Origin of the sequence: Micromonospora sp. NPDC047670, from assembly GCF_043204915.1 — a bacterium.
Taxonomy (GTDB): domain Bacteria; phylum Actinomycetota; class Actinomycetes; order Mycobacteriales; family Micromonosporaceae; genus Micromonospora.
Genome location: NZ_JBIDDA010000001.1, coordinates 763454 through 819806, shown reverse-complemented (window position 1 = coordinate 819806; position 56353 = coordinate 763454). Strand labels below are relative to the sequence as shown.

Here is a 56353-nt window from a genome sequence, read left to right as displayed (position 1 = left end):
GCCAGCAGGTCCTGGCGGGTGAGGACGCCCTTCGGCTTGCCGTCGACCAGCACCAGCGCGGCGTCGGACTTCTCCAGCAGGCCCACCGCCTCGCTCACCGGCTGCCCGCCGCCGATCATCGGCAGCGGCTCGGCCATGTGCCGCTCGATGGTGTCGTGCAGGTGCGCCTGGCCGGTGAAGAGCGCGTCGAGCAGGTCCTTCTCGGCGATCGAGCCGGCCACCTCGCCGGTGACCACCGGGGGCTCGGCCTTGAGCACCGGCAGCTGCGAGACGCCGTACTCGCGCATGTAGTCGATCGCGTCGCGGACCGTCTCGGTCGGGTGCACGTGCACCAGCTCGGGCAGGCCGCCCGGCTTGCTGGCCAGCGCGTCGGCGACGGTCGGCTCGGTGCCCGAGTTGTCCAGGAAGCCGTACCGGGCCATCCAGGTGTCGTTGAAGATCTTCGACAGGTAGCCCTTGCCGCTGTCCGGCAGGAGCACCACGACCACGTCGTCCGGGCCGGCCTTGCGGGCCACTTCCAGGGCGGCCACCACGGCCATGCCGCAGGAGCCGCCGACCAGCAGCCCCTCCTCGCGGGCCAGCCGCCGGGTCATCTCGAACGACGCCTTGTCGGAGACCTCGACGATCTCGTCGGCGACGCCCCGGTCGTACGTCTCCGGCCAGAAGTCCTCGCCGACGCCCTCGACCAGGTAGGGCCGGCCGGTGCCGCCGGAGTAGACCGAGCCCTCCGGGTCGGCGCCGATCACCCTGACCCGCCCCTCCGAGGCCTCCTTGAGGTAGCGGCCGATGCCGGAGATGGTGCCGCCGGTGCCGACGCCCGCCACGAAGTGGGTGAGCCCGCCCCCAGTCTGCTCCCACAGCTCCGGGCCGGTGGTCTCGTAGTGCGAGCGCGGGTTGGCCGGGTTGCTGTACTGGTTGGGCTTCCAGGCGCCGGGGATCTCCCGGGCCAGCCGGTCGGAGACGTTGTAGTAGGAGCGCGGGTCCTCCGGCGCCACGGCGGTCGGGCAGACCACCACCTCCGCGCCGTACGCCCGCAGCACGTCCTGCTTGTCCTGGCTGACCTTGTCGGGGCAGACGAAGACGCACCGGTAGCCCTTGAGCTGGGCCACCAGGGCCAGGCCGACGCCCGTGTTGCCGCTGGTCGGCTCGACGATCGTGCCGCCGGGCTGGAGGATGCCGGCCTTCTCCGCGTCCTCCACCATCCGCAGCGCGATCCGGTCCTTCACCGAACCGCCGGGGTTGAGGTACTCCACCTTCGCCAGCACGGTGGCCCGGATGCCGGCCGTGACGTTGCGCAGCCGCACCAGCGGGGTGTTGCCGATCAGCTCGACGACGTTGTCGTAGTACCGCACCTCGTTGTGCCCTTCTCCTCCGGCGCCGCCGGCGGCGGCCGGGCAGACGTCTTCTCGACGCCCCAGCGTACGTGGGTTCAGGAGACCACGTGCCCGGGGATGGTGGAGCTGCGACGAGCCTCCCACTCCAGGAACCGCTCGGTCTCGGCGAGCACGCTGCCGGCCAGCCAGGTCACCATGACCGCGTCGTCGGCGAGCCCGAAGACCGCCAGCGGGATCTCCGGCAGCAGGTCGATCGGCGAGACGATGTACGCCGTCGCGGCCGTCATCAGGGCCAGCCGCAGGCCGCCGTCGTACTCCCCCCGGGCGGTCGCCCGGAGCATCCGGGGCAGCGCCGCCAACCGGGCCCCGAGCGACGGGCCGCCCCGCGACCCGGCCGCGAGCGCCCTCGCCAGCGCGCTGAACGCCGCGCTCCGCTTCAGTGTCTTCCCCATGTTCGGCCCCTCTCCGCGTGCCAGCGTGACGTGCCGGCGCAACTGCCGCCCGTGCATCCGAACAGGTACCCAGGACCGTCGCCTTCCAGCCACCCGCCGGCCGGTACGACGACGGCGGCGTGTCGTGCCGGCGCGATAATGTCGCTGTATGGGGGTCGCTGGTTCCGTCGTCCCGGTCGGTTCGCGCTGGCAGCGCGCTCGGCAGATCGCCCGCCTCGCGGCGATCGGCACGGGCGCGACCGCGGCGGCCGCCGCCGCGACCGGGGGCGTGCTCCTCGGCCAGGCCCGGCAGGCGCGGCGCACCATCCCGATGGCCGAGGCGCCGCCGCCCCGCTGCGACGGGGTCTACGGCGCGAAGCTGCCCGGCCCGCCGGTCACCATGGTCGTGCTCGGCGACTCGTCGGCCGCCGGCTACGGCGTGCACCGCCGCCGGGAGACGCCGGGCGCGCTGCTGGCCACCGGCCTGTCCCGCCGCCTGCAGCGGCCCGTCCGGCTGCACCGCTTCGCCGTGGTCGGCGCCATCTCCTCCGGGCTGAAGCACCAGGTGGAGGCGGCGCTGGAGTGCCGGCCCGACGTCGCGGTGATCCTGATCGGCGGCAACGACGTGACCAACCGCACGCCGCTCGGCCTGGCGGTGCGCTATCTCGTCGAGGCGGTCCGCACGCTGCGCGCCGCCGGCTGCGAGGTGGTCGTCGGCACCTGCCCCGACCTGGGCGCGATCCAGCCGATCCAGCCGCCGCTGCGCTGGCTGGCCCGGCGCTGGAGCCGGCAGCTCGCCGCCGCCCAGACGGTGGCCGTGGTCGAGGCCGGCGGCTGGACGGTCTCCCTCGGCGACCTGCTCGGCCCCCGGTTCGCCGCCGAGCCGACGCGGATGTTCGCCTGGGACCGCTTCCACCCCTCGGCGGAGGGCTACGCGGTGGCCGCCGCCGCGCTGCTGCCGACGGTGCTCTCCGCGCTCGGCACCGGGCAGGAACGGCGCCCGGCGCCGGCCCGGGGCGAGGGCGTACGCTCGCTGCCCGCAGCCGCGCAGGAGGCGGCCCGGCAGCCGGGCACCGAGGTCAGCGGCACGCGGGTACGGGGGCGCGAACGCGGTCCCGCCGGCCGGTGGGCGCAACTGCGCCGACGGGCGTTCTTCGGTGTCGGCGCGGTGCCGCAACCCGGTCCGGCCGCCGACTCAGCCACACTGGAGGGACTGGCATGAGCGAGCGCTTCATCCCCTCGGGGCTCGCCGGTCGACTGGGTCGGGCCGCGACGCTCTCCCTGATCGCCGGCACGGTCGGCGGCGCCGCCGTCCTCGCCGGCCAGGCCTTCGTCGCCCGGCACCGCCAGTACGCCCAGCCGGAGCTGGGGCTGGCGCTGCGCGCCACGGTGGGTCGCACCGGCGCCCCGCCGCTGCGCCTGGTGCTGCTCGGCGATTCGTCCGCCCTGGGCGTCGGGGTCGAGCGCCTCGACGACACCATCGGCGGCCAGCTGGCCAACCTGCTCGCCGAGGGTCCGAACGGCCGGCGGGTGCACCTGTCCAGCGTCGGCGTCTCCGGCTCCCGCTCGACGGACCTGGCCACGCAGGTGGCCCGGGCGCTGCTCGGCGAGCGTCCCGACGTGGCGGTGATCCTGATCGGGGCCAACGACGCCACCACCCTGCGTCGGCCGGCGGAGGCCGCCGCCTACCTCGGGGCGGCCGTGCACCGGCTCCGCGAGGCCCGGGTCGAGGTGGTCGTCGGCACCTGCCCCGACCTCGGCGCCGTACGCGCGATCGCGCCGCCGCTGCGGCACGTGGTCGGCTGGTCGGGGCGGCGGGTCGCCCGCGCCCAGGCGGCGGCGGTGCTCGAGGCCGGCGGCACGGTGGTCGACCTGGCCACCGAGGCGGGCCCGGTGTTCCGGGCCGACGCCGGCACGCTGTGCCACGACGGCTACCACCCCTCCGCTGACGGCTACCGGGTCTGGGCGCACGCCCTGCTGCCCGCCGTAGCGGCGGCCGCCGCGGTCGCCTCCCGCCACTAGCGCCGGCCGTCCCGTCCGGGTGCGCGGCCAGCTCCGCGGGCCGCCGCGCCCCCTGCCGGACGTGACATTTCCCGGCCGGCGGGCAGCTTCCGCGTGAAGTTACCGACGGGTTAACGTTGGTTCATGCCGACTGAGTCGTCCCGCGACGCCGTCATCGTCGCCACCGCCCGCTCCCCCATTGGCCGGGCGCACAAGGGGTCCCTGCGCGACGTCCGCCCGGACGACCTCGCCGCCACCATCGTGCGGGCCGCCCTGGACAAGATCCCCCAGCTCGACCCGACCGAGATCGACGACCTCTACCTGGGCTGCGGCCTGCCCGGCGGCGAGCAGGGCTTCAACATGGCCCGGGTGGTCGCCACCCTGATGGGCCTGGACACCCTGCCCGGCGCGACCCTGACCCGCTACTGCGCGTCCTCCCTGCAGACCACCCGGATGGCGATGCACGCGATCCGGGCCGGCGAGGGTGACGTCTTCGTCTCCGCCGGCGTGGAGACCGTCTCCCGGTACGCCCGCGGCAACTCCGACGGCCTCCCGCCCGAGGCGCAGGCGCTGGTCGGTGGCGGCTGGGAGAACCCTCGCTTCGCGGCGGCGGCCGAGCGCTCGAAGGCCCGCGCCCAGGGCGGCGCCCCGGTCTGGACCGACCCGCGCGAGGCCGGCGAGCTGCCGGACATCTACCTGACCATGGGGCAGACCGCCGAGAACCTGGCCCAGGTGTACGACGTGACCCGCGCCGACATGGACGAGTTCGGCGTACGCAGCCAGAACCTCGCCGAGAAGGCGATCGCCGACGGCTTCTGGGCCCGGGAGATCACCCCGGTCACCACACCGGACGGCACGGTGGTCAGCGCCGACGACGGCCCCCGCCCCGGGGTCACCCTGGAGGCGGTCTCCGGCCTGAAGCCGGTGTTCCGTCCGGACGGCCGGATCACCGCCGGCAACTGCTGCCCGCTCAACGACGGCGCGGCCGCCGTGGTGATCATGAGCGCCCAGCGGGCGAAGGACCTCGGGATCACCCCGCTGGCCCGGATCGTCTCCACCGGCGTGACCGCCCTCTCGCCGGAGATCATGGGCCTGGGCCCGGTCGAGGCCACCCGGCAGGCGCTCAGGCGGGCCGGCATGACCATCGACGACGTCGACCTGGTGGAGATCAACGAGGCGTTCGCCGCCCAGGTGATCCCCTCGTACCGCCAGCTCGACATCCCGCTGGAGAAGCTGAACGTGATGGGCGGGGCGATCGCCGTCGGGCACCCGTTCGGCATGACCGGCGCCCGGATCACGGGCACCCTGCTCAACGCGCTCGACTGGCACGACAAGACGATCGGCCTGGAGACCATGTGCGTCGGCGGCGGCCAGGGCATGGCCATGGTGATCGAACGCCTGAGCTGACACCGGAGCCCGTCCGCCGGCAGCGGCGGACGGGCACGGGGCGGGCCGCCCCCGCGCCTGCGGACGGGCCGCGCCGGACCGGCGGACTAGAGCGCGCCGCGGGTCGCCGTCACCTCGGCGGCGGCCCGCGCCAGCACCTCGGGCGGCGCGGCCGCGGCGACCAGGTCGGCGGCCACCACCCGGAGCTGGTCGGGCAGCGCGAGGTCGTTGTCGAGCCGGGGCACCACCCGCCGGGGCCCACCCTCGGCGTCGGCGGCGAGGTTGGCGACCTCCTGCACCAGCCGGTGCACGAGGTCGGCTCGCGACACGTTGCCACCGGCGGCCGTGGCCGCCCAGCGCGGCTGCTGCCAGTGCCCCACCTGACGGACCAGCAGCTCCACCGCCCGGTCCAGTTCCCCTGCGCTCATCGCCGTCGAGTCTACGAACCCGCCCCGCCCGCCGGCTCCCCCACCGCCGCCCGGGTGGGGCCGGTCAGCGGCGGAGGTAGGCGAGCAGCCGCAGGAGCTGCCAGTAGAGGAAGACCAGCCCGGTCAGCAGGCCGAACGCGCAGAGCCAGGCGTAGCGGCGGGGCAGCCCGTCGCGTACCGAGCGCTCGACCAAATCGAAGTCGAGGATGAAGCTGAGCGCGCCGGCGACGATCGCGACCGCCGAGAAGGCGTACGGCAGCCAGCCGACCTCCCCGGTCAGGCGGTAGACCTCCAGCCCCTGCCGGCCCGTGAGCAGGTAGGTCACCAGGTTGACCACGCTGAGCACGAGAATCCCGAGCAGCGTGCCGGCGACCAGCCGGGCCATCCGCGGCGTGGCCCGCACGAGGCGGGCGCGGTAGAGCAGCGCCATGCCGAGGAAGACCCCGAAGGTGCCCGTCACCGCCTGCCCGACGATGCCCGGATGCACCAGCTCGAACGCCCGGCTGGCCACCCCGAGCAGCAGCCCCTGGAGCAGGGCGTAGCCGACCATCGGCACGGGGTTGGTGATCCCGCGCCAGGAGATCACCACGACCAGCGCGATCCCGGCCAGCGCGGTGCCGGCCAGCGCGGCGGGCAACCACGCCGCCGGCGGTACGAGCACCCAGGCAGCCGCGCCGGTGGCGCCGGTGAGCAGCAGCAGCCCGACCGTGCGGACCACCACGTCGTCGACCGTCATCGCCTCCGCGCCGCCGACGCCCAGCACCCGGCTCTGCACCCGGCTGGTCTCGTCCAGCCGCGTGAGCACCGGGTTGCTGCTGCGCACGTCGCCTCCTCCGTCGGCGTACCCCCACGCAGTCACTCTGCCCCCGGCGACCGCGCGGCGGCGGGAAACGCCGGGACCGGCGCGGGCCGGAGGACGACGGCGCCCGCCCCCGCGGGTGCGGGGGCGGGCGCCGGTCGATCGTAAGCGACGGGTCAGTCGTCGCCCTGGAAGTAGCTCAGCAGGCGCAGGATCTCGATGTAGAGCCAGACCAGGCTGACCAGAATGCCGAACGCGGCGACCCAGGAGTAGCGCTGCGGCAGACCCATCCGCACGCCGTCCTCGACCTCCTTGAAGCTGAGCACGAAGCTCAGCGAGGCGACCACGATGCAGACCAGGCTGAAGCCGATCGCCAGCGGGCTGCCGTCGCGCAGGCCGGTGTTGATGTCGAAGAGCGCGAGCACGAAGTTGATCAGCATGACGGCGAAGAGGCCGGCCATGACCGCGATCATGCCCTTGACGAACTTCGGGGTCGCCCGGATGACCTTCGCCTTGTAGAGCGCGGCCATCACGAAGAAGACACCGAAGGTGGCGGTCACCGCCTGGAGCACGATGCCGTCGTAGAGCGAGTCGAAGAACTTGCTCACCATGCCGACGAAGACGCCCTCGACGACGGCGTACGCGACCACCAGCGCCGGGTTCGCCATCCGGGAGAACGAGATGATCAGGCCGAGCACCAGGCCGACCACCGCGGCGCCGATCCAGGCGGCACCGAGCAGGGCGTCCGGCACCAGCACCCAGGCGGCCGCGGCGGAGACGCCGAGGATGCCGAGGAGCGTGACGGTCTTGACCACCACGTCGTCGATCGACATGGTGTTGACGGTCGGCGGAGCCGCCGGGTAGCCGGCCTCCGTCGGGTACTGCTGGGGGTAGCCGGGCTGTCCGTACGGCCCGGTCGGGGCGTACCCGGCGGAGCGCTCCCGCTCGGCCGCCTGGCCGAGCCGGGCGAGCACCGGGTTCGAAGTCTTCACTGTCAGGCCTCCCTCAGGGGGTCGTCGCACGTGAACGTGCACTCTCAAGAGTAAACGCCCAGGGCAGTCCCGTGGAGATCGCCGAGCTGAGCGGATGCTGAGAGTGCCGGGTGCCCGGGGCGGGGGTCGAACCCGCACGCCTTTCGGCAGCCGCTTTTAAGGCGGCCGTGTCTGCCGTTCCACCACCCGGGCGGGTGGCACCGGGCGCGGACACGCCTGGTGCAGTGTCACGGTAGCGGTTCGGCGGCGACCCGGCGTACCCCGATGCCCGCGTCGCACTAGGGTCGACACCGTGAGCAGCGCAGCCCCCACGGCCCCCGACGCCGCCCCTGACCAGGCCGTCCTCGCCGCCGAACGGCTGCCGCGCCGGCTCTCGCCGGCCCGCCTGCTGGCCACGCTCTCCCGGCACCGGGCGGACGTGGCGGTCGGGCTCCTCTTCGTCGCGCTGGCCGGCTGGCTCACCCACGGGCTCTGGCCCGACCCGGCGGCCCGCGTCCTCGCGCTGAACCCCGAGGACCAGGCCCTCTACGAGTGGTTCCTCGCCGTCGACGCGCGGGCGCTGCTCGGCGACTTCGACCTGCTCACCCGCCGGCTCAACGCGCCGGACGGGGTGAACCTCATGACCAACACCACGGTCATCGCGCTCGGGATCGCCCTCGCCCCGGTCACCCTGCTGCTCGGGGCGCCGGTCACCTTCGCGCTGCTGGCGCTGGCGAACCTGGCCGGCACCGCGGTCGCCTGGTACCTGCTCTACACCCGGACGCTGGGCGCCCACCGGGTCGCCGCCGCGCTGGGCGCCGGCCTCTGCGGCTTCGGCCCCGGAATGGTCTCGCAGACCAACAGCCACCTGCACATGACCGCGCAGTGGCTGGTCCCGGTGATCGTCTGGCTGGTGGTCCGACTGCTGCGCGCCGCCGACCCGGCGGCCCGCGCGGTCGACGGCGACGGCGCCGGGCGCGGGCGGACCCGCGCCGAGCCGGACCGCCGGCGGATGGTCAGTTCCGCCGTCGGCCTGGCGGCGGCGGTCACCGCGCAGGTCTTCATCGGCGAGGAGGTGCTCTTCCTCTGCGCGCTGACGCTGCTGGTGTTGGCGGTCACGTACGCGGTGACGGACCGCGGCCTGGCCCGCCGCGCCCTGCCCGGCTTCGCCGGCGGGATGATGCTCGCCGCCGGGCTGGCCCTGCTCGTGCTGGCCTGGCCGCTGTGGTTCCAGTTCGCCGGCCCGCAGGGCGTCGCCGACGGCATGTTCAGCCCGCACTACTTCTCGGCGGACCTGCGCAGCTGGTGGACGGTGTCGCCGCTCTCGGTGGTCGGCAGCGACGAGGCCGCCCGGCTGACCACCGGTCCCGCCGAGTACAACACCTTCCTCGGCTGGCCCCTGCTGCTGGTCACCGCCGCCTGCGCGGTCTGGCTGGGCCGCCGCCCGCTGGCCGTCGCGTGCGTGGTCGGGACGCTGGTGATGGGGGCGCTCTCGCTCGGCCCCCGGGTGGTGCTCGACGGCGACCGCACCGCGGTGCCGGGGCCGTACACGCTGCTGTCGGGACTGCCCGTGGTGGACGGCGCGCTGCCGATGCGGTTCGCCCTCGCCGCCCTCCCGCTGATCGCCACGCTGCTGGTGCTCGCGGCCGACCGGGCCCTGCGCGGCACGGGCCGGGCCCGCCGGCTGGTCCCGGCGGCGGTCGGCGCGGCGCTGCTGCCGCTGCTGCCCGCCCCGTTGCCGACCGCCGAGCGCCCGCCGGTGCCGGAGTTCATCACCGGCGGACACTGGCGCCAGTGCGTCGAGCCGGGCGGGGTGCTGGTGCCGGTGCCGCTGGCCACGCCCCAGGAGCCGTGGCCCATGCGCTGGGCCACCGCCGCCGACGCCGCGTTCGGCATGCCGGAGGGCTTCTTCATCGGCCCGTACGGCCGGGACGGCACGGCGGCGATGGGCACCTGGAAGTTGCCCACGTCGGCGCTGCTGGCCGAGGTCGCCAAGCGCGGCGGGCAGCCGGCGGTCAGGGACGAGCAGCGCCGGCAGGCGGCGAAGGACGCCGAATTCTGGGGCGCCTCCTGCGTCGCGCTGGCCGTCGACACCCCGCACGCCGACAGCCTGCGCGGCACGCTGGAGCAGCTCTACGGGCCGTCGACCCGGATCGCCGACGCCTGGATCTGGCGCGTCTGAGCGGCGGGGGCCGGCCGTGACGGCGCGGGTGGCGAGCCGGTGCTGGCTGGCGCCACCGGCCGGCCGGGGCACGCACCCGGTCCCGCGCACGACGAAGGCCCCTCCGCTGCCACGGAGGGGCCTTTCGCGGTGGCTCGGTCAGGCCCGGCCGGCGCCGACGGGCTGGGACGCCTCGGCGAACTCCTCGCGCGGGTCGTGCAGCTGACCCAGGGCGACCACCTCACGCTTGAGGAAGAACGCCAGCGACCAGTCGACCACGACCCGGACCTTCCGGTTGAACGACGGGATCCGGCTCATGTGGTACGTCCGGTGCATGAACCAGGCCGGCCAGCCGGTCATCTTGATCCCGTACACCTGGGCGACGCCCTTGTGCAGGCCCAGGCTGGCGACGCTGCCGGCGTGCTTGTGCTTGTACTCGACCGGCTCCCGGCCGCGCACGACGTTGACGATGTTGTCGGCCATCCGGGCGGCCTGGCGGACCGCGTGCTGCGCGCTCGGCGAGCAGTAGTTGCCGGGCTCCTTGGTCAGGTCCGGCACCGCCGCGCAGTCACCGGCGCTCCAGGCGCCCTCGACGACCCGGTCGCCGTCGACGACCTGGAGGGTCGGCAGGCAGGTGATCCGACGCCGCTCGTCGCGGGGGAAGTCCGTCGCGTCCAGCATCGGCGACGGCTTCACGCCGGCCGTCCAGACGATGGTGTCGGAGCGGAAGGTGTCGCCGTCGGAGAGCTTCACCACCCCGTCGACGCAGGACTCCAGGCGGGTGTCGAGCCGGATGTCCATGTTCCGCTTGAGCAGCTGCTGCACGGTGTAGGCGCCCATGTCCCGGTCGACCTCGGGCAGCACCCGCTGGGTGGCCTCGACCAGCACCCAGCGCATGTCCTCCGGCTTCAGCTCGGGGTAGTACTTCAGGGCGTCCCGCGCCATGTCCTCCATCTCGGCGAGCGCCTCGATGCCGGCGTAGCCACCGCCGACGAAGGTGAAGGTCAGCGCGGAGCGGCGGACCTCCGGGTCCGGCGTGGCGGCCGCCACGTCGAGCCGGTCCAGCACGTGGTTGCGCAGGTAGATGGCCTCACCGATGGTCTTGAAGCCGATGCCGTGCTCGTGCAGGCCGGGAATCGGCAGCGTCCGGGAGACCGAGCCGGGAGCGACCACCACGTGGTCGTACGGGATCTCCCGGGGCGGGCCGCTGATCGGCTGCACCACGGCGGTCTTGCGGTCGTGGTCGATCCGCGTCACGGCGCCCGCCAGCACCTTGCACCGCCGCAACTCGCGTCGCAGCGGCACCACGGAGTGCCGGGGCGAGATGTTGCCGGCCGCCGCCTCGGGCAGGAAGGGCTGGTAGGTCATGTGGGGCTGGGGGTCCACCACGACGACCTCAGCCTCACGGGAGCTGAGCTTCTTCGACAGGCGCAGGGCCGCGTAGAGACCGACGTGCCCGGCACCCACCACAAGGATCCGCTTCGGATTCACGTCATCTATCTTTCCCCGCGCGGCTCGGCTAATCCCGATCGCGCCCCTCTTCTGTGACGGAGCACAACCCCTGTGACCTGCGCAACTGTCGTTACCGGCTGGTTAACGACGGCGCAGCAGCCACCCCAGCAACGCCGTCACCGCGACCGCGACGAGCAGCCCGGCCACCGTCGCCACCTGCGAACCGGCGTCCCCGCCGAGGCCCGCCAACTCCACCAGGAGCACGCCCAGCACGAAGGTCCCCAGCAGCACCGCGCCCGCCCGCGCCAGCCAGCGCACGATCACGTCCGGGTCGACCACCGCGTCGTACGGCAGGGCCGCGGCCAGGGCGCAGAGCGTGTGCGTGAGGTAGAGCACGGCCGCCACGGCGAGCAGCCGCCAGAGGGCGATCGGCCGGCCGTACCCGTCGGTGGCGACCAGCCAGCCACCGACGGTGACCAGCGCGGCGAAGGTCGGCCAGACCCGGCGCGGCCCGACCGCCGGCAGCAGCGCCACCACGACGAGCGCGAGCAGCGGCCGGCCGAGGAGCATCTCCGACGGGTACGCCAGCGCCAGCCCGACCAGCGTGGTGAGGAAGATGCCGGCGCGGACCAGCAGCGGCGTCAGGCTGACCCGGGCGGCGGCGTACCGCGCGGCCCGGACCCGCTCGATGACCGGGTTCATCGGCCGCGCCTCCCGTCCGTGTCCGCGGGGCCCCGCCCGGCCGCGTTCCGCGCGCTCACCGCGCACCCACCCTCGGGGCGGTGGCCAGGCGCGCCACGTCCCGCAGCACCTGGTCGAGGCTGCCCGCGCCGGCCCAGCCCACCACCGGCACGCCGTGCTCCCGCAACTGCCCGATCATGGTGTCCCGGTCCAGCCGCCACAGCCGGTACGCCACCTCGGCCCAGCCCCGGTCCTTCGGCGGGGTGAGGTCGGCCGGCAGGGTGTCCACCGCGACCACGAACCGCCCGGAGCGGGCCAGCCGCGCCAGCATCTGCGCCGACCGCTCGTCGAGCAGCGGGGTGAGGACCACCACCAACGCGTCGGCGGAGAGCAACTGCGGCCCGAAGACCTGGTCGTACGGCTCGTGCGGGGAGGACTCGGCGCGCACGTCGAGCAGCCACTCCAGGACCGTCAGGTACTGCCGGCGGCCGGTGGCCGGGCGCAGCCGGCGGGCGGCCGGACCGTATTCCAGCATCGACACGCGGTCGCCCCGGTGCAGGTAGTGCTCGGCGATCGCGGCGGCGGCCCGGACCGTGGTGTCCAGCACGGAGGCGGCGCCGGACACGCCGCCCGAGCGGCCCGCCTCGGCGAGCACGTCGAGCAGCACCACCACCTCGGCGTCCCGGTCGGAGAGGGTGGCCGCGACGTGCAGTTGCCGGGCGCGCAGCGAGACCCGCCAGTCGATCCGGCGCAGCCGGTCGCCCGGGGCGAAGACTCGCACGCCGGCCAGCTCGCCGCCCTCGCCGGGGCGGCGCGAGTGGTGCGCGCCGACGAGGCCGGCGGCCCGGGGCATCGCCTCGACCGCGTCGAACGGCTCGGTCTTCGGGTAGACCTTCACACGGGCCGGCTCGGTGATCACCGCGCGGGAGACCAGCAGGCCCTGCGCGGCGGCGACCCGGGCGCCGGCCGGGCCGACCGGATGCCGCCCCCAGCGCAGCGCGGTGCCGGAGAGCTCCAGGTCGACGGCCGCGGCGGTCGGGACGGCGGTCACGAAGGGCCGGTCGGCGACGGACGGGACGACGGCCGAGGGCGTGCCGGCCGCCGCCGCCCCGGCGATCGTGGCCCGCTCCACCCGCAGCCAGGGCGAGACCCGGCTGCGGACCACGGCCACGTCGTAGTCGACCACGTCGGGGTTGCCGACCGTGACCGCGCCGGTCAGCTCGCCGCCCTCGACCAGGTGCCCCTCGTCGGCGGCGATCCAGACCTGCGGGAGGGCGGCCGGCCGGCGGCGCAGCGCGTACGCGGTGCCGATCGCGAACGGGGCCGCCAGCACGATCAGGTCCACCCGCCCGAGCAGCACCCCCGCGATCAGCAGCAGGCCGGTGAGCAGCACCGCCCGGCCGAGCGCCCAGGTGGGCACCCAGCCGGTCGCGGTTCGGGACTCCTGCTCCGCGGGCTCGTACCGGGCCGACACGGCGGGCGCGACCATCAGTGCCCGGGCCGGCCGGCGGCGTAGCTGGGCAGCGCCCCGCTGGCCGGCGCCGGCGTCCCCTCCAGCACCTCGCCCACCACGAAGGACGGGTCGACGCGGCGCAGCCACATCTCCGGGCGCAGCGTGATCCGGTGCGCCAGCGCGGGCACCGCGACCTCCTTGACGTCCTCCGGCACCACGTAGTCGCGGCCGGCCATCACGGCCCGCACCCGGGCCAGCAGCAGCAGCGCCAGCGAGCCGCGCGGCGAGGCGCCCACCAGCACCGACGGGTGCTCCCGGGTCGCGGCGGTCAGCGCGACGATGTAGCGCCCGACGGAGTCCTCGACCACCACGTCCTCCAGCGCGGCCTGCATGGCGCGCAGGGTGGCCGCGTCCACCACGGGCTTGATGTCCGCCTCCTCGCGGCGGCGGGCCATCCGCCGGCGCAGCACCTCCCACTCCTCCTCCTGCTCCGGGTAGCCGAAGGAGACCCGGAGCAGGAACCGGTCGAGCTGCGCCTCGGGCAGCGGGTAGGTGCCCTCGTACTCGATCGGGTTGGCGGTGGCGAGCACGTGGAACGGCTCGTCCAGCCGGTAGGTGACGCCCTCGACGGAGACCTGCTTCTCCTGCATCGCCTCCAGCAGGGCCGACTGGGTCTTCGGCGGGGTCCGGTTGATCTCGTCGGCGAGAAGCAGGTTGGTGAAGACCGGACCGGCCCGGAACGCGAATTCGCCGCTGCGCTGGTCGTAGAGGAACGAGCCGGTGACGTCGGCCGGCAGCAGGTCCGGGGTGAACTGGAGCCGGCGGAAGTCCAGCCCGAGCGCCTGCGCGAAGGAGCGCGCGGTCAGCGTCTTGCCCAGGCCGGGCAGGTCCTCCAGCAGCACGTGCCCACCGGCGAGGATCCCGGCGAGGACCAGCTCCAGCGCGTCCCGCTTGCCGACCACGACCTGACCGACCGCCTCCAGCACCGACCGGGCGAGGTGGCCGACCTCCGCGGGGGGCATGCTGCGGTCCACGTCGTTCATATCTTCTCCAGTTCGGCGACGATCGCCGCGAGGTCGCGCGGCGACGGGGGGCGGCGGGAGGGCGTGCTGAGGAAGGTCCAGAGCCGGTCGCCCAGCAGGGCACGGGCCCGGGCCGGGTCCGACTCGCGGGTCAGGCCATGACGCTGGCGCAGCCGCTCGTCGGCCAGCTCGCCGAGCCGGGGCAGGATCCGCTCGCTGAACCGTTCCCGGTGGCTCCCGCACCAGTCCAGCGGCCGTTCCCAACCGTTGATCGCGACGCGCAGGGCGTCCCGGGCGCCCCAGTTCCACGTGCCGTCGTCGTCGCCGGCCGGGACCCGGGCGCCCGCCGGGGCCGGGGGCGGCGGCGCGAGGGCGGCGACGACCCGGCGCACCACGAACAGCGCGACCACCCCGGCGACCAGGACCAGCAGGGAGACCCGGAGCCCGACCACGCGCAGGCCGGCGACCAGCACGACCACGACCGCCGCGACGCCGGCCAGGGCGCGGAACACCTGGCCGGCCCGGCCGCCCCGGGACCGGCCGGCGCGCGGCGGCCGGTCCTCCTCGAAGGTCAGCAGGTCGTCGATGCTGGTGCTGCTCACCGCGTCACCTCACCACGCCGGGCGGGGACCGGCCGCGCCCCGGTCACGCCGGCACCCCGGCGTCGCCGGCGACCACGACGGACAGCTCGCCGCGCAGCCGGCGCAGCGCCGCGCGGGCCTGGTCGCGGGTGCGCTCGTCGACCGGGCGGGTGGCGTACCGGGCCTCGCGGTAGACGTGCGCGAACTCGGCCAGCACGTCGGCGCTGGCGATCGCCGGCACGCCCGCCGACGGGTCGCCGCGCAGCAGGCGGGTGACCAGGTCGGTGGGGGTGTCGCCGGCCAGCCGGGGCACGCCCGCGCCGGCCGCGGCCTCCTCCAGACGCACCCAGCAGGCGATGACCGCGGTGCGGGGGTCGGTGTCCCGGTCGTCCAGCTCCTCCAGGCCGGCGTCGAGGGCGGCGGCCACCTCGCGGGCGGTGCCCTCGGGCGTACGGCGGGCCCGCTGCTCCGGCAGGGCCCGGGTGGTGCGGCGCAGCGCGCCCCGGACCAGCGTCCAGGTGAGGTAACCGAACGCGGCGAGCAGGGCCAGCCCCAGCAGCACGATCGCGGCCGTGCCGATCCACTCCGGGATCCGCGCCTGGGTGGCCTCGCCGGCGTCGCGCGGCTCCACCGGGATCGACTGGGCGGGCGCGGCGGTCGGGTATTCCGGCACGTAGGGGATGTTGTCGGCGGCGGGCGGGACCCGGCTCGCGCCGATCGACGAGTGGGCGGCCGCCAGCGCGGCGACGGCGAGCAGGACGCCCACCGCGGCGACCGGCCACCACCTGCGCAGCACGCTCAGATCCATCCGGGGCTACCTCCGGGCCGCCGGGGGGTGCGTCGCGGCCGACGCGTTCCGTCCGTCATCGCCACCGCCCCCGCGCGCCTCAGTCCACCCCGGCCAACTGCTTCGCCCGGGCGAACACGTCGTCCAGCATCCCTGGTGTCAGCCGCCCCGTGAAGGTGTTCTGCTGGCTGACGTGGTAGCAGCCCAGCAGCTCCGGCGCGGCCGTGCCGGACCAGTGTGCCCCATGACCGAACGCCGGTCGCGGGCTGGGCGGACGCTGGCCGTACACCGCACGCAGCACCGGCCACCACGCGGACCAGGCGAAGGCGCCCAGCGCGACCACGACGCGCAGGGTGGGCCGGATCAGCGCGACCTCGCGGTGCAGCCACGGCGCGCACGTGTCCCGCTCGCCGGGGGTGGGCTTGTTGTCCGGCGGCGCGCAGCGCACGGCGGCGAAGATGCGCAGGTCCCGCACGGACAGTCCGTCGTCGGCGGCGACGCTGGTCGGCTGGTTGGCCAGGCCGGCGCGGTGCAGCGCGGCGAAGAGGACGTCGCCGGAACGGTCGCCCGTGAAGATGCGCCCGGTGCGGTTGCCGCCGTGCGCGGCGGGCGCCAGACCGAGGATGCCGATACGCGCGTCGGGGGCGCCGAAGCCGGGCACCGGCCGGCCCCAGTACTCCTGGTCACGGAAGGCCGCGCGGCGCGTCCGGGCCACCTCCTCGCGCCACTCGACCAGCCGGGGGCAGGCGAAGCAGTCGCTGACGGCCGCGTCGAGGTCGGCCAGGTCGGTCGCCCGCGCGGCGCGGGCGACCACCTCCTCGGGCGTACGCGGCTCAGCCAAGCTTGGCCCGGAAGAGTTCCAGGGTGCGCGCCCAGGCGGTGGCGGCGGCGCGCTGGTCGAAGTTCTCCGGCCGGTCCTCGTTGAAGAAGGCGTGCGCGGTGCCGGGGTAGTCGTAGGTCTGGCAGGTGCCGCCGGCGGCCTCGACGGCGCGGCGGACGGTCTGCACGCCGTCTGCGGCGGAGGTGCCGTCCGCCTCGGAGCAGTGGATGAGGGCGGCCTTGCCCGCGTAGTCGGCCCACTCGGAGCGCATCCCGTCCCACGGCAGCCGCGGGTAGAAGGCGGCGGTGGCGACGATCCGCTCGGTGCGGCTGGCCGCCCAGAGGGCCAGGCTCGCGCCGGCGCAGAAGCCCGCGCAGCCCACCTTGCCGGTCACCTCGGGACGGCCGGCGAGGTAGTCCGCCGCGGCGGCGATGTCCGCCGCCGCCTCGTCCATCTGCGGGCTGTTCAGCATCTGGCGGGGCTCGTCGGGCTTGCTGGCCGGGCCGCCGTGGCGGAAGTCCGGAGCGAGGGCGACGAACCCGGCCTCGGCGAACCGGTCGGCGACGGAGGTGATGTGGGGCACGAGCCCCCACCAGTCCTGGATGACGATGACCGCGGGGCTGGCCGCACCGCCGGACGGTATCGCGAGATACCCCTCGCGCGTACCCCCGTTGCTGGTGAAGCTCACCATTTCGCCCATCGGCCCGTCCTCCTAGCGGTCAGTCATCGTTGGCTGGTCGCCCAGTGGTCCTACGTGCCGGTAGCCTGCCACGCCGCGACCGTGCCGGGAAGACGCCGGAACAGTGGCATTCACCTCCTGTTCGCCGGCCGTACCCGGACACGCCGACGGCGGCGCGGACGTCGTCCGCGCCGCCGTCGAGGGTGCTGTGGGAGGTCAGGCCTTCTTGGTCAGGCAGAGCAGGTAGCCCTTCTTGCCCGGCTCGATGCTGTAGAAGACGTAACCGTCCTGGTCCTCCTTGATGTACTGCTCGCACGCCTCACCGGAGCGGGCCTGCGTCTCGGTCTGCCCGTCGACCCGGCCGACCACGTTGTACACGGCGTCGGTGGAGGTGCACTCGACGACCTTCGCGCCGTCGACCTTCTCCTCCTTGGTGCCGGTCACCTCGGGCAGCTCGGCGATGCAGTCGCCGACCTTGGCGTCGGCGGTCTCGTCCTTGTCGAGGAAGTTGCCGATCGCCGAGCCGACGCCGAACTTGAGCCCCGCGATCACCAGGAACGCGACGATCGCGCCCACGATGCCGAGCGCCTTCTTGGAACCGGACTTCTTCGCCTCCGGCTCCGCCGGCGGCGGCGCCTGGACGGCCGACGGGGGCTGCGCGGCGTCCGGCGCGGGGGGCGGTGCGACCTGCTCTGACACGGGTTGTCCTTCCGAGGGGTGAATGAGCAGACGACACCGTAGCGATCAAGTACGACGGTCGTTGTCCCGTCGGCCTCATCCGTTCAGCTATTTCCCAGCTTCCCGACCGGGGACCCGGTTCACGTCCGGCTCGGCACCGGGGTCGGAGCCGTGGTCGCGCTCGCGGTCGGGTCCACCGGCGCGGTCGGGTCGGCCGTCGGGGTGGGGTCGGGCGAGCCGCTCGACGCGGTGGGTGTCGGCAACGGGGGCAGGCCGGGCGCGGGCGCGGTGGCCGCCGGCGGGCGCGGCGCGAACGGCGCCTGCTCGGGGCAGTACGGGTACGGGCGCAGCAGCGGGTTGCCGAGCCCGTTCGGGTCCCGCCCGTCGGGGCAGTCCGGGTAGCCGAGGCGGATCGGGTCGCCGTTCTGGTCGAAGAGCCGGGCGTTCTGCACCAGCCGGCCCTCGCTGTCGTAGACGTAGACGTCCCGGACGTGCGAGTAACGGTCGTCGACGGAGATCTGCTCGTAGCCGAAGTCCCCCGAGCCGACGCGGCCGTTCACGTCCGCCAGGCCGACCAGCCCGAAGACCACCAGCACGGCCGTGCCGGCGTGCAGCAGCCGCCGCTTGGGCCGGGTCAGCCCGGGCGTGTGGTGGCCGAGCCAGATCGAGGCGAGCACGCTGCCGGTGAGCAGCACGAGGCCGGCCAGCTCGCTGCCGTTGAGCCTGGGCACCAGGCCGAACGCGCCGCCGGACGTCAGCACCGTGACGAGCATGGCGGCCAGGTAGCCGCGCAGCACCCACCAGGCCGGCCGGAGCAGCCGGAGGAACTCGCTGGCCGAGGCGTACCCCAGGGGTGGTCCGAGTTGGACGTCCCAGCGCCGCGCCCGCGCCCGCAGCCGGTCCACGGCGGCGCCCAGGCGGCGGTCGAGGCGTCGCCCGCGGACGGCGGTGCCGACCCCGGCGGCGGCGCGCAGCTCGGCCGCGTACGCCTCGGGCTCGCCGAGCCGCTCGACCAGGGTGCCGCCGGTGTCGGCGGCGACCTCGGCGAGGTGCTCCGGCAGGTCCTCGGTCAACTCGTCGCGGTGCGCCGGCGGCAGGTCGGCCAGAGCGGCCCGCACCCGTGCGACGTAGTCCGCGATCTCCTGCCCCGTGACGGTCATGCCGCCATCCCCCGATCGTCGAGCAGTGCGTCCATGGTGGTGGCGAACGAGCGCCAGAGCTTGCCGTAGCGGGTGAGCTGGTCCCGGCCGGCGGCGTTGAGGGAGTAGTACTTGCGGTGCGGGCCGGATTCGCTCGGCACGACGTAGGTGGTCAGCAGGCCGGCGGCGTAGAGGCGGCGCAGCGTGCCGTAGACGGAGGCGTCGCCGACCTCCTCCAGCCCGGCCTCGCGCAGCCGCCGCAGGATGTCGTAGCCGTAGCCGTCCTCCTCGCGCAGGACGGCGAGCACCGCGAGGTCGAGCACGCCCTTCAACAGCTGTGTGGTGTCCACGCTTCGCACACTAGTGTGTATTGCGTAATAGCGCCAACGGAACGCGCCGCGAGACTCGGGGCGGCGCCGGCCGCCGCGCGGATCAGGCCACCCCGGGCGCCGCGCCGTCCGCGAGCCGCAGCAGCTCACGGAGTACGTGCACCAGCGCCCGAGCCTGCGCCAGGTCGACCGGCCAGCGCTCCGGGTCGTCGCCGGCGGACAACTCCAGCAGTACGCCGGCCGGCGCCAACCGCCCGACGTCCATCTGCCAGAGCGCGGCCCGCACCTGGATCACCTCGTCGCCGCGCGGCGCGACCGACCGCAGGCGGGACAGGTGCAACGCGCTCGTCGCGCACCCGCTCTCGGGCGCGCACCACGCCGGGTGGACGCGTCGGATCGTCACGTCATCGCCCCTCGTCGAGTTGTGAGGGCACTGTGGGCCCCCAGCCGTTCCCATCATCGTGACCGCCCGGCTACGTTCGGAAGTCATGCGACGGGCACCGGGCGACGGTGGCCCGGTCGGCCCGCCGTGTGGGGCCCGGTGAGCGAGGTGTGATGACCAGACCACAACTGTCGACGCTGGATCTCCTGGCCGGTGAGCTGCGGAGGCTGCGCACCGAGCGCGGGCTGAGCCAGGAGGAGCTGGCCCGGCGGATCAACTACTCCGGCTCGCTCGTGGGCATGGTGGAGATCGGCCGGCGCACGCCCTCGCTCGACTTCGTCCGGCGCGCCGACGAGGCACTGGACAGCGGCGGCCTGCTCGGGCGGATCCTGCCGCTGGTCAGCCTGGAGACCGCACCGGCCTGGTTCCGGCCCTGGGTGGCCGTCGAGCAGGAGGCGGCCACGCTGTGGTGGTTCGAGATCTCGGTGCTGCCCGGCCTCCTCCAGACCGAGGCGTACGCCCGCGCGGTCCTCGGCGGCGGTGGACTTCACCCTCCCGAGCAGATCGAGCAGCGGGTGTCCGCCCGGCTCCAGCGGCAACAGATCCTCGATCGCGCACAGCCGCCGCAACTGGTCGCGGTCATCGACGAGGGCATCCTGCGTCGGCCGGTGGTCGACCGGTTCGGGGTGATGCGTGAACAGCTTGAGCACCTGATCGAACTGGCGGCCCGCCCACACGTCCACCTGCACGTCGTTCCGACGGAGGTCGGTGTCTACCCGGGCCTTGCCGGGCCGTTCATCCTGGCCGGGTACGCCGACGGGGGCTGGGTGGCGCACCTCGACAGCCCGCTGCGGGCCCAGGTGCTGGACCGCGCCGAGGAGATTGCCAGCCTGCACCGCAGGTGGGAAAGTGTCCGCTCAGAGGCGCTGTCCCGACGGCAGTCGCTGGTGCTGATGCAGGAAGTGGCGAAGGCATGGAGTTGACCGGTGCCCGGTGGCGCAAGTCCACCCGCAGCGACAACGGCGGCGCCTCGTGCGTGGAGGTCGCCGACAACCTGCCCGGCGTGGTGCTGGTTCGCGACAGCAAGGACCGCTCGGGCCCGACGCTCTCCTTCGACCCGGTTGCCTGGTCCCGCTTCGTCACCGGCGTCGCGGAGCGTCACCCGCGCTAGTCGGTGAGCAGGTTGACCACGATGCCCGCCGGGATGGACACGGCGACACCGGCGAAGAAGAACCACAGTTGGGCGCGCTGTCCGCGTTCGTTGGTCGTCCGCACCAGGGTCTCCAGGTTCGCCAGGCCCCGGTGCACGTCGACCGGCTCGGCGGGCGGGCTGGAAGGCGCCTCCGCCTGGGCCCGGAACTGACGCCGCACCCTGCTGGTGGACGAGACGGCATCGGCGACGGTGGAGCTGGGCCAACGGCGCCGCCGCCTGGACAGCGGCAGCACCGGAGAGCCGGACGAGGCCGGTGGGGTGGCCTGCGGCGGCGCGCCGTGTACGCCCGGCTCCGCGGATTGGGGGTATCCGCCGCCCCGGCCGTCGCCGCCCGGGCCGTCGACGGTCCACCGTGGGAACTCGGGCAGCTCGGCCACGACTTCCCGGCGGGCCGACAACGGTTCCGGGCCACGGCCGGCGCGGAGCCACAACACGCCGGCCAGCCCGACCAGGAGCAGGTCCGCTGCCGCCGCCACGAACGACCACGGCTGCGGAAGCCCGTACGCCACGACGCCCGTCACGCCCGCCGCCGTGACCAACACCTTGGGCGCTCTGCTCATACCCGCCATCTAAGTCCCTCTCCGCCGAGCTGTCCTGCCCGCTGGGCGTGCCGACCGGGACATGCCCTGGCCGGACGGGGGCCGCCGCACGCCGTCAGGCGAGTGCGGGACAGGGCGAGACGTGGTCGGTCCGCCGGTAGCGGGCGATCGAGATGCGGGCGATCGCGCCCTGGCGGATGTCGAACCGGATGACCGCCAGCGGGTGGCCTCCCGGCGCGATGAGGGCTCCGGGGCCGCCGTCGACGACCATCGGGACGCTCGCGTGGACCCGGTCGGCGAAGTGCCGGGTCTCCTCCGCCACGGCCCGGTTCCCGTGGGCCGCGGCCGCGGCGCCCTCGGGCAGCACGTCCAGGTCGACGGTCCGCACGACGTCGGGCGCCATCAGCGCGACGAGGCGGTCGATGTCGCCGCCACGAGCGGCGGCGAGGAAGGCGTCCACGACCCGCGCGTGGTCGACGAGCGACGGCTCCGGACCGGGGTTCCTCTCCCGCAGGCGGATCCGCGCCCGGCTGGCCAGCTTCTTCGCGGCGGCCGGCGAAACGCCCAGCACAGCGGCGATCTGGTCGAACGGCACGGCGAACAGGTCGTGCAGCACGTAGGCCACCCGTTGGGTGGGCGTGAGCTGGCCCAGCAGCACCAGCAGGGCACGCGAGACGTCCTCGCGGCGGAGGAAGTCCTCGTCGGCGGCGATCTGCTCAGCCGGGACGGCCTCGGCGAGCAGTGGGAGTTCGCCACGACGGTCCCGCGCGCGCAGCTGGTCGAGACACAGCCGTGCGGTCACGGTGGTGAACCAGCCCTGCGGGTTGTCCAGCCTGCCCGGCTGGGCGGTCTGGGTGCGGAGCCAGGCGGTCTGGACGGCGTCTTCGGCGTCGTGGACGGAGCCCACGATGCGATGAGCGAGCGAGAGCAGTCGGGGCCGGGCCGCTTCGAACTCGTCGAGCAGGTCCACGTCGTCGGTCACCTTTCGTGCGGGCGGAGCGTCAGGACGGCCGAGCAACCGGAAACCGACGAACCCGTGCCCACAGGAGGCGCCCATGAGCGTACAGACCGCCCTGTCCCGCACCGACCCGCAACTGACCGCCCTGACCATCGTCACCGCGTTGTGCATCGCCGCCAACGCGTTCATCGTCGTCGCCGACCTGGCGAAGGCACGGTTCGTCCTGGCGAACTCGGCCGAGGTGGGGCTGCGGCCGGCCGCGATTCCCTACCTCGCCGCGCTCAAGGGCGCCGGCGCGGTCGGCCTCGCGATCGGGCTCGCCGGGATCCCCGCGCTGGGGTTGGCCGCCGGCGTCGGCCTGGTCGCCTTCTTCGTCGGCGCGGTGGTGGCGCACCTCCGGGCGCGGGTCTTCCACAACATCGGGTTCCCGCTGTGCTTCCTCGCCCTGGCCGTCGGCGCACTCACCCACTTCGCGTCGGCGACCTTCTGACCGCCGGCGCCACCCCGGCACGGCCGACGCGGGCCGCCGTCGAGCACGGCGGCCCGCCGACGTCACCGCCCGGCGGGCTGCGCGAGGCTCCAGGCGATGCCGTCGAGGATGTCGTGCTCGGAGGCGACGACCGAGTCCATGCCGGACCGTTCCATGATCACCCGGAGCACCAGCGCACCGGCGCCGATCACGTCGGCCCGGCCGGGGTGCATCACCGGGATCGCGAGCCGCTGCTCCCGGCTCTTGCCGAGCAGGTCGGCCGTCACGTCGGCCACCGCCCCGTACGACACCCGGGCGTGGTGGATGCGGTCCGGGTCGTACTCCTGGAGCCCCTGGGCGATGGCGACCACGGTGGTGACCGACCCGGCGAGCCCGACCAGCGTGGCGGCCTGCCGGCCCGGCACCGCCTCCAACGCCCGGTCGACCGCGACGGCGATGTCGGCCTGCGCGGCGGCGACCTCGTCCAGGCCCGGCGGGTCGCCGTGCAGGTGCCGCTCGGTCATCCGGACACAGCCGATGTCCATCGAGATGGCCGCCTCGACGCCGCCGGCGCGGGTGCCCACGACGAACTCGGTCGAGCCGCCGCCGATGTCGATGACCAGGTAGGGCTCGCGCGCGTCGGCGGGCAGCCCGCGTACCGCCCCGGTGAAGGAGAGCCGGGCCTCCTCGTCGCCGGTCACCACCTCGGGCCCCACGCCGAGGGTCCGCTCGACCATCTCCCGGAAGTCGGCGGCGTTGGAGGCGTCCCGCGACGCCGACGTGGCGCACATCCGGATCCGCTCCGCGCCGAGCTTCTCGATCTCGGCGGCGTAGGAGGCCAGCGCGACGCGGGTGCGCTCGATCGCCTCCGGGGCCAGCCGGCCCGTCCTGTCGACGCCCTGGCCGAGGCGGACGATCTCCATCCGCCGGCTCAGGTCGACCAGCGGCGCCTCCGGCCCCGCCGAGGGATCGGGCAGGTCGGCGACCAGCAGTCGGATCGAGTTGGTTCCGCAGTCGATGGCGGCCACACGCGTCGTCACGGCAGCAACCCTACGTCAGCGCCTCGCGTCCCCGGCGGGTTGTCGTCGCCGCGGCCGCCGGTTCCGCGCCGGCGACGTCGCCCGCCCACGCCGGCGACCGCGGCGACGCTCGACGAGGCCCGCACGCGCTCCGCCCGGTGCGGACCGGCCGACGGGTCGACCGGTCCGCACCGTCGGACGCCGGTGGGGACGGCGACGGCCGGCCGCCCCCGAACGCGGCCGGCCGTCGGTGTGCGACAGGTGTCGCTACTGCTGCGGCAGGGTCGGCACCCGCGGCGCGGCGTCGGACCACTCCGCGGTCAGCACCAGGGTGCTGCGCTCCTTGCCGCCGTACGCCGGCGCGCCCTTCGGGGTGGACACGATCCTGCTCGCGAGCAGCCGGTGGGTCGCCGTGTCGACGATCAGCCACTCGGTCTCGGAGCCGCTGCGGAACTCCACGCCCTGGCCGGACCGGCCGCGCTCGTCCTGGACGGTGCCGAGGCTGCGCACGCCGGGGATGTCGGCGAGGACCCGGAACGCCGCGGCGCGCACCTTCGGCGGGGCCGGCGTGTCGAGCAGCAGCCGGTTCAGGAAGCCGAAGAGCAGGCGGTCGTTCAGGGCGCTGCCGCGGGCGGGGTTCCCCATGTCCTCGCTCGCCCGGATCCGGTCGGTCACCCACCCGCGCAGGGCGCCCGGCTCGGTCGGCAGGTGCCGGACCTGCTCCAGGGTGAGCTCCCCGAGGTCCTCCAGGTAGCGGGGCGGCTCGGGGTCCCGGGAAAGGTCACCCTTGCCCGGCCGGGTCGACAGGACCAGCTTCGACGGGCCGTCGACGTCGAGACGCCAGGTGGCCGGGGAGCCGGCCGCGCGCCAGGCCCGCTCGTCCTCGGCGGCGCGCGGTCGTGCCCCGAGCTCCCGGAAGCCGCTCCAGCTCGCGTCGCGCGGGTCACTGGCGTCCCAGCTCTCGCTGACCCTGCTGCGCAGCAGCGAGTACGCGCCGGCGCCGGTGCCGATCCGCGTCGGGCCGTACACGTCCACCGTCTTGACGTGCCAGTACCTGCCGGTCTCGGCGGGCGCCCGCTCCGCCCGGTTGGCCGCGGCGAGCAGGATGTCGCGCGCCGTCAGCGTCGTGCCCGGGCCGGCGCTGTGCGTCGCTCCCGGCTGCCCGCCGGCCACCGGCGGCACGTCCGTCCGCGCGTCCTGCGGCGCCGCGACGATCGACACCGCCAGCACCCCGGCCGCGGCGGCCCCGGCCAGCCCGGTGGCGAGGAAGGACCAGCGCAGCGCCGGCCGGGACGCCCTGGCCCGGCCGGCTCCGGCGGGGTCGCCGGCCGAGGCGGCCGTGACGACCCTGTCCAGTGCTCGCCGTCCCGCCTCGCTGCGCGCCCACCCGGTCGAGTCCGGCCGCCCCCGACGCACCAAGTCGTCGATGTTCATCATTGTCTCCTTCACGCTGCCACTGGCTTGTGGATGGCCGACGAGGCCTCGTACTCGTTCTTGACGACCCGCTCGTAGGCGGCACGGAACCGGCTGCGGGCCCGGTGCAGCCGGACCGCGTAGGTGGGCCGGGAGATGCCCAGCACCCGCGCCGCCTCCCCCGCCGTCAGGTCGAACCAGGCGGCGGTGACCAGCACCTCGCGGTCCCGCGTGCCGAGCGCGTCCAGTGCCTGCCGCACCTGGTCGCGGAGCGCGACGTCGTCGGCGAGCCGATCCGGCCCGGCCTCCGCGACACCCGAGGCGGCCATCCGCTCGTCCAGCGCGGTCGCGGCGGCGTCCTGCCGGCGCCGGGCCAGCACCAGCCGGCGCGCCACCCCGAACAACCAGGCCCGCTCCTCGCCCGCCCGGACCTTGTCCAGTGACCGCCAGGCCACCAGGAACACCTCGCCCACCACGTCCGCCGCATCCTGCCTGCCGACCCGCCAGGTCGCGTACGCATGGATGTCGTCGGCATGTCGGCGGAACAGCTCGGTCACCCGCTCTTCACGGCCTTGCATGGCACCTCCGCAGATCGCCCTGTCGCGGGTACTTGTCGGCGTCCGCGCCACGGATTACAGCGGCGGTGCGGAAATCCCGGAGACCACCCGCGACACGCGCCTTCCGGCTGCCGCACTCGACGGGCCGGCGCTACCCGGCAGCGGCCCGGCCGCACGCCGGAGGCGGCGGGGGCGTCGACGTCCCGGCCGGGCGGGCCGGCACCGGATGCGAGCCTCGCGGCGACCGCGCGGCAGCGGGTCAGGCGCGGCCGGCCGTCGGAACGTCGTCCGGGCCGAGCAGTCCGGCGCCGAGCGGCGTCAACCGGTGCGACACCGCCCCACCCTCGCGGACGCTGCTGACCAGGCCCGCCGCCCGCAACGCCGCCGCGTGCTCGGACGCCGAGGAGAGGCTGATCCCGAGGGCCCTACCGAGACTGGTGGTGGTGTGCCGGCCGGGCCCGGCGAGCCGGCGCAGCACCGCCGCCCGGGTCGTCCCGAGCAAACGACCGAGCGGGTCGGCGGCGCTCGCGGCCACCCGGCGCGGCATCGGCGCGGGATACACGACCAGCACCGGCCGGCCCGGTTCCACCAGCACCCGGGGGTGCGGTCCGGCCAGCGGCGAGGGCAGCAGGATCAGGCCGTGCCCGGTGCCGGAGACAGTCGCGCTCCACCACGTCCGCACCGTCAGCGTCGGCGCCTCCCAGCGGATCGCCGGGTGCAGCGCGTTCAGCAGGCCGTCCAGCCCGTGCGTCGCGAGGTGCCCGGCCGCCTCCGCCACCCGGTGCCGGTGCGCGTCCGCCAGGTCGGCCCAGTGCGGCCCGAGCACGCCGTCGTGCCAGGTCCCCAGCGCCCGGCCGAACAACCCCATCGCCTCGTCGTCGGCCTCGGCGAACCGCCGACGCAACGGCGACACCGCCAGGTCGGCGTACGCGGCGGCGACCTCGGCCCGCACGCGCCGGGCCGGGGTGGCCCGGATCGCCTCGAGACCGGCGGCCACCGACTCCAGCCCGTCGAACGGGGTGAGGAAGTCCGGGAGGCGCCCGCGGGCGGGCAGCAGGTGCCGCAGCACGGAGGCGGCGGCCCGGACCCGACCCACCGCCGCCGCCGCGCCCGCCGCGGGGCCGGGCGCCATCCGGGCGGTGTCCGGGTCGTGCAGCGCCTGACAGGCCAGCAGAGCCGTGCCGACGGGATGCAGGCGGTCGGCGAAGCGGACCCGACACAGGTCCGCCGGTCCCAGGCGGAGGCGGAGCATGCCAGCAGCCTGCCCTCCTTCGGCCAGGACCGAAAGGGTTGACCCGCCCCGGCTGGAAATCCAGTGTGGACGCCGGGTCACGGGAGGGGCGGGGCGTGCGACGGACGGTAGCGGTGCTGACAGGGCTGGTGGTCGTCGCCGTCGCGGCGGCGTGCGGCGGCGGGGACCGGGAGCGGCCCCACGCGGCGCCGGCCCCGTCGCCTTCGGGGGCCCCGTCGCCTTCGGGGGCCCCGTCGCCTTCGGGGGCCGTCGAACGCCCCGCCGCCGGGAACCACCGGCTGAGCCTGCCGCACGACGGCGCCGAGCGTGGCTACCTGCTGCACGCCCCGCCCGGCTACGACCCGGCCCGGCCCACCGCGCTGGTGGTCGCGCTGCACTTCTATCCCGGCACCGGCGCCGGCATCCGCGAGACGACCGGGCTGGACGCGGTCGCCGACCGGGAGAACTTCCTGGTCGCGTACCCGGACGGGCAGAACGGCGGCTTCAACGCGCTGATCTGCTGCGGGTCGGCCGACGACGTCGGGTTCCTCGAGGCACTCACCGGGCACCTCGTGCGGACGTGGCGGGCCGACCCGGACCGGATCTACCTCACCGGGATCTCCAACGGCGGCGACATGAGCTTCCGGGCCGCCGTCGAACTCGACGAGACCTTCGCGGCGATCGGCGTGGTCAGCGGCGGGTACAGCGGCCCCCGGACGGCCCCCGACGACTACGTGCCCGACCACCCGGTGTCGGTGATCACGTTCATCGGCGGGCAGGACCGCTACGCCGAGGTCTTCACCTCGGGCATCCGGACCTGGCAGCGGCGGCTCGGCTGCCGACCGGCGACCGGCGCCCCGCCGGCGGGCGCGGCGGGCGTCACCCGCACCGACGCGCGGTGCGCCGACGGCAGCGACGTCACCGTCTACACCCTGCCGAACATGGGGCACTCGTGGCCCGGGGCGCCGGCCGGCCAACTCGCCGCCCCCGACGCGGGTCTCGTCGCGACCGAGCTGATCTGGGACTTCTTCGCCGCCCACCCCCGCCGGACCTGACCCGGCACCGGGCCGGCAGGCGTACCGGCCGGTCAGAGGCGCAGCAGCATCCGGGTGTTGCCGAGGGTGTTCGGCTTGACCCGCTCCAGGTCCAGGAACTCGGCGACACCCTCGTCGTAGGAGCGCAGCAGTTGCTCGTAGACCGGCTGCGGCACCGGCGCGCCGTCGATCTCGGTGAACCCGAACGAGCCGAAGAACCGCGTCTCGAAGGTCAGCACGAAGATCCGGGACACCCCCAGCTCGCGGGCTGCGTCGATCAACTCCGCGACGATCCGGTGGCCGATCTTGCGGCCCCGGCAGGACGGGTCGACCGCCACCGTCCGGATCTCGGCCAGGTCCTCCCACATCACGTGCAGCGCCCCGCAGCCGACCACCGCGCCGTCGTCCGACCGGACCGCGACCCGGAACTCCTGCACGTCCTCGTAGAGGGTGACGGTGGCCTTGCTCAGCAGCCGCCGGTCGTCGGTGTAGGTGTCGACCAGGCGGCGGATGCCGCGCACGTCCGAGGTGCGGGCCCGCCGCACCACGATGTCGTCGGCCCCCGCCACGCCCCCGTCCGCGCCCGCCATCGTCACTCGGCCGCCGGCACGTCCACGCACGGCCCGGCCGCCCACCACTTCTCCACCAGCGCCAGCGTCTCGTCGCCGAACGGGTTGACCCCCGGCCCCGCGCCGAGCGCGTGCCCGAGGTGCACGTGCAGGCACTTCACCCGGCCGGGCATGCCGCCGGCGGAGATGCCGGCGATCTCCGGGACCTCGCCGATCGCCTCCCGGCGGGCCAGGTAGTCCTCGTGCGCCGCGCGGTAGCGGGCGGCCAGCTCCGGGTCGGTCGCCAGCCGGTCGGCCATCTCCTTCATCAGCCCGGCCGACTCCAGCCGGCTGCACGCCGCCGTCGCGCGCGGGCAGGTCAGGTAGAACAACGTCGGGAAGGGCGTGCCGTCGGCCAGGCGCGGCGTCGTCTCCACCACGTCGGGCAGGCCGCAGGGGCAGCGGTGGGCGACCGCCCGGGTGCCCCGGGGCGGGCGGCCGAGCTGCGCGGCCACCGCGGCCAGGTCGGCCTCCGTGGCCGGTTCGCGCTTCGGCGGGGGTACGGAGTCCGCCGCCGGCTCCTGCGGTGGTACGACAGTCACGGTGCCCATCTCTCGTTCGCTGCTCGGGTGGTGCTCACTGGTCGGGCTGCTCGCCGTTGGCGGCCCGCACGCTGGACCAGAGGGTGTCGTACCAGGGGTCGGGCGTGGCGGGCTTGCCCGGGTTCGCGGGCCGGCCGGCGTCCCGCGCGGCGCCCTCCGGGTCGGAGAGCACGACCAGCAGCGTCTCGTCGGGGCGGACCATGAAGAAGCGCTCCCGGGCCTTCGTCTCGATGTACGCCGGGTCCTGCCACTTGGCGGCCTCGGCGGAGAGTTCCTCGATCGTCGCCCGCTGGGCCGCCTGGGCCGCCTCCATCCGCTCGATGTCGGCCTGCTGGTCGAGGTAGACCCGCACCGGGTAGGTGTAGGCCAGGGCGAGCGCGATCAGCACCGCGAAGAGCACGGTGGCCCGCCCGGTGAGACCTCGGGAGTGGGGTGCGGTGAGCCGCTTGACCGTGCCGCCGGCCGCCGTACGACGGGCGGCGGCGGGCCGGTTCGCGGAGCGTACGCCGTCGGCTCCCCGGGCCGCGCCCGGCGCGCGCCCGGCGGTGGCGCGCGGCTCGGCGCGGACACCGCCGTCGCGGACCGACGCCCGGGCGCCCCGGGCCCCGCCCGGCCGGCCGGAGTGACCCGGCCGGCGGGCGGGACGTTGACCGCCCGGTGTGCGGCGCTGCTGCATCGTCACACCCCTCCCCCGAGGCTTCGCGCGTCTCAGGCGGAACGGTAGCGCGGGAACGCGCCCGCCCCGGCGTACCGCGCCGCGTCGGCCAGCTCCTCCTCGATCCGCAGGAGCTGGTTGTACTTCGCGACCCGGTCCGAACGGGCCGGGGCGCCGGTCTTGATCTGGCCGCAGCCGGTGGCCACCGCCAGGTCGGCGATGGTCGTGTCCTCGGTCTCGCCGGAGCGGTGGCTCATCATGCACTTGAAGCCGGCCCGGTGGGCCAGGTCCACCGCGTCGAGGGTCTCGGTCAGCGAACCGATCTGGTTGACCTTGACAAGCACCGCGTTGGCGGCGCTCTCGGCGATGCCGCGGGCGATCCGCTGCGGGTTGGTGACGAACAGGTCGTCACCGACGATCTGGATGCGGTCGCCGACGGAGGCGGTCAGCGTCTGCCAGCCGGACCAGTCGTCCTCGGACAGCGGGTCCTCGATCGACACGATCGGGTAGTCGCCGATGAGCTTGGTGTAGTAGTTGCTCATCTCCTCGGCGGTCTTCGCGGCGCCCTCGAAGGTGTAGGTGCCGTTGTCGAAGAACTCGGTGGCGGCCACGTCCAGCGCGAAGACGATGTCGGTGCCGAGCCGGTAGCCGGCCTTCTCGACCGCCTCGGCGATCAGGTCCAGGGCGGCCGAGTTGGTGGGCAGGTTCGGCGCGAAGCCGCCCTCGTCGCCGAGGCCGGTGGAGAGGTCCTTCTTCTTCAGCACCGACTTGAGCGCGTGGTAGACCTCCGCGCCGGAGCGCAGCGCCTCGCGGAAGCTGGGCGCGCCGATCGGCGCGATCATGAACTCCTGGATGTCGACGTTGGAGTCCGCGTGCGCGCCACCGTTGAGGATGTTCATCATCGGCACCGGCAGCAGGTGCGCGTTCGGGCCGCCCAGGTACCGGAAGAGGCTCAGCTCGGCGCTGCCGGCCGCCGCCTTGGCCACCGCCAGCGAGACGCCGAGGATGGCGTTGGCGCCCAGCTCGGACTTGCTGTCGGTGCCGTCGATGTCGAGCATCTTCTGGTCGATCAGCCGCTGCTCGCTGGCCTCGTAGCCGATGAGCTCGTCGACGATCTTGTCCTCGATGTTCGAGACCGCCTTCTCGACACCCTTGCCCTGGTAGCGGTCGGCGTCACCGTCGCGCAGCTCGATCGCCTCGAAGGCGCCCGTGGAGGCGCCCGAGGGCACCGCCGCTCGGGCGATCGTGCCGTCGTCGAGCCCGACCTCGACCTCGACGGTCGGGTTGCCCCGCGAGTCCAGAATCTCCCGCGCGACGATTCCCTCGATGGTTGCCACTGAGTCGCTCCTCGTTTGTGTGTTCCGGTCCGGTGTGGGCCGCGACGGTGCGGCTGAGGCAGGTGTTGAACGCAGCGTATCGGGCGGCCGTCGGACGCGGGCGGTCCGGTCGCATGCGGGCCCGATCCGAAACCCGCCCTCCGGCGGCGCTTTACCCGGACATTCCCGGATTTCCGGTCCTCAACCGGCAACTGGTTTGCGCGCGGTTGACCCGATCGGCCACGCTGTTCCCCATGCCCGCCGCCTCGACCACCCTCCGCGTGCTCGCCGTGTCGGTCATCGCGTCGCTCACGGTCACCGGCTGTCAGACCCTGGACGACGCCGGCCGGGCGCTCGGGCGGGCCGACGTGGTCAACGACATGGCATCCCGGCTGGACCGGGCGCTGGAGCTGACGTACTCCGCCGACTACCTGCTCCCCGGTGGGCAGACCGCCACCATGGCCCAGGCGCAGGATCCGGCCCGCTCCGCCTACACCTGGCCCGGCGGCAGGCTCACCGTCACCCCGGAGGCCACGACCCGCTGCGAGACCGCCGCCGGCCGGGCCACCTGCACCCTGGAGGCACCGCCCGCCCCCAACGCGAAGCCCTCGGTGGCCCTGTTCGCCGAGGCGAAACGGCGAGGGCTCGTCACGCCGCCGATCGTGGTGGGGCTGCTGACCACCGCCGCGCTGGACCCGGACGCGGTCATCGCGCAGAGCAGCACCACCCTCGCCGGCCAACACGCCACCTGCGTCGACGTGCAGCAGTCCGCCGGCGACTTCACCGCCTGCGTCACCACCCAGGGGGTGCTGGGCAGCTTCACCGGCCAGGTCGACGGCAAGCCGGTCGAGCTGGCCCTGACCCGCTACCGCGACGCGGTCGACGGCACCGCGTTCGACCTGCCGACCGGCGCCGGCGTGGTGGACCGCCGGCCCGCCACCTCGTGACCGGCCGGCCCGGCGGATTCGTCCCCGGCGCCGACCGCGGCACCGCGCCGGCACCCACCGACCTGGCCCTGCCGGTGGCCGGGCACAAGCTGCTGACCGGCGCCGACGGCTCCGTCCTGCGGGTCGCCGACCTGCCGGCCGACACGGAGTGGGCCCCGCTGGGCACCCTGGACGGCGTCCCCGCGTGGGCCGCCGAGCCGGCCGGGGCGGACGAACTGCCGGGCCGCTGGCGCGGTTGGGCCTCGCTCGCCGCCGAGGCGCCCCAGCCGCTCGCCACCCTCGCCGGCCGGGCGCTGACGGTGGTCACCTGGCGGCGTACCCACAGGTGGTGCGGGGCCTGCCGGGCCGAGCTGGCCGACGTGCCCGGAGAGCCGGCCCGGCGCTGCCCCGACTGCGGGCTGTACGTGCCGATGCGGCTCTCCGCCGCCGTGCTGGTGGCGATCACCCGCCCCGGCCCGGCCGGCCGCCCCGACGAGCTGCTGCTGGTGCGGCACTCGTACGGGCCGACCGGGCTGTGGGCGCTGGTCGCCGGGTTCGTCGAGGCCGGGGAGACGCTGGAGGCGGCCGCCCACCGCGAGGTCGGCGAGGAGGTCGGGCTGGCGCTGGCCGGGCTGGCCTACTTCGGCAGCCAGCCGTGGGCGCTGTCCGGCCCGAACGTGCTGCTCACCGGCTTCACCGCCACCGCCGCCGACCCCGCCGCCGAGCCGGTCGTGGACGGGCGGGAGCTGGTCGAGGCGCGCTGGTTCCCGCTCGACGGGCTGCCGGCGGAACTACCGCCCGCGTACTCCATCTCGCGGTGGCTGATCGACGCGACGGCGGCCGGCGCGGGGCGCTGACCCCGCGCCGCGGCCGGCCGGGCCCTCAGACGCCGAGCAGGGTGCGCAGGTGGCGTGGGGGCGGGCAGTCGTGGGCGAGCATCGCGTCGTGCCAGTCGCGCACCGACACGTCGGCCGGGCGGGCGGCGGCGATCCCGGCCACCTCGCTGTAGCCGACGAAGTACGTCGAGAGCTGGGTGGAGGTGAGCAGGGCGCGCCGCCACTTGCCGGCCGCCTCGCCCTCCTCCTGGAAGCCGCGCCCGGTCATCAACGCCATCGCCTCGGCCTCGGGCAGCTCCTCGCAGTGCACGAGCTGGTCCAGCAGCGCGTTGATGGTCATCCGGAGCTGCATCTTGAGCTGCTGCAACCGCACCGGCAGGCCGCCGAAACCGAGGCCGGCCATCAGCTCCTCCGCGTAGACCGCCCAGCCCTCGATGAACGGCCCGGACTCGGTCAGCGCCCGGACCCGGGTGGGGCCGACGTGCCGGCGGGCGTGGGCGAGCTGGAGGAAGTGCCCCGGCATCGCCTCGTGCACGGTCAGGTTGCGGATCATGTGGTCGTTGTACTCCCGGTAGAACGACTCGACCCGGTGCGCGGGCCAGTCCGCCGGGGTGGGCGCGATGCAGTAGAAGGTCGGCACGTTCGCCGTCTCCAGCGGGCCGGGCGAGTCGCAGTAGGCGACCGCCACGCCCCGGGCGAACTCGGGCATCTCCTGGATGACGCACGGGTCGTCCACCAGGGTGACCAGGTCGTGCGCGCGGACGAAGTCGGCGGCCTCGTCCAGGGTGACCGAGGCCAGCTCCACGATGGTGGCGTCGTCGGGGTGCTCGGCGGCCAGCATGTCCAGCGCGCGGCGCACGGTCCCGTCGTCGGCCGGGCCGCCGACCAGCTCGACGGCCGCCGCGCGGATCTCCTCGGTGACCCGGTCCAGGTTGGCCCAGGCCCGGCGCTGGATCTCGGCGGCGCCCAGCTCGGTGTCGAGGGTGTGCCAGAGCCGCGCCTCCCAGCGGCGGCGGCCCAGGCGCGGGTCGCGCCCCGGGCCGGCGTCGGCGGCGAGGCCCGCGCGCAGCCACGCGACGAACTCCTCCAGCGCCGCGATCGCCGCGGTGGCGGCCGGCTCGACCCGGTCGTAGTGGGTGGGGGCCTGCGCGAGCAGCGCCGGCACCTCGTCGCGGATCAGCGCCGCCGTGCCGGTGAACTGCCCGACCGCCGTCTCGGCGTGGATGCGCGGCATGTCGCGCAGCGTCGCCCGGGCGGTCGCCAGCGCGTCCGGCACCGCCGCGAGCCGCCCGGTCAGGCTGGCCAGCCGCTCCTCGGCCGGGGCGAACGGGCGGGCGACCAGCGCGTGCAGCAGCGGCCCCGGGTTGTGCAGCAGCGGGTCCCACTCGTGCGCGCGGATCTCGGTCCACTCGAACAGCGCCCGGTCCACGAAGGAGGTGAGCAGGGCGTGGTCGACCCGCTCCTCGACGTCCAGCGCGTCCGGGTCGAGCTCGGAGAGCGCGTCCGCCGCCTCCTTCAGCATCGCCTGGTCGGCCGCGGCCGCGGCCCCGGACAGGTCCGGCAGCCGGTCGTCGTACCGGTGGTCACCGGTGGAGGTCGCGAGCCCGGGCCGGCTCTCCAGCAACGCGTCGACGATCCGCTCTGCGAGCGGCACAAACGATTCCACCCGCCGACCCTACCGGCCCGTGCCGACGTTGCCCGCCCCTCTCGCCGTCACGAGGCGCGGCGGGGCCGGCGTCGACCCTGACAGTGGCGGGCGGGATCCCGGCGGATCACCCCCACCGGCGTCGTGGTCAGCCCGCGTCGGCCGCGCGCTCGGCGGCGCGGACCGCGTCCGCGTACGCGAGGGCGGCGCGGCGCAGGGCCGCCTCCGCGTCCAGGCCGGCCTCGCGGGCCGCCGCCACCGTGGCGAGCAGGCTCGCGCCCAGCCGCGCCTCCGGGTCCACCTGGGACTCCGCGAGGGGCGGCGGCACGGCGAGGCCGACCCGGCCGGCGCGCTCCAGGATCTTGGCGGCCAGGGCGAGCGCGGGCTGGCTCAGCGCGATGCCGTCCAGCACCGAGTCACGCGCCTTCTCGGCCCGCTTGATCCGCTCCCAACTCGCCTCGATCTCCTCCAGCGTGCCCGCGTGACCGTCGGCGAAGACGTGCGGGTTGCGCCGGACCATCTTGTCGACCAGCCCACCGGCCACGTCGTCGACGGTCCACCGCTCGCCCTCGGGCAGCTCCTCGGCGAGCCGGGCGTGCAGCACCACCTGGAGCAGCACGTCACCCAGCTCCTCGCGCAGCGCGTCGGTGTCCCCGGCGCTGATCGCGTCGTACGCCTCGTAGCACTCCTCCAGCAGGAAGCCCGCGAGGCTGCGGTGGGTCTGCGCCCGCTTCCACGGGTCGCCGCCCGGAGAGGCCAGGCGGTCCATCACCGCCACCGCGTCGAGCAGCCGGGCGCCCGGCGGGTCCCAGGAGCCGTACATCAGCTCCAGCTCGGCCAGCCCCGGCTCGCGGGCCAGCCGCAGGCCCAGCTCCCGGGCCAGCGACTCGTCGCCGGCCGGGCCGGCCAGCCACACCACGGCGCCGTGCGCGGCCACCGTGTCGAGCAACGCCTGCGTCGCCGGGCCGTCGACCACGGTGACCTCGGCGCCCGCCGTGCGGACGGCCGTGGTCAGCTCGCTCTCCGCGCCCGCCAGCACCGGATGCCGGCGTACGACGTCCCAGGCGGCGGCGGTCAGCAGCCCGGCCGGCAGCCGGGGCGAGGTGACGAGCAGGACGATCCGCGCCGGCATGCTCAGCTGTCGGCCGGGCCGGCCGCCTCCGGCCCCGCGGGCGGCAGCGGGTCCGGGGTGGAGACGTCGGTGACCGCGCCCGTGCCGGCCTCACCCAGCGGCACGCTCACCGCCGGGGCGTTGCCGGCGAAGCTCAGCACCGGGAACTCCAGCGGGCGGTAGCGGGGGTTGACCGTCACGTCGTACCCGGCGACCACCTCGGCCAGCGCCTTGCGGGTGGCCAGCGCGGTGCGGAACTGCTCGCCGTCGAGCTGGCCGGCGGCCGCCTCGTCGGTCACGTCGGCCGGGATGGCGCCCGCCTGGCGGCCCGCCGCCACCACGTCCGCCAGCTCCTGCTCGGTCGGCGCGGCCGGGGCGCCGGTGGGCACCCCCGACAGGCAGGTGTAGAGGCCGGCCACCCGCTGGACGTAGTCGGTGTCGGGCGACAGGCCGAACTGCTGGGCGAGCTGCGCCGCAGCCACCTGCCCCCGCGGCTGGTGGTTCTTCTCGGCCGAGACCCGCTCGCAGACCTCGGCCAGCACCAGCACGCTGACGACCTCGCTGCGCCCCGGCAGCTGCGGCGCGGGCGCCGGGGGCCGGGCGTCGGGGGCGGCGGACTCCCCGCCCGGGGTCGGGTTCTTCGCCCGCAGGTCGGCCATGACCGCGGTGACGGCATCCTCGGTGATGCGCTGGTCGCCGACGTAGGCGGCGACACCGGGCTCGGCACGGCAACCGGAGAGGGCGACGAGGCCGATCGCCACGCTGGCGACGGCGACAAGACGGCGAGCACGCATGACGGTCACTCTCTCATGCCGCCCGCGGCCCGTGTGACGCCGCCCACCCGTCGACCCGTTCACCGGGCGGCGGCCCCGACCGCGGCCGGCTCGCCCAGCACGTCGGAGAGGAGCTGGGCGCACCACTCCAGGAGCGCCTGGTCGCGCAGCGGCTCGCCGCCGATCCGCCGGGTGGTCGGCCGGGGCACGCTGACCTGGTCGAGCGCGGACTTGTAGACCGAGTCCGGGTGGTAGCGCTTGAGCCGCAGCTGCTTCGAGTCCGGCAGCGGCAGCGGGCCGAACCGGATGTGCTTGCCCTGCATCGAGACGTCGGTGAGCCCGTAGCGGCGGGCCAGCAGCCGGAACCGCGCCACCGCGACCAGGTTCTGCACCGGGGCGGGCGGCTCGCCGTAGCGGTCGGTCATCTCGGCGACCACCTCGCGCAGCCGCTCCTCGTCGCGCGCCTCGGCGAGCTTGCGGTACATCTCCAGGCGCAGCCGCTCCACGCCGACGTAGTCGTGCGGCAGGTGCGCGTCGACCGGCAGGTCGACCTTGACCTCGGTCTCCTCCTCCGGGCGCTCGCCCTTGAACGCCTGCACCGCCTCGCCGACCATCCGCACGTACAGGTCGAAGCCGACGCCCTCGATGTGCCCGGACTGCTCGCCGCCCAGCAGGTTGCCGGCGCCGCGGATCTCCAGGTCCTTCATCGCCACGTACATGCCCGCGCCCAGCTCGGTGTGCTGGGCGATGGTGGCGAGCCGCTCGTGGGCGTGCTCGGTGAGCGGCTTGTCCGGCGGGTACAGGAAGTACGCGTACGCCCGCTCCCGGCCCCGGCCGACCCGACCGCGGATCTGGTGCAGCTGGGCCAGGCCGAGCAGGTCGGCGCGCTCCACGATCAGGGTGTTGGCGTTCGGGATGTCGATGCCGGACTCCACGATCGTGGTGCAGACCAGGACGTCGAACTCCTTCTCCCAGAAGCCGACCATCACCTTCTCCAGGGCCTCCTCGCCCATCTGGCCGTGCGCCACCGCCACCCGCGCCTCGGGCACCAGCTCGCGGATCTTCCGGGCCGCCCGGTCGATCGACTCGACCCGGTTGTGCAGGTAGAAGACCTGCCCGTCGCGGAGCAGCTCGCGGTGGATGGAGGCGGCCACCTGCCGCTCGTCGTACGCCCCGACGAAGGTGAGCACCGGGTGCCGCTCCTCGGGCGGGGTGGCGATGGTGGACATCTCCCGGATGCCGGTGATCGCCATCTCCAGGGTGCGCGGGATCGGGGTGGCCGACATGCTCAGCACGTCGACCGAGGCGCGCATCGTCTTCAGGTGCTCCTTGTGCTCGACGCCGAAGCGCTGCTCCTCGTCGACGATGACCAGGCCGAGCGACTTGAACCGGGTGGCCGCCTGGAGCAGCCGGTGGGTGCCGATGACGATGTCGGCGGTGCCCTCCGCGGCCATCGCCAGGGTCTGCTCGGCCTCCTTCGGCGTCTGGAACCGGGAGAGCTGCTTGATGGTCACCGGGAACTGGCTCATCCGCTCGGCGAAGGTGTTGTAGTGCTGCTGCACGAGCAGGGTGGTGGGCACCAGCACCGCCACCTGCTTGCCGTCCTGCACCGCCTTGAACGCCGCCCGGACGGCGATCTCCGTCTTGCCGTAGCCGACGTCGCCACAGATCAGCCGGTCCATCGGGACGGTCTGCTCCATGTCCCGCTTGACCTCTTCGATCGCGGCGAGCTGGTCGGGCGTCTCCTGCCACGGGAAGGCGTCCTCCAGCTCCCGCTGCCACGGCGTGTCGGGGCCGAAGTTGTGCCCCTTGGACGCCTTGCGGGCGGCGTAGAGCTGGATGAGCTGCGCGGCGATCTCCCTGACCGCCTTGCGGGCCCGGGCCTTCGACTTCTGCCAGTCCGAGCCGCCCATCTTGTGCAGGGTGGGCTGCTCGCCGCCGACGTACCGGCTGAGCTGGTCGAGCTGGTCGGTGGGGACGAAGAGCCGGTCGCCCGGCTGGCCGCGCTTGCTGGGGGCGTACTCGATGACCAGGTATTCCCGGGAGGCGCCGTTGACGGTGCGCTGCACCAGCTCGACGTAGCGGCCGATGCCGTGCTGCTCGTGCACGACGTGGTCGCCGGCCTTCAGCTCCAACGGGTCGATGGTGTTGCGCCGCCGGCTGGGCATCTTGCGCATGTCCCGCGTGGAGGTGCCCCGCCCGCCGGTGACGTCGTTGCCGGTGAGCAGCACGAACCGGGACGCCTCGTCGACGAACCCGCTGGTCAGGTTGCCGCAGGTGACCAGCAGCTCGCCGGGGGCGGGGGCGACCGGGATCTCCTCGGTCAGCCGCGCGCCGAGGCCGGCGTCGCGGAGCACCTCGACCGCCCGCTGGGCGGGGCCGTGCCCCTCGAAGACCAGCGCGATCGACCAGCCCTCGCCGGCCCAGCGCTTCAGGTCGTCGACCACCCGGGCGGTCTCGCCGTGGTAGAGCGGGGCCGGCTGCGCGGCGAGGGTCACCGCGATCGCGTCGTCGGGGGTGACGTCCACCTCGGCCGGCTCGTCCTCCCAGGGCTCCCGTGCCGGCGCGGCCTCCACCTCGGCCAGGCCGAACGGCGACAGCGTCCACCAGGGCCGGCGCAGCCTCGCCGCGGCGGCGCGTACCTCCGCCAGGGTCTTGAAGGCGGCGGCGCCGAGGTCGACCGGGGCCTGGCCGCCGACGGCGGCCGCGGCCCAGCTCGCCTGGAGGAACTCCTCGGAGGTACGCACCAGGTCGTGCGCCCGGGTGCGGATCCGCTCCGGGTCGCAGAGCAGCACGTGGGTGCCGGCCGGCATGCAGTCCAGCAACAGCTCCATCGAGTCGGCGCCGATCAGCGCCGGGGCGAGGGACTCCATCCCCTCCACGGGGATGCCCTCGGCCAGCTTGTCGAGGATCTCGGCCAGCTCCGGGTGCTCCTGCGCCAGCGCGGCGGCCCGCCTGCGCACCGAGGGGGTGAGCAGCAGCTCCCGGCAGGGCGGCGCCCACAGCTGCGGCACCTGCTCGATGGTCCGCTGGTCGGCGACGGCGAAGGTGCGGATCTCCTCCACCTCGTCGCCCCAGAACTCGACCCGCGACGGGTGCTCGTCGGTGGGCGGGAAGATGTCGAGGATGCCGCCGCGCACGGCGAACTCGCCCCGCTTGGTGACCAGGTCGACCCGCGCGTACGCCATGTCGGTCAGCCGACGGGCGACCTCCTCCAGGTCGGCCTCCTGCCCGGCGGCGAGCTGCACCGGCTCCAGGTCGCCGAGCCCCTTGAGCTGCGGCTGGAGCAGCGACCGGACGGGCGCCACGACCACCCGCAGCGGGCCGGTGCGGCCGTGCGCGTCGGCCGCCCCCGGATGCGCCAGCCGGCGCAGCACGGCCAGCCGTCGGCCGACCGTGTCGGAGCGGGGCGACAGGCGCTCGTGCGGCAGCGTCTCCCAGGACGGGAAGACCGCCACCTGATCGGGCGGAAGCAGGCTGGCCAGCGCCGAGGCCAGGTCGTCGGCCTCCCGCGTGGTCGCGGTCACCGCGAGCACGGGCCGGCCCGCGCCGCCCCCCGCCCCGCCGGCCCGCCCACCGGCGCCGGCGTGCGCGTCGCCACCGGCCCGCTGGTGGCCGGCCCGGCCACCGGCGCCACCGGCCCGCTCGTCGCCGGCCTGGCCACCGTCGCCGGCCGGGTCGGCCGCGACCGCGGCGACCGCGAACGGGCGCAGCGCGGGCGGCGCGGTGATGTCGAGGCCGTCGACCTGCGCGGCACCGGAGCGCGCCAGGTCACGTGCCCGGGCCAGCCCGGGGTCGGCCAGGGCGGCGGAGAACAGACCGGTGAGCATGTCATCACTTCCAGGGGCACGCGTGGACGGGCACACGACAGATCCCCCTCGCCCGACAGGACGGGGGGTGCACGACTGCCAGCCTATCTCCGCCGCCCGACACCCACCCCCTTCCCGCCCACCCCGCCCCCGCCCCTTCCCGCACCCGCACCACACCGCGCACCCGCACCCGCACCCGCACCTGGCAGCCCAGTGCCCGGCGCCCCAGGCCGCGCACCCGGCACCCCACGTCCCGCGCCCCGGCACCCGGCGCCCCACGCCCTGCGCCCCAGGTCCCGCGCCCGGCGCCCCGCTCCCGGCACCGAGATCACGCAATTTGCGGGAAGTAGTGGCCTCCGGTGGGGCAGAGGCGACTACTTCCGGGAAGTAGCGCGGATCTTGCGGATCTTGACGCTGGTGGTGCATGTGGCCGAGCCCGCAGAGCGGGGATCTTGACCGGACGGGACGACCATGATCGGGTTGTGGCATGACGCAGCAGTGGCGGGCGCAGTTCGACGCGGAGGTGAGCTTCGCCAACGGCGGCGGGCTGCAGACGGACGGTTTCCGGCTGGACATTCCCGGCCGCACGATCACCGACGACGAGCTGGCGGCGCTGTTCGTCCGGCATCTCGGGCTGCTGATGGTCGCCGACGTCCGGATCAGCAACAAGACGATCATCGAGGAGCCGCACAAGGGCGGCCGTGGCCTGGACACCTCGGCCGGCACCGCCGCCGCGACCAGCCCGGCCGCCGAGGCCGGCGCGGTGGGCACGGATGGTGCCACCGGCCCGCACGGTGCGGGTGGACGGCGGCTGGTGGAGCTGAGCCACGTGATCGCCGACGGGATGACCACCCTGCCGGGCTGGCCGGCTCCGCGGATCACGGAGTGGCTGACCCGCGAGGCGTCCCGGGCCAACTACGCCCCGGGCACCGAGTTCCAGGTGGCGCGGATCGACATGATCGCCAACACGGGCACGTACCTGGACACTCCGGCGCACCGCTACGCCGAGGGCGCCGACCTCGCGGGCACGCCGCTGGACCGCCTCGCCGACCTCCCCGCGATCGTGGTACGGGTGCCGGCCGGCACCCGCGCGGTCGACCGGCTGCTGCTCGCGCCGTACGACGTCGCCGGGCGGGCGGTGCTGCTGCACACCGGCTGGTCGGCGCACTTCGGCACGGACCGGTACGGCGCCCCGGAGGCGCCACACCTCACCGAGGACGGCGCCCGCGCCCTCGTCGAGTCGGGCGCCGCCCTGGTCGGCATCGACTCGATCAACATCGACGACATGAGCGCGGCGGCGGCCGGCGAGCGCCCGGCGCACAGCACGCTGCTGGCCGCCGGCGTCCCGATCGTGGAGCACCTGACCGGTCTCGACGCACTGCCTCCGGAGGGTTTCCGGTTCACGGCGGCCCCGCCGCTGGTGGCCGGCATGGGCACCTTCCCGGTCCGCGCGTTCGCCACCATCCCGGCCTGACCGCCCGCCCCGGCCTGACCGCCCGTCCCAGCCTGACCGTTCAGTACCGCACGGAGATCCGGCGCGCGACGGCGTCGACGCGGACCTCCCCGCCGTACGGGACGATCAGCTGCGGGTCGGTGTGGCCGAGGTCGACGTCGAACACCGCCACGGCGTCCGGGTGGTAGGCGGCGAGCGCCCGGGTGATCGCCGCCCGCTGGGCGTCGGCCCACTCCCGCCGCTCCTCGACGGTGTGCGGCCGCTCGAAGTCCCACGCCTTCGCCCGGCCCACGAGCACGGCCGGGAACGCGGCGAGCAGCCCCCGCTCCCCCATGTCGCGCATGATCCGGAACACCTCGGTGGCCGAGGGCAGTTCCTCCGAGGTCTCGACGATCAGCACCGACCCGGCCAGGTCCCGGGCCGGCGGGACCCGGTCGGCGGCCATCAGCCCGTGCAGGATCTCCAGGTTGCCGCCCCAGGTGCGCCCCTCGACCACGGTCGACGGTCCCTGCCAGCGCCAGCCCTCCCCCGGCAGCATCTCCGGCTCGTGGGCCAGCGTCGCCGGGTCGCGCCAGTCGTTGGGCCGGTCGCCCCACTCCGGCGCGGGCGTGAGGTCGTACCAGCCGGAGGTGAAGAGGGCGGCGCGCAGCGAGTCGAAGGTCAGCGGGTGCGGCCGGCCGGGCCGGCCCAGGTGCACCAGCACCGACCCGCCGTGGTAGCCCACGATGCCCAGCCGGTGCAGGTGGTTGAGCAGATTGGTGTTGTCGGAGTAGCCGAAGAACGGCTTCGGGTTCGCCCGCAGCACGGCGTCGTCCAGGTGCGGGGTGACCGTGATCTGGTCGTCGCCGCCGACCGTGGCGAGCACGGCGGTGATCGTCGGATCGGCGAACGCGGCGGTCAGGTCCCGCGCCCGGTCGCGCGGGTCGGCGCCCATCACCCGGGTGGTCGGATACTCCACCGGCTCCAGGCCGAACTCCTCGCGCAGCCGACGCAACCCCAGCTCGTACACGTGGGGAAAGATCGCGGGTAGGCCGGCGGAGGGTGAGACGACCGCGACCCGGTCGCCCGGGCGGGGCTTGGGAGGGTAGTTCGGCGACGTCATGATCGGACGCTATCGGGCCGGCCGAACAACTTCCCCCTGAATAACTGCGGCGAAAACCGCGCAAACCGCCCTAGGCTGACGGCGTGGACCAGGAAGCACGCAGCCGGCTGCGCACCGCGGCACTGCTGCTCGGCACCCTGGCGCTCGCCACCGCGTTCATCGCCGCCTACGCGGGCGCGCTGCACCAGCCGACCCCCCGTGACGTGCCGGTCGGGGTGGCGCTCGGCGACCAGAAGGCCCAGGCCCTCCTCGCCGCCGTGCGCAACCAGACCGACAGGATCAAACCGATCCAGTACGACGATCCGGGCGCCGCCGACGACGGCCTGACCACCCGCGAGGTGTACGGCGTGCTCGCCACCACGCCGGAGGGCGGGCTGGTCCTCACCACCGCCAGCGCCTCCGCACCCGCCGCGACCGACGTCGTCGCGCAGGTGCTCGGCACCGCCGCCCGGCAGGCGGAACTCCCGCTGCGGGTCACCGACGAGGTGCCGGTGGCCGAGGCCGACCCGCGCGGGCTCGTCCCGTTCTACCTGGCCGTCGGGTACGTCCTCGGCGGGTATCTCGCCTCCACCGTCCTCGGGCTCGCGGGCGGCACCGCGCCACGGGGGCCGCGCCGCGCCGCGCTGCGGCTCGCCGCGCTCGCGGCGTACAGCCTGGTGCTCGGGGCCCTCGGCGCGGTGGTGGTCGGACCGCTCCTCGGCGTCTGGGACCACGATCTGGTGGGCGTCGCCGCCGCCGGAGCGCTGGCGGTGTTCGCGGCGGCGGCGGTCGCCGCCGCGGTCCAGGGCTGGCTCGGGCTGCTCGGCACCGGCCTGGTGATCCTGCTGCTGGTGGTGCTCGGCAACCCCGGCTCCGGCGGCATCTACGCCCCCGAGTTCCTGCCCACCTGGCTGCGCGGCATGCACCTGTGGAACGTGCCGGGGCTGGCCACCGACCTGCTGAAGTCCGTCATCTACTTCGACCGGCGGTCGACCGGCTGGCCGCTCACCGGGCTCGCGCTGTGGTGCGCCCTCGGCGCGGTCGGGCTGCTCACCGCCAGCGCGGTCCGGGGCCGTCGGGCGATGCCGGACCGCCCGCCCGACCGGCCCGTGCCCGCATCGGACTGAGCAGCCCGGACCCGTCGCGCGTCCGGCGCGGCCCCGGCTCCTGGGCGTGGGGAGGCGACCGGACCGACGTGCTGCTGTCCGCGCCGACGGGCCCGACAGCCGACGAAGGGAGCGCCGAGCGACCCGGTCACCCGGGCGACACCTCCTCCGGCGGCTCGACGGGCCGCCCGGCACGGTAGATCCGGATGTCGCCCTCGTACCCCTGCCTGCCGGTGAACACGACGGCCGCGAGCATGCTGCCATCGGGCGACCAGGCCAGGGCGCCGACATCGGTGCCCTGCGCCCGGCAGCGCATCAGCAGCGCACCGTCGGAGACCCGCCACAGGTCGATCAGCTCGGTCTCGTAGCTTTTCCGAATCGGGTTCCGGCGCCCGACCGCCAGGTAGGCGCCGTCGGGCCGGACGATCGCGGCCTGGCCCCCGGCGCCGGTGATCGTCTTCAGGACCTCCCCGTTCGCGAGATCCAGAACGTGCACGTCCTGCCCCTGCGGAACGAACATCCGGTTCTCGTCGGCGGTGAAGGAGACCCTTCCGGCCCACGCCTTGCCCCTCGGAAGGTGCAGCAGTCGCGCTTCGCCGGACGAGGACAGCACGTCGACCCAGGCGCCGTAACCGGTGAAGCCGCCGTAACCGCCGTCGGCACGGTGGCGACCGAAGCCGGTGTCGGCGCGGTGGCGGCCCGTACGCGAGCGGGCCTCCCGCGGTTGCGGGGGGACGTCCACCTCCGCGCCGGTGTCGACGTCGTGGGCGCGGGTCGGGGCGTCCGCATCGGCTGCCCCGCCGCCCTCGATGATCCGCCCGGTGATCCGGTGGGTGCCGGGCACCCACTGGATGTCCTGGCCCCACAGGGGGCTCTCCTTGACGCGAAGGTGTTCGCTCCAGTCGTCGGTGCGGAACACCACCAGCTCGCAGCCCTGGTTGGTCACCGCGAGGTATTTGCCGTCGTCGGAGAAGGCCAGGTCGCTGGGCGTGCCGTCGTCGGTGCGGCCGCCGCGGAAGGGGTCCAGCGTCACCGCGGGCTCGCGCAGGTCGAGCACCGTGGGCGCGTCGGCCTCCAACACCTGGTCGCTGAGGATCGGATACCCGGCGGTGGCCCAACCGCGGCCCGGAGTCAACGTCTCCAGCCAGCGCGGGTCGGTGACCTCGACGTCGTAGTCGGCCTGCACGAGCAGGTCCTCGTCGGGCCAACCGCCGTCACGCTCGTAGTAGAAGTCGTGCAGACGTGCCCAGTCGCCGTCGGCTACCGGGAGGTTCCGGGTCGTCACCCGGTCGACCCGCCGGACGTACCGGTGGGCGTTCGTGGCCAGCCAGTCCTCGTCCAGGATCTGGTCCACGTTGATCATCCGCAGTGGATGGAGCGCGGTGATCGGCTCGAAGCGCATCGCGCCCCACAACTCGTGCAGGAAGAAGCCCGGATCGTCCGGGAGTGGCGGGTGGGTCCGGCCTTCGGCGTCGTAGTACACGACGAAGACGCGGAACCTGGCGCGCGACGCGTCGGCGGCGACGTCGAGGACGCGGACGCCGTACAGATCGGTGGACATGCGGCCCTTCCGGACGAGCAGGTATCGACAGGATCGGCATGATCTCGTCCGGGTACGACATGTCGTCCGACCACCGCCAGGGCCCTTGGGCCGAATATCGGCGCTAGCCGACTTGTCGGGCAGTAAGGATATTTCCGCCATAAGCTGGCCGCGTGGGCGAGCAGGAAGGGCGGGGGCCGTCTCACGCGCCCGGCCCGGGCGCGGATACCATCAGCCTGAACGGACAGCGCTGTCCTTCGTACTCACGTAAGGAGCGCACCGTGACCGACCAGCACGACCACGACGGCCCCGACGCCGCGCTGCGGGCCGACATCCGCCGCCTCGGCACGCTGCTCGGGCAGACCCTCGCCCGCCAGGAGGGCCGCCCGCTGCTCGACCTGGTCGAGGAGATCCGCGCGCTGGTGCGCTCCGACGCGCCCTCCGCGGCCCAGCGCCTCGCCGGCCTCGACGTCACCACCGGCACCAAGCTGGCCCGCGCCTTCTCCACCTACTTCCACCTGGCCAACATCACCGAGCAGGTGCACCGGGGTCGGGACCTGCGCCGCCGCCGGGCGATCCAGGGCGGCTGGCTGGACCAGGCGGCCAAGATGATCGCGGAGCGCGGGGTGCCGGCCGAGGAGATCGCCGCGGCGGCCCGCCGGCTGGCGGTACGGCCCGTCTTCACCGCGCACCCGACCGAGGCGGCCCGCCGGTCGATCCTGTCGAAGTTGCGCGCGATCGCCGACGAACTGGACGCCGAGACCGCCAACGCGATCCTCTACGGCGCCAGCGACGAGGGCCCGGCCAACCGCCGCCTCGCCGAGCTGCTCGACCTGATGTGGCAGACCGACGAGCTGCGGCTCGACCGGCCGGACCCGACCGACGAGGCCCGCAACGCCATCTACTACCTGCGCGACCTGTACGCCGAGGCCGCCCCGCAGGTGCTCGACGACCTCGCCGACACGCTGCGCACCCTCGGCGTGGAGACCTCCCCCACCGCCCGGCCGCTGAGCTTCGGCACCTGGATCGGCGGCGACCGCGACGGCAACCCGTTCGTCACCCCGACCGTGACCCGCGAGGTGCTGACCATCCAGCACGAGCACGGCATCGCGGCCACCGAGAAGGCGATGGACCACCTGATCAACGAGGTGTCCGTCTCCCGGCGGCTGCGCGGGGTGTCGCTCGACCTCTCCGCCAGCCTCGCCGCCGACCTGGACGCGCTGCCCGAGGTGGCGCCCCGGTTCCGCCGGGTCAACGCCGAGGAGCCCTACCGGCTCAAGGCCCGCTGCGTGAAGGCGAAGCTGGCCAACACCCGGCAGCGGCTGCGACAGGGCACCGCACACGTGCCCGGCCGGGACTACCGCGGCTCGGCCGAGCTGATCGCCGACCTGGAGCTGCTGCGCGCCTCGCTGGCCCGCAACGCCGGCCAGCTCACCGCCGTGGGCCGGCTCGCCTCGACCATCCGTACGGTCTCCGCGTTCGGGCTGCACCTGGCGACCATGGACGTGCGGGAGCACGCCGAGGCGCACCACGCGGTGCTGGCCCAGCTCTACGCGGCCGTCGGCGAGGTCTCCGACTACCCGTCGCTGACCCGGCTCGAGCGCACGAAGCTGCTGGCCGACGAGCTGACCGGGCGTCGGCCGCTCTCCACGCTCGACACCCCGCTGACCGAGGCGGCACGCAAGACGTTCGACGTGTTCGGCACCATCCGCGAGGCGCAGGACCGGTTCGGCAACGAGGTCATCGAGTCGTACATCATCTCGATGACCCTCGGGGTCGACGACGTGCTCGCGGCGGTGGTGCTGGCCCGCGAGGCCGGCCTGGTCGACGTGCACAGCGGCCGCGCCCGGATCGGCTTCGTGCCGCTGCTGGAGACCCCGGCCGAGCTGAACGCCGGCGGCGAACTCCTCGACGAGCTGCTGTCGCTGCCGGCGTACCGGGCGCTGGTGGCGGCCCGCGGTGACGTGCAGGAGGTGATGCTGGGCTACTCCGACTCCAACAAGGAGGCCGGCATCACCACCAGCCAGTGGTCGATCCACCGGGCCCAGCGCGCGCTGCGCGACGTGGCCGCCCGGCACGGCGTGCACCTGCGGCTCTTCCACGGTCGGGGCGGCACGGTGGGGCGCGGCGGCGGGCCGACGCACGAGGCGATCCTGGCCCAGCCGTACGGCACCCTGGACGGCGCGATCAAGGTGACCGAGCAGGGCGAGGTCATCTCCGACAAGTACTCGCTGCCGTCGCTGGCCCGGGAGAACCTCGAGCTGACCCTGGCCGCGGTGCTCCAGGCGACGCTGCTGCACACCGCGCCCCGGCAGCCCGCCGAGATGCTGGAGCGCTGGGACGCGACGATGGAGACGGTCTCCGACGCGGCGTTCCGGTCGTACCGGTCGCTGGTGGAGGACCCGGACCTGCCGGCGTACTTCTGGGCGTCGACGCCGACGGAGCTGCTCGGCGCGCTGAACATCGGCTCCCGGCCGGCGAAGCGGCCGAACACCGGGGCCGGGCTCGCCGGGCTGCGCGCCATCCCGTGGGTGTTCGGCTGGACCCAGACCCGGCAGATCGTGCCCGGCTGGTTCGGGGTGGGCTCCGGCCTGGCCGCGGCCCGCGCCGCCGGCCTGGAGGACGTGCTGGCCGAGATGCACCGCAACTGGCACTTCTTCCGCACGTTCCTGTCCAACGTGGAGATGATGCTCACCAAGACCGACCTGAGCATCGCCCGCCGGTACGTCGAGACGCTGGTGCCGAAGAAGCTGCACCCGATCTTCCACCAGATCGAGCAGGAGTACGAGCTGACCAGGCAGGAGGTGCTGGCGGTGACCGGCTCCCCGGCGCTGCTGGACAGCTCTCCGGTGCTCCAGCGCACCCTGGCCGTCCGCGACACCTACCTGGAGCCGCTGCACCACCTCCAGGTGGCCCTGCTGCGCCAGTACCGGGAGTCCGGGGCGGCGGGCCGCGCGGTGGCCACCGCGCCGGGCGGCCGGCGCGCGCCGAACGACGGCACCGCGCTGGAGCGGGCCCTGCTCACCACGGTCAACGGCATCGCCGCCGGCATGCGCAACACCGGCTGAGGCCGCGGCGGGGCACGGGTGCGCAACCCCGCCGCCCCGCCCGCACGCGCGCGAGGGCCCCGGTCACGCCGACCGGGGCCCTCGTCCGTCACCCGTCGACGCGGTCAGAAGTCGCCGCCGCCGAAGTCGCCCCCACCGAAGTCACCGCCACCGAAGTCACCGCCACCGAAGTCGCCCCCACCGAAGTCACCGCCCTGGTCGCCGCCACCGACGTCGCCGCCCTGGTCGCCGTGGTCGGCGCCGTCGCCGAAGCCCTCCTGGTAGCCGGCCTCGTAGCCGTAGCCCGGGTCGGCGAAGGCGGGCGAGAAGAGCGCGTCGGCGATCAGCAGGCCGCCGACCACCCCCGCGCCGGCGCCCAGCGCGGTCTTCCACCACGGGGTGGAGTACCAGCCCGCCGGCACCGGCCGGCCCTGGAACCGCCCACCGGGGTAGTAGTAGGGCGTGTCCTGGCCGGGCCGCGGGCCGGCCTTGAAGGTCTGGCCCTGCACGTCCACCTGGCGTTCCCTCGTCAGCTCGCCGGCGCCCTGCGCCGCCGCCAGCGGGGGCAGCTCGGGGCCGGGGTCGATGCCGAGCGCCACCCGGGCGGCCCGGGCGTACGTCAGCCCCTCCAGCGCGGTCTCCCGGGCCAGGCGGTACTGCTGGACGGTCCGGGCCTGTTCGAGCTGGCTGCCGGCCGCGTTGTAGCGCTCGCCCGCGTCGACCAGCGCCTGGCGCACCGCCGGGTGGTCGCCGTGCAGGTTCATCACCTGTCCGCCCAGGCGCTCGTACCAGCGCTGGGCGTCGGCCCGCACGTCGGCCAGGCTGCGCGCCTCGCGGGCGGCGCGCTCCCGCCGCAACCAGACGAACGCCCCCACCAGCAGCACCACCACCAGCACCGCCACGAGCAGAAGTTCCATGGCACGAAGGTACCCGCGCCGACCACGTCGTACGCCTCCGGCGGTGCCCCGCGCGGCCCGGGCCCGCCGGCCCGGCGACACGCGCCGGCCGCGTCCCCGGCGGCACCCGCCGCACTCGTCTGGCAAGCTCCGGTGGTGGACTTCTCGACGCTGGCCGTGGTGCTCGTCTGCCTCGCCGCGGGAGGGGCGGTGGGCTGGTTCGCCGCCCGCGCCCGTTCGGCCACCGACATCGCGCGGCTGGACGCCACGCTGCGGGCCACCCGGGAGGGCGAGGGCCGGCTGGAGCAGTCCATGCGGGCGCTCAGCTACGAGGCGACCGCCCAGTCCCAGGAGGCCGTCGCCCGGGCGGTGGCCCCGCTGCACGAGACGCTGCGCCGCTACGAGCAGCGCGTCGCCGAGCTGGAACGGGACCGGATCGACGCCTACGCCGAGCTGCGCGAGCAGGTCCGCGCGATGAGCAGCGTCTCCGGTGAGCTGCGCACCGAGACCAAGCAGCTGGTGGCGGCCCTGCGGGCGCCCCAGGTGCGGGGCCGCTGGGGCGAGCACCAGCTGCGCCGGATCGTCGAGGCGGCCGGCATGCTGGAGCACTGCGACTTCTCCGAGCAGGTCACCGCCGCCACCGACCACCAGGGCGTCCGCCCCGACCTGGTGGTGCGCCTGCACGGCGGCCGGTCGGTGGTGGTGGACGCCAAGGCGCCGTTCGACGCCTACCTGACGGCGATGGAGGCCCGCGACGAACGGGGCCGCGACACCCACCTCGACGCGCACGCGCGACACCTGCGGGCGCACGTCGACGCGCTGGCCGCCAAGTCCTACTGGGCCGCCTTCGACAGCACGCCGGAGTTCGTGGTGCTCTTCGTGCCGGCCGACCCGTTCCTCGACGTCGCGTTGCAGCGCGACCCGACGCTGCTGGAGCACGCGTTCGCCCGCAACGTGGTGCTGGCCACCCCGGCCACCCTGGTCGCGCTGCTGCGCACGGTCGCCTACTCGTGGCGGCAGGAGGCGCTGGCGCGCAACGCGGTGGCGGTGCACTCGCTGGCCCGCGAGCTGTACGGGCGACTGTCCACCCTGGGCGACCACGTCGGCAAGCTGGGCTCCTCGCTCGGCGGCGCGGTGACCGCGTACAACCGGGCGGTCGGGTCGCTGGAGTCCCGCGTCCTGGTGAGCGCCCGTAAGCTGGCCGAACTGGGGGTCTCCGACCAGGAGCTGGCCGCGCCGGCGCAGATCGAGTTGGCCCCCCGCCAGCCGCAGGCTCCGGAGCTGCTCGAAACCGCCGACGCGGACGCGCCGACCGGTCGGTCGACACTGGACTGACGGCCGATACCTACCACCTCCGATGTGACAATGCGCATCCCCGCATGTCACGAAGTGGTCACAACGAACTCGCCGGTAGTGACAGTGACCAGCGGCAGCACGAAGGATTCGGTCACGCGCGCCCTGCATCTGAGGGCCCTGTTCTCTGGAGGAAAGAGAACGTGAGCAAACCCCGAAACCTGAGCCGGCGTACCTCCGCCGCGCTCTTCGCGTCGGTTGTGGCGGCCAGCGCCGTGACCGTCGCGGGCGGTGCCGCGAGCGCCGCACCGACCGCCGCACCCGACACCTCGCAGGCCACCCCCGCCGAGGCGCTGGGCTCGCACGACGCCAAGCTGCTCGCCGAGGCGGAGGCGAAGAAGGCGCCGACCGTCACGCTGATCGTCGCCACCGACAAGGGCGAGGCGAAGGACGTCGCCGACGACCTCAAGGCGCTCGGCGCCGCCGTCACCGAGCGGTACGACAGCATCGGATACGTTCTGGCCAAGGTCCCCACCTCGAAGGTGCTGAAGGCGGCCACGCTGCCCGGCGTCTCCGCTGTGGACCTGGACGAGACCATCCAGCTCCCCGACCCGACGCCCGAGGTGGCCCCCGGCGGCAAGAAGGCGGCGAAGCAGGCCGCGACCCTGCCCGGCCCCGGCGCCGACACCCCGGCCGCGAACCCGTACATGCCCACCCACGAGATCGGCGCGGTCGACTTCGTCCGCGAGCACCCGGAGTGGGACGGCCGCGGCGTCACGATCGGCATCATGGACTCCGGTGTGGACCTCGGCCACCCGGCGCTCCAGAAGACCACCACCGGCGAGCGGAAGATCGTCGACTGGGTCACCGCGACCGACCCGTTCGAGGACGCCACCTGGCGCGCCATGATCACCGAGGTGACCGGCCCGACGTTCACCGCGTCCGGCGCGACCTGGAAGGCCCCGGCGGGCACCTACCGGTTCAACCGCTTCGCCGAGTCGGTGACCGCGAACAGCGACCCGGCCGGTGACGTCAACCGCGACGGGGACCGGACCGACGCGTTCGGCATCCTCTACGACCCGGTCACCCACAACATCTGGGTCGACACCAACCAGAACAACGACTTCACCGACGACGCCCTGATGCGGCCCTACAAGGAGAAGTTCGACGTCGGCCACTTCGGCACCGACAACCCGGCGACCGCCGTCGCCGAGCGGATGCCGTTCGTCGTCGAGTACCGCGAGGACGTGGACACCTCCCCCGTCGGCGGCCCCGGCCTGGTCGACTACGTCAACATCGGCATCGTCGAGAGCACCCACGGCACGCACGTCGCCGGCATCACCGCCGCCAACGACATGCTCGGCAACGGCGCCTTCGACGGTGCCGCGCCCGGCGCCAAGCTGGTCTCCGCCCGCGCCTGCTCGTGGGGCGGCGGCTGCACCTACGCCGCCCTCACCACCGGCATGGCCGACCTGGTCATCAACCGCAAGGTCGACGTCATCAACATGTCGATCGGGGGCCTGCCGGCGCTGAACGACGGCAACAACGCCCGCGCCGAGCTCTACAACAACCTGATCACCACCTACGGCGTGCAGATGTTCATCTCGGCCGGTAACTCCGGCCCGGGCCTGAACACCATCGGCGACCCGTCGGTGGCGTCCAACGTGGTCAGCGTCGCCGCGAGCATCAGCAAGGACACCTGGCTGGCCAACTACGGCTCCGTGGTGAAGCGGAAGAACGCGCTGTTCAACTTCTCCTCCCGCGGCCCGCGCGAGGACGGCGGCGTCAAGCCGAACATCGCCGCACCCGGCTCCGCCATCTCCACCGCGCCGACCTGGCAGCTCGGCAGCCCGGCACCCGAGGCCGGCTACCCGCTGCCCCCGGGCTACGCGATGCTGAACGGCACCTCGATGGCCTCCCCGCAGGCCGCCGGCGCCGCCGCGCTGCTGCTGTCGGCCGCCAAGGCGACCGACAAGGGCGTCACCCCGGCCGCGCTGCGCCGGGCGATCTACTCGTCGGCCAAGCCGATCAAGGACGTCCCGACGTACGCCCAGGGCTTCGGCATGTTCAACGTGCCGGGCGCCTGGAAGCTGCTGCGCAAGGGGGTGGAGACCCGCTCCTACACCTCCGACGCCCCGGTCTGCACCGTGCTCTCCGGGCAGCTCGGCACCCCGAACCGGGGCGCCGGCGTCTACAACCGCTGCGGCTCCGCCGACGGCGGGCACCGGGTCGGCCAGTCGAAGACCTACCAGGTCAAGATCACCCGTACCAGCGGGCCGGCCGGCACCGTGAAGCACGTGGTGGGCCTGCGCGGCAACGACGGCACCTTCACGGCGCCGACGACCGTCTCGCTCCCGCTGAACACGACCGTCACCGTCGCGGTCACCGCCAAGCCCGCCACCGCCGGCGCGCACGGCGCGATCATGACGATCGACGACCCGGGCACCTCGGTGATCGATTTCGAGGTCTCCACCGTCGTCGTGGCCTCGAACGACGTGAAGAAGCCGGACTACTCCTTCTCGGCCGAGGGCTCGGTCGACCGGAACGGCTTCACCTCGTACTTCGTGACGGTGCCCCCGGGCGCCGGTGCCCTCCAGGTGAACCTCTCCGGCATCGCCACCGGTTCGCAGACCCGGTTCATCGCCTTCAACCCGTACGGCGTCCCGGTGGAGAGCACCTCCAGCCTCGCCTGCTACACCAACTTCTCCGACGCCAACGCCTGCAAGCCGCAGGAGCGCGACTACCAGAACCCGATCGCCGGGGTCTGGGAGATCGAGGTGGAGTCCCGCCGGACCTCGCCGTCGCTGAACAACCCGTACCAGCTCACGGCGCGGGTGCAGGGTGTCGCCGTCGAGCCGGCCGTGGTCGAGCTGCCGTCGGTCGCCGCCGGTGCGGCGACCCCGGTGACCTGGTCGCTGACCAACACCTTCGGCCCGGTCGCGGTGACCGGCCAGGGCGGCCCGCTCTCCAGCGTGCACGCCGAGCGGCCGACCATCGTCGAGGGCGCGTCGCAGGAGTTCACCGTGGAGGTGCCGGCGGGCGCGACCCGCTTCACCGCCCGGATCGGCAACCCGGCCAGCGCCGCCGCCGACCTCGACCTCTACGTCTTCCGTGGGACCACGGAGGTCGGCCGGGCCGCCGACGGCGACTCGGAGGAGGCCGTGACCATCAACAACCCGGCGGCGGGCACCTACCGGGTGGTCGTCGAGGGCTACGCGGTGGACGGAGCCGGTGGCAGCACCGCCTACGACTACCGCGACTCGTTCTCCGCGGCGGCGCTGGGCAGCCTCTCGGCGCCGGCCACCCCGCTCACCCTGGCCAACGGCGCCACCGCCACCCTCACGGGTACGGTGACCGCCCAGTCCACCCCGGCCGCCGGCCGGGCGCTCTTCGGTGAGCTGTCCGTGGTGACCACCGAGGGCGCGGTCGTCGGCCGCGGCGCCGTCTCCATCGGCGCCGTGAACTGACCCGTCCCGCACCGGAACACCGGAGCCCGCCCCCGCCGGGGGCGGGCTCCGCCCGTCTCCGGTCCGGTATGGCGGGTGTGCCGGCGGTCAGCCGCGGCGGGCCGTCTCCACCACGAAGGGGGTGCCCTGCTGGCAGGTGGTGAACATGTCGGGCTGGGCCCGGCCGGTGACGGTCACCTTCGCGCCCGCCTTCAACACGTCGCGCGGCCCGCCGATGAGCAGGTAGTTGTCGATCAGCAGGCAGTTGGGCTCCACGCCGGGGGTGACGGTCCCGGTCAGCGTGGTGCCGCCCGCCGACGGCGGCCTCGTCGGCCCGCCGGGGCGCTTCGTGGGTGGCGGCAGGGCCGGGCCCGTCGGGTCGACCGGGTCGCCGGGGGGCGGCGGTACGCCCGGAGTGCTCGCGTCCGGGCTGGGCGGGCTGGTCACCGGGTGCGCTCCTGTCGGGGTCGGGCTGGGGGTGCCGCCGCCGTCCTGACCGCCGCCGCAGGCGCTCAGCGCCACGCAGACGGCCAGCGCGGAGACGGCGAGCCGAAACGTCCTCATACCCGTATCGGACGCAGCGAAGCCCGCTGCCGTTCCCGACCGGGGCCGGTCAACCGCCGGGAACCCGACGCAGCCCCCGCCGACCGGGACCGGTGCACCAGCCAGGAGCCCGGCGCGGCCCCCGCGACTGGGACCGGTCGACCGCCGCGGAATCCCCGCGCCGTCCTCCGTGCCCCAGGCCGGTCAGCCACGGGCCGCGGCGGCGGCCTTCATGTCCCGCTTGAGCTCCTGCGGCAGCGAGAAGGTCAGCCGCTCGTTGGCGGTCACCACCTCGTCCACGTCGGTGAAGCCGCGTGCGGCCAGGTGGGCGAGCACCTCCTGCACCAGTTCGTCCGGGACGCTGGCGCCCGAGGTCAGCCCGACCGTGCGCGCCCCCTCCAGCCAGGCGTCGTCGATCTCGTGCGCGAAGTCGACCAGGTGACCGGCCCGCGCACCGGCGTCCAGGGCGACCTCCACGAGGCGTACCGAGTTGGAGGAGTTGCGCGAGCCGACGACGATCACCACGTCGCACTCGGGCGCGATCTCCTTGACCACGTGCTGCCGGTTGGAGGTGGCGTAGCAGATGTCGTCGCTGGGCGGCGACTGGAGCATCGGCAGCCGCTTCTTGAGCCGGGCCACCGTCTCCAGCGTCTCGTCGACCGAGAGGGTGGTCTGGGAGAGCCAGACGACCTTGTTCGGATCGCGGACGGTGATCCTGTCGGCGTCCTCCGGGCCGTCCACGAGCTGGATGTGCTCCGGGGCCTCGCCGGAGGTGCCGATGACCTCCTCGTGCCCCTCGTGGCCGATGAGCAGGATGTCGTAGTCCTCGGCGGCGAACCGCTTCGCCTCCTGGTGCACCTTGGTGACCAGCGGGCAGGTCGCGTCGATCGCCTTCAGCGAGCGCGCCCGGGCCTGCTCGTAGACCTCCGGCGCCACCCCGTGCGCGGAGAAGATGACGGTGGCGCCCTCCGGCACCTCCTCGTTCTCCTCCACGAAGATCGCGCCCTTGGCCTCCAGGGTCTGCACGACGTGCTTGTTGTGCACGATCTGCTTGCGCACGTAGATCGGCGCGCCGTAGAGCGTGAGCGCCTCCTCCACGGTCTGCACCGCGCGGTCCACGCCCGCGCAGTAGCCGCGGGGCTTGGCCAGGAGCACACGCTTGCCGGTCCGGGACGTCGCTTCAGCCTGAGTCACCCGCCCATCGTACGTGCCGCCCCGGATCGCGACATCGGCTGCGACCGCCGCCACGGCGCGGGCCCGCGCCGTGGCGGACGAGCGCACCGGCAGCGCGCACGGCCGCCGGCGACCTCCGGACGACCCCGTTCGGCGCCCCGAGCGGCGAGATCTTGGTAGGGACGGGCCCTCGGAGGGCCGTTTCACACCAAGATCTGCGCGCGGCCGCGCCGACGCCGCGACGCCGGGAGTGTCCGGGGCGGGCCGTAGGGTGGGCGGGTGAGCACAGGCGAGGTGGGGCGGAGCACGTCCGAGGAGCCGTGGCCGGTCCGGGTGGTCAGCCAGAAGGTCGGCGCCTGGATCGCCCGGCTCGGCTGGGTGTGGGTGGACGGGCAGGTGGCGCAGATCAGCCGCCGGCCGGGCGCCACCACCGTCTTCCTCACCCTGCGGGACCCGTCGGCCGACCTGAGCCTGACCGTCACCACCAACCGGGACGTCCTCGACGCCGGCGCGCCGGAGCTGCGCGAGGGCGCCCGGGTGGTGCTGCACGCCAAGCCCGAGTTCTACGCGGCCCGGGGCACGCTCAGCCTGCGCGCCGACGAGATCC

General features: G+C 74.6%; 50 protein-coding genes, 1 tRNA gene and 2 pseudogenes (2 of these 53 cut by a window edge). 16 read left to right on the top strand and 37 right to left on the bottom strand.

Annotated elements, in window-relative coordinates; translation table 11 throughout:
* A protein-coding gene (locus ACGF7U_RS03940; RefSeq protein ID WP_393102608.1) for a cystathionine beta-synthase crosses the window boundary here: on the bottom strand, positions 1-1352 show its 5' portion. 19 nt of this gene lie to the left of the window's left edge; the window shows 1352 of its 1371 coding nt (coding positions 1-1352); it begins with the start codon at positions 1350-1352; the stop codon falls past the left edge of the window.
* Positions 1353-1429: 77 nt separating this feature from the next.
* Positions 1430-1786 carry a YkvA family protein gene (locus ACGF7U_RS03935; protein ID WP_393102606.1) on the bottom strand — a complete coding sequence of 119 codons (357 nt, stop codon included), beginning with the start codon at positions 1784-1786 and terminating at the stop codon, positions 1430-1432.
* A 148-nt stretch (positions 1787-1934) separates the two neighbouring features.
* On the opposite strand from ACGF7U_RS03935, the pseudogene ACGF7U_RS03930 reads away from it, so the two are divergent.
* The 3 genes and pseudogenes from ACGF7U_RS03930 to ACGF7U_RS03920 all read left to right on the top strand — a co-directional run.
* Positions 1935-2995, top strand: a pseudogene (locus ACGF7U_RS03930) (SGNH/GDSL hydrolase family protein); the annotation flags it as partial.
* Complete coding sequence (locus ACGF7U_RS03925; protein ID WP_393102940.1) at positions 2984-3787, top strand: SGNH/GDSL hydrolase family protein; 804 nt, start codon at positions 2984-2986, stop codon at positions 3785-3787. The pseudogene ACGF7U_RS03930 and the gene ACGF7U_RS03925, both read left to right, overlap by 12 nt.
* A 123-nt stretch (positions 3788-3910) precedes the next feature.
* Positions 3911-5173 (top strand): acetyl-CoA C-acetyltransferase, encoded by a 1263-nt coding sequence (locus tag ACGF7U_RS03920; protein WP_393102604.1) that lies wholly within the window; start codon positions 3911-3913, stop codon positions 5171-5173.
* A gap of 86 nt (positions 5174-5259) precedes the next feature.
* Here ACGF7U_RS03920 and ACGF7U_RS03915 read toward each other — a convergent pair whose 3' ends face one another.
* The 4 genes from ACGF7U_RS03915 to ACGF7U_RS03900 form a co-directional block, all read right to left on the bottom strand.
* Entirely contained in the window at positions 5260-5580 is a 321-nt protein-coding gene (locus ACGF7U_RS03915; protein ID WP_393102602.1) for a hypothetical protein, read from the bottom strand.
* A 64-nt stretch (positions 5581-5644) separates the two neighbouring features.
* Positions 5645-6403: a Bax inhibitor-1/YccA family protein gene (locus ACGF7U_RS03910; RefSeq protein WP_393102600.1), complete on the bottom strand. Its 759-nt coding sequence runs from the start codon at positions 6401-6403 to the stop codon at positions 5645-5647.
* A gap of 152 nt (positions 6404-6555) precedes the next feature.
* The gene (locus tag ACGF7U_RS03905) at positions 6556-7371 is read right to left on the bottom strand and encodes a Bax inhibitor-1/YccA family protein (RefSeq protein ID WP_393102598.1); all 816 of its coding nucleotides are present in this window, start codon (positions 7369-7371) and stop codon (positions 6556-6558) included.
* Positions 7372-7482: 111 nt separating this feature from the next.
* Positions 7483-7563, bottom strand: a tRNA-Leu gene (locus tag ACGF7U_RS03900).
* Positions 7564-7663: 100 nt separating this feature from the next.
* Between ACGF7U_RS03900 and ACGF7U_RS03895 the strand changes: the two genes are divergently transcribed.
* Positions 7664-9532: a hypothetical protein gene (locus tag ACGF7U_RS03895; protein ID WP_393102596.1), complete on the top strand. Its 1869-nt coding sequence runs from the start codon at positions 7664-7666 to the stop codon at positions 9530-9532.
* A 138-nt stretch (positions 9533-9670) separates the two neighbouring features.
* Here the strand turns inward: ACGF7U_RS03895 and ACGF7U_RS03890 are convergent, their stop codons facing one another.
* The 12 genes from ACGF7U_RS03890 to ACGF7U_RS03835 form a co-directional block, all read right to left on the bottom strand.
* Positions 9671-11002, bottom strand: a complete 1332-nt coding sequence (locus ACGF7U_RS03890; RefSeq protein ID WP_393102594.1) for an NAD(P)/FAD-dependent oxidoreductase — start codon at positions 11000-11002, stop codon at positions 9671-9673.
* A 102-nt stretch (positions 11003-11104) separates the two neighbouring features.
* The gene (locus ACGF7U_RS03885) at positions 11105-11665 is read right to left on the bottom strand and encodes a hypothetical protein (protein WP_393102592.1); all 561 of its coding nucleotides are present in this window, start codon (positions 11663-11665) and stop codon (positions 11105-11107) included.
* Between the two features lie 55 nt (positions 11666-11720).
* Positions 11721-13133 carry a DUF58 domain-containing protein gene (locus ACGF7U_RS03880; protein ID WP_393102590.1) on the bottom strand — a complete coding sequence of 471 codons (1413 nt, stop codon included), beginning with the start codon at positions 13131-13133 and terminating at the stop codon, positions 11721-11723.
* Positions 13133-14140, bottom strand: coding sequence for an AAA family ATPase (locus tag ACGF7U_RS03875; protein WP_393102588.1), 1008 nt, complete (start codon positions 14138-14140; stop codon positions 13133-13135). The genes ACGF7U_RS03880 and ACGF7U_RS03875 overlap by 1 nt, the downstream gene beginning before the upstream one ends.
* Positions 14137-14721, bottom strand: coding sequence for a hypothetical protein (locus tag ACGF7U_RS03870; protein WP_393102586.1), 585 nt, complete (start codon positions 14719-14721; stop codon positions 14137-14139). The genes ACGF7U_RS03875 and ACGF7U_RS03870 overlap by 4 nt, the downstream gene beginning before the upstream one ends.
* Positions 14722-14764: 43 nt before the next feature.
* Positions 14765-15508 (bottom strand): DUF4129 domain-containing protein, encoded by a 744-nt coding sequence (locus tag ACGF7U_RS03865; RefSeq protein WP_393102584.1) that lies wholly within the window; start codon positions 15506-15508, stop codon positions 14765-14767.
* A 79-nt stretch (positions 15509-15587) separates the two neighbouring features.
* Positions 15588-16301: a uracil-DNA glycosylase gene (locus tag ACGF7U_RS03860; RefSeq protein ID WP_393102938.1), complete on the bottom strand. Its 714-nt coding sequence runs from the start codon at positions 16299-16301 to the stop codon at positions 15588-15590.
* Positions 16302-16320: 19 nt separating this feature from the next.
* A complete protein-coding gene (locus tag ACGF7U_RS03855; protein WP_393102582.1) occupies positions 16321-17007 on the bottom strand; it encodes a dienelactone hydrolase family protein in 687 nt (228 codons plus the stop codon).
* Between the two features lie 195 nt (positions 17008-17202).
* The gene (locus ACGF7U_RS03850; protein WP_393102580.1) at positions 17203-17685 is read right to left on the bottom strand and encodes a hypothetical protein; all 483 of its coding nucleotides are present in this window, start codon (positions 17683-17685) and stop codon (positions 17203-17205) included.
* A gap of 119 nt (positions 17686-17804) precedes the next feature.
* Positions 17805-18824 carry an HAAS signaling domain-containing protein gene (locus ACGF7U_RS03845; RefSeq protein WP_393102578.1) on the bottom strand — a complete coding sequence of 340 codons (1020 nt, stop codon included), beginning with the start codon at positions 18822-18824 and terminating at the stop codon, positions 17805-17807.
* Complete coding sequence (locus ACGF7U_RS03840) at positions 18821-19153, bottom strand: PadR family transcriptional regulator (RefSeq protein ID WP_350686966.1); 333 nt, start codon at positions 19151-19153, stop codon at positions 18821-18823. The genes ACGF7U_RS03845 and ACGF7U_RS03840 overlap by 4 nt, the downstream gene beginning before the upstream one ends.
* An 82-nt stretch (positions 19154-19235) precedes the next feature.
* Positions 19236-19535 carry a hypothetical protein gene (locus ACGF7U_RS03835; protein WP_393102575.1) on the bottom strand — a complete coding sequence of 100 codons (300 nt, stop codon included), beginning with the start codon at positions 19533-19535 and terminating at the stop codon, positions 19236-19238.
* 152 nt (positions 19536-19687) lie between these two features.
* Here ACGF7U_RS03835 and ACGF7U_RS03830 point away from each other — a divergent pair, with 152 nt between their 5' ends.
* Together ACGF7U_RS03830 and ACGF7U_RS03825 are read left to right on the top strand one after the other, a co-directional pair.
* Positions 19688-20497 (top strand): Scr1 family TA system antitoxin-like transcriptional regulator, encoded by an 810-nt coding sequence (locus ACGF7U_RS03830; RefSeq protein ID WP_393102573.1) that lies wholly within the window; start codon positions 19688-19690, stop codon positions 20495-20497.
* Positions 20488-20685, top strand: a complete 198-nt coding sequence (locus ACGF7U_RS03825) for a DUF397 domain-containing protein (protein ID WP_393102571.1) — start codon at positions 20488-20490, stop codon at positions 20683-20685. The genes ACGF7U_RS03830 and ACGF7U_RS03825 overlap by 10 nt, the downstream gene beginning before the upstream one ends.
* On the opposite strand, the gene ACGF7U_RS03820 is transcribed toward ACGF7U_RS03825, so the two are convergent.
* Entirely contained in the window at positions 20682-21287 is a 606-nt protein-coding gene (locus tag ACGF7U_RS03820; protein ID WP_393102569.1) for a hypothetical protein, read from the bottom strand. The genes ACGF7U_RS03825 and ACGF7U_RS03820 overlap by 4 nt on opposite strands.
* Positions 21288-21381: 94 nt before the next feature.
* Entirely contained in the window at positions 21382-22248 is an 867-nt protein-coding gene (locus ACGF7U_RS03815; RefSeq protein ID WP_393102567.1) for a sigma-70 family RNA polymerase sigma factor, read from the bottom strand.
* Between the two features lie 73 nt (positions 22249-22321).
* Here ACGF7U_RS03815 and ACGF7U_RS03810 point away from each other — a divergent pair, with 73 nt between their 5' ends.
* Positions 22322-22714: a DoxX family protein gene (locus ACGF7U_RS03810; protein WP_393102565.1), complete on the top strand. Its 393-nt coding sequence runs from the start codon at positions 22322-22324 to the stop codon at positions 22712-22714.
* A gap of 62 nt (positions 22715-22776) precedes the next feature.
* On the opposite strand, the gene ACGF7U_RS03805 is transcribed toward ACGF7U_RS03810, so the two are convergent.
* From ACGF7U_RS03805 to ACGF7U_RS03790, 4 genes are all read right to left on the bottom strand, one after another.
* Complete coding sequence (locus ACGF7U_RS03805) at positions 22777-23721, bottom strand: exopolyphosphatase (protein WP_393102936.1); 945 nt, start codon at positions 23719-23721, stop codon at positions 22777-22779.
* Between the two features lie 258 nt (positions 23722-23979).
* Positions 23980-25146 carry a CU044_5270 family protein gene (locus ACGF7U_RS03800; RefSeq protein ID WP_393102563.1) on the bottom strand — a complete coding sequence of 389 codons (1167 nt, stop codon included), beginning with the start codon at positions 25144-25146 and terminating at the stop codon, positions 23980-23982.
* A gap of 11 nt (positions 25147-25157) precedes the next feature.
* On the bottom strand, positions 25158-25703 hold the full coding sequence (locus tag ACGF7U_RS03795) for an RNA polymerase sigma factor (protein WP_393102561.1): 546 nt from the start codon (positions 25701-25703) through the stop codon (positions 25158-25160).
* Between the two features lie 238 nt (positions 25704-25941).
* Positions 25942-26934, bottom strand: a complete 993-nt coding sequence (locus ACGF7U_RS03790; protein WP_393102559.1) for an ArsR/SmtB family transcription factor — start codon at positions 26932-26934, stop codon at positions 25942-25944.
* Between the two features lie 95 nt (positions 26935-27029).
* Between ACGF7U_RS03790 and ACGF7U_RS03785 the strand changes: the two genes are divergently transcribed.
* Entirely contained in the window at positions 27030-27968 is a 939-nt protein-coding gene (locus tag ACGF7U_RS03785; RefSeq protein ID WP_393102557.1) for an alpha/beta hydrolase family esterase, read from the top strand.
* Between the two features lie 32 nt (positions 27969-28000).
* On the opposite strand, the gene ACGF7U_RS03780 is transcribed toward ACGF7U_RS03785, so the two are convergent.
* From ACGF7U_RS03780 to eno, 4 genes are read right to left on the bottom strand one after another with little or no spacing between them, the layout of a single operon-like run.
* Positions 28001-28537 carry an amino-acid N-acetyltransferase gene (locus tag ACGF7U_RS03780; RefSeq protein WP_393102555.1) on the bottom strand — a complete coding sequence of 179 codons (537 nt, stop codon included), beginning with the start codon at positions 28535-28537 and terminating at the stop codon, positions 28001-28003.
* Positions 28538-28539: 2 nt separating this feature from the next.
* The gene (locus ACGF7U_RS03775) at positions 28540-29097 is read right to left on the bottom strand and encodes a DUF501 domain-containing protein (RefSeq protein WP_393102553.1); all 558 of its coding nucleotides are present in this window, start codon (positions 29095-29097) and stop codon (positions 28540-28542) included.
* A gap of 34 nt (positions 29098-29131) precedes the next feature.
* Positions 29132-29773: a septum formation initiator family protein gene (locus ACGF7U_RS03770; protein ID WP_393102934.1), complete on the bottom strand. Its 642-nt coding sequence runs from the start codon at positions 29771-29773 to the stop codon at positions 29132-29134.
* A gap of 32 nt (positions 29774-29805) precedes the next feature.
* Positions 29806-31089, bottom strand: coding sequence for a phosphopyruvate hydratase (eno, locus tag ACGF7U_RS03765; RefSeq protein ID WP_393102551.1), 1284 nt, complete (start codon positions 31087-31089; stop codon positions 29806-29808).
* A gap of 233 nt (positions 31090-31322) precedes the next feature.
* Here eno and ACGF7U_RS03760 point away from each other — a divergent pair, with 233 nt between their 5' ends.
* Together ACGF7U_RS03760 and ACGF7U_RS03755 are read left to right on the top strand one after the other, a co-directional pair.
* Entirely contained in the window at positions 31323-32015 is a 693-nt protein-coding gene (locus ACGF7U_RS03760) for a hypothetical protein (RefSeq protein ID WP_393102549.1), read from the top strand.
* Positions 32012-32851: an NAD(+) diphosphatase gene (locus tag ACGF7U_RS03755; protein WP_393102547.1), complete on the top strand. Its 840-nt coding sequence runs from the start codon at positions 32012-32014 to the stop codon at positions 32849-32851. Before ACGF7U_RS03760 ends, ACGF7U_RS03755 begins: the two co-directional genes overlap by 4 nt.
* Positions 32852-32876: 25 nt before the next feature.
* On the opposite strand, the gene ACGF7U_RS03750 is transcribed toward ACGF7U_RS03755, so the two are convergent.
* The 4 genes and pseudogenes from ACGF7U_RS03750 to mfd all read right to left on the bottom strand — a co-directional run.
* Positions 32877-34496 carry a DUF885 domain-containing protein gene (locus tag ACGF7U_RS03750; RefSeq protein ID WP_393102545.1) on the bottom strand — a complete coding sequence of 540 codons (1620 nt, stop codon included), beginning with the start codon at positions 34494-34496 and terminating at the stop codon, positions 32877-32879.
* Between the two features lie 127 nt (positions 34497-34623).
* Positions 34624-35607 (bottom strand): nucleoside triphosphate pyrophosphohydrolase, encoded by a 984-nt coding sequence (locus ACGF7U_RS03745; protein ID WP_393102543.1) that lies wholly within the window; start codon positions 35605-35607, stop codon positions 34624-34626.
* Positions 35608-35609: 2 nt separating this feature from the next.
* Positions 35610-36380 carry a hypothetical protein gene (locus ACGF7U_RS03740; RefSeq protein ID WP_393102541.1) on the bottom strand — a complete coding sequence of 257 codons (771 nt, stop codon included), beginning with the start codon at positions 36378-36380 and terminating at the stop codon, positions 35610-35612.
* Positions 36381-36439: 59 nt separating this feature from the next.
* Positions 36440-39919 (bottom strand): annotated as a pseudogene (gene mfd / locus ACGF7U_RS03735) (transcription-repair coupling factor); the annotation flags it as partial.
* Between the two features lie 736 nt (positions 39920-40655).
* Here mfd and ACGF7U_RS03730 point away from each other — a divergent pair.
* Complete coding sequence (locus ACGF7U_RS03730) at positions 40656-41642, top strand: cyclase family protein (RefSeq protein WP_393102539.1); 987 nt, start codon at positions 40656-40658, stop codon at positions 41640-41642.
* Positions 41643-41682: 40 nt separating this feature from the next.
* On the opposite strand, the gene ACGF7U_RS03725 is transcribed toward ACGF7U_RS03730, so the two are convergent.
* The gene (locus ACGF7U_RS03725) at positions 41683-42723 is read right to left on the bottom strand and encodes a S66 peptidase family protein (RefSeq protein ID WP_393102537.1); all 1041 of its coding nucleotides are present in this window, start codon (positions 42721-42723) and stop codon (positions 41683-41685) included.
* A gap of 83 nt (positions 42724-42806) precedes the next feature.
* On the opposite strand from ACGF7U_RS03725, the gene ACGF7U_RS03720 reads away from it, so the two are divergent.
* Positions 42807-43829 carry a hypothetical protein gene (locus ACGF7U_RS03720; protein WP_393102535.1) on the top strand — a complete coding sequence of 341 codons (1023 nt, stop codon included), beginning with the start codon at positions 42807-42809 and terminating at the stop codon, positions 43827-43829.
* Between the two features lie 127 nt (positions 43830-43956).
* Here ACGF7U_RS03720 and ACGF7U_RS03715 read toward each other — a convergent pair whose 3' ends face one another.
* A complete protein-coding gene (locus ACGF7U_RS03715) occupies positions 43957-45369 on the bottom strand; it encodes a WD40 repeat domain-containing protein (RefSeq protein ID WP_393102533.1) in 1413 nt (470 codons plus the stop codon).
* A 260-nt stretch (positions 45370-45629) separates the two neighbouring features.
* On the opposite strand from ACGF7U_RS03715, the gene ppc reads away from it, so the two are divergent.
* Complete coding sequence (gene ppc / locus ACGF7U_RS03710) at positions 45630-48416, top strand: phosphoenolpyruvate carboxylase (RefSeq protein ID WP_393102531.1); 2787 nt, start codon at positions 45630-45632, stop codon at positions 48414-48416.
* A 104-nt stretch (positions 48417-48520) separates the two neighbouring features.
* On the opposite strand, the gene ACGF7U_RS03705 is transcribed toward ppc, so the two are convergent.
* Positions 48521-49312: a hypothetical protein gene (locus ACGF7U_RS03705; RefSeq protein WP_393102529.1), complete on the bottom strand. Its 792-nt coding sequence runs from the start codon at positions 49310-49312 to the stop codon at positions 48521-48523.
* Positions 49313-49447: 135 nt separating this feature from the next.
* Between ACGF7U_RS03705 and ACGF7U_RS03700 the strand changes: the two genes are divergently transcribed.
* Complete coding sequence (locus tag ACGF7U_RS03700; RefSeq protein WP_393102527.1) at positions 49448-50626, top strand: DNA recombination protein RmuC; 1179 nt, start codon at positions 49448-49450, stop codon at positions 50624-50626.
* A gap of 161 nt (positions 50627-50787) precedes the next feature.
* Positions 50788-54051 (top strand): S8 family serine peptidase, encoded by a 3264-nt coding sequence (locus ACGF7U_RS03695; RefSeq protein WP_393102525.1) that lies wholly within the window; start codon positions 50788-50790, stop codon positions 54049-54051.
* 87 nt (positions 54052-54138) lie between these two features.
* Here ACGF7U_RS03695 and ACGF7U_RS03690 read toward each other — a convergent pair whose 3' ends face one another.
* The gene (locus ACGF7U_RS03690; RefSeq protein ID WP_393102523.1) at positions 54139-54594 is read right to left on the bottom strand and encodes a hypothetical protein; all 456 of its coding nucleotides are present in this window, start codon (positions 54592-54594) and stop codon (positions 54139-54141) included.
* A 183-nt stretch (positions 54595-54777) separates the two neighbouring features.
* Complete coding sequence (locus ACGF7U_RS03685) at positions 54778-55767, bottom strand: 4-hydroxy-3-methylbut-2-enyl diphosphate reductase (protein WP_393102521.1); 990 nt, start codon at positions 55765-55767, stop codon at positions 54778-54780.
* A 258-nt stretch (positions 55768-56025) separates the two neighbouring features.
* Here ACGF7U_RS03685 and xseA point away from each other — a divergent pair, with 258 nt between their 5' ends.
* On the top strand, positions 56026-56353 hold the start of the coding sequence (xseA, locus tag ACGF7U_RS03680) for an exodeoxyribonuclease VII large subunit (protein WP_393102519.1). Its footprint extends 893 nt past the window's final position; 328 of the gene's 1221 nt are visible here — the first part of the coding sequence; the start codon lies at positions 56026-56028; the stop codon falls past the right edge of the window.

Bases quoted from the DNA above. Each gene is read 5' to 3' on its own strand.
- ACGF7U_RS03810 (WP_393102565.1), top strand. From the start codon at position 22,322: ATGAGCGTACAGACCGCCCTGTCCCGCACCGACCCGCAACTGACCGCC.
- ACGF7U_RS03830 (WP_393102573.1), top strand. From the start codon at position 19,688: ATGACCAGACCACAACTGTCGACGCTGGATCTCCTGGCCGGTGAGCTG.
- ACGF7U_RS03925 (WP_393102940.1), top strand. From the start codon at position 2,984: ATGAGCGAGCGCTTCATCCCCTCGGGGCTCGCCGGTCGACTGGGTCGG.
- ACGF7U_RS03705 (WP_393102529.1), bottom strand. From the start codon at position 49,312: ATGGAACTTCTGCTCGTGGCGGTGCTGGTGGTGGTGCTGCTGGTGGGG.
- ACGF7U_RS03880 (WP_393102590.1), bottom strand. From the start codon at position 13,133: ATGGTCGCGCCCGCCGTGTCGGCCCGGTACGAGCCCGCGGAGCAGGAG.
- ACGF7U_RS03935 (WP_393102606.1), bottom strand. From the start codon at position 1,786: ATGGGGAAGACACTGAAGCGGAGCGCGGCGTTCAGCGCGCTGGCGAGG.
- ACGF7U_RS03770 (WP_393102934.1), bottom strand. From the start codon at position 29,773: ATGCAGCAGCGCCGCACACCGGGCGGTCAACGTCCCGCCCGCCGGCCG.
- ACGF7U_RS03740 (WP_393102541.1), bottom strand. From the start codon at position 36,380: ATGCGTGCTCGCCGTCTTGTCGCCGTCGCCAGCGTGGCGATCGGCCTC.
- ACGF7U_RS03865 (WP_393102584.1), bottom strand. From the start codon at position 15,508: ATGGATCTGAGCGTGCTGCGCAGGTGGTGGCCGGTCGCCGCGGTGGGC.
- ACGF7U_RS03800 (WP_393102563.1), bottom strand. From the start codon at position 25,146: ATGAACATCGACGACTTGGTGCGTCGGGGGCGGCCGGACTCGACCGGG.
- ACGF7U_RS03715 (WP_393102533.1), bottom strand. From the start codon at position 45,369: ATGTCCACCGATCTGTACGGCGTCCGCGTCCTCGACGTCGCCGCCGAC.
- ACGF7U_RS03780 (WP_393102555.1), bottom strand. From the start codon at position 28,537: ATGGCGGGCGCGGACGGGGGCGTGGCGGGGGCCGACGACATCGTGGTG.
- ACGF7U_RS03820 (WP_393102569.1), bottom strand. From the start codon at position 21,287: ATGAGCAGAGCGCCCAAGGTGTTGGTCACGGCGGCGGGCGTGACGGGC.
- ACGF7U_RS03875 (WP_393102588.1), bottom strand. From the start codon at position 14,140: ATGAACGACGTGGACCGCAGCATGCCCCCCGCGGAGGTCGGCCACCTC.
- ACGF7U_RS03885 (WP_393102592.1), bottom strand. From the start codon at position 11,665: ATGAACCCGGTCATCGAGCGGGTCCGGGCCGCGCGGTACGCCGCCGCC.
- ACGF7U_RS03920 (WP_393102604.1), top strand. From the start codon at position 3,911: ATGCCGACTGAGTCGTCCCGCGACGCCGTCATCGTCGCCACCGCCCGC.
- ACGF7U_RS03690 (WP_393102523.1), bottom strand. From the start codon at position 54,594: ATGAGGACGTTTCGGCTCGCCGTCTCCGCGCTGGCCGTCTGCGTGGCG.
- ACGF7U_RS03745 (WP_393102543.1), bottom strand. From the start codon at position 35,607: ATGCCGGCGCGGATCGTCCTGCTCGTCACCTCGCCCCGGCTGCCGGCC.
- ACGF7U_RS03915 (WP_393102602.1), bottom strand. From the start codon at position 5,580: ATGAGCGCAGGGGAACTGGACCGGGCGGTGGAGCTGCTGGTCCGTCAG.
- ACGF7U_RS03725 (WP_393102537.1), bottom strand. From the start codon at position 42,723: ATGACGTCGCCGAACTACCCTCCCAAGCCCCGCCCGGGCGACCGGGTC.
- ACGF7U_RS03760 (WP_393102549.1), top strand. From the start codon at position 31,323: ATGCCCGCCGCCTCGACCACCCTCCGCGTGCTCGCCGTGTCGGTCATC.
- ACGF7U_RS03825 (WP_393102571.1), top strand. From the start codon at position 20,488: ATGGAGTTGACCGGTGCCCGGTGGCGCAAGTCCACCCGCAGCGACAAC.
- ACGF7U_RS03845 (WP_393102578.1), bottom strand. From the start codon at position 18,824: ATGACCGTCACGGGGCAGGAGATCGCGGACTACGTCGCACGGGTGCGG.
- ACGF7U_RS03855 (WP_393102582.1), bottom strand. From the start codon at position 17,007: ATGGGCGAAATGGTGAGCTTCACCAGCAACGGGGGTACGCGCGAGGGG.
- ACGF7U_RS03795 (WP_393102561.1), bottom strand. From the start codon at position 25,703: ATGCAAGGCCGTGAAGAGCGGGTGACCGAGCTGTTCCGCCGACATGCC.
- ACGF7U_RS03730 (WP_393102539.1), top strand. From the start codon at position 40,656: ATGACGCAGCAGTGGCGGGCGCAGTTCGACGCGGAGGTGAGCTTCGCC.
- ACGF7U_RS03790 (WP_393102559.1), bottom strand. From the start codon at position 26,934: ATGCTCCGCCTCCGCCTGGGACCGGCGGACCTGTGTCGGGTCCGCTTC.